Origin of the sequence: Spirosoma arboris (assembly GCF_009754945.1) — a bacterium.
Classification (GTDB): domain Bacteria; phylum Bacteroidota; class Bacteroidia; order Cytophagales; family Spirosomataceae; genus Spirosoma; species Spirosoma arboris.
In genome coordinates this window covers 173,015-230,685 of record NZ_WPIN01000009.1, presented here as the reverse complement: position 1 = coordinate 230,685, position 57,671 = coordinate 173,015, and the positions used below count along the sequence as shown (strand labels likewise).

At 48.1% G+C, this 57,671-nt stretch carries 41 protein-coding genes (2 of these 41 running past the window's edge); 25 read left to right on the top strand and 16 right to left on the bottom strand.

The genetic code is table 11. The features are described from left to right. The 3 genes from GO755_RS23625 to GO755_RS23615 all read left to right on the top strand — a co-directional run. Nucleotides 1-872: the final stretch of an ABC transporter permease gene (locus GO755_RS23625; protein ID WP_157587763.1), read on the top strand. 1,513 nt of this gene lie to the left of the window's left edge; only the last 872 of its 2,385 coding nucleotides appear in the window; its start codon lies beyond the left edge, outside the window; it ends in the stop codon at nucleotides 870-872. A gap of 301 nt (nucleotides 873-1,173) precedes the next feature. Further along, nucleotides 1,174-1,755: a hypothetical protein gene (locus GO755_RS23620; RefSeq protein ID WP_157587762.1), complete on the top strand. Its 582-nt coding sequence runs from the start codon at nucleotides 1,174-1,176 to the stop codon at nucleotides 1,753-1,755. A gap of 91 nt (nucleotides 1,756-1,846) precedes the next feature. Continuing rightward, nucleotides 1,847-4,273 carry an ABC transporter permease gene (locus tag GO755_RS23615; RefSeq protein ID WP_157587761.1) on the top strand — a complete coding sequence of 809 codons (2,427 nt, stop codon included), beginning with the start codon at nucleotides 1,847-1,849 and terminating at the stop codon, nucleotides 4,271-4,273. 113 nt (nucleotides 4,274-4,386) lie between these two features. On the opposite strand, the gene GO755_RS23610 is transcribed toward GO755_RS23615, so the two are convergent. Then, nucleotides 4,387-5,019, bottom strand: a complete 633-nt coding sequence (locus tag GO755_RS23610; RefSeq protein ID WP_198174906.1) for a MarR family winged helix-turn-helix transcriptional regulator — start codon at nucleotides 5,017-5,019, stop codon at nucleotides 4,387-4,389. A gap of 105 nt (nucleotides 5,020-5,124) precedes the next feature. Here GO755_RS23610 and GO755_RS23605 point away from each other — a divergent pair, with 105 nt between their 5' ends. The 14 genes from GO755_RS23605 to GO755_RS23540 all read left to right on the top strand — a co-directional run bounded on the left by GO755_RS23605 (nucleotide 5,125) and on the right by GO755_RS23540 (nucleotide 21,606). Next, on the top strand, nucleotides 5,125-5,781 hold the full coding sequence (locus GO755_RS23605) for an NAD(P)-dependent oxidoreductase (protein ID WP_198174905.1): 657 nt from the start codon (nucleotides 5,125-5,127) through the stop codon (nucleotides 5,779-5,781). 129 nt (nucleotides 5,782-5,910) lie between these two features. Continuing rightward, on the top strand, nucleotides 5,911-6,456 hold the full coding sequence (locus GO755_RS23600) for an RNA polymerase sigma factor (RefSeq protein WP_157587877.1): 546 nt from the start codon (nucleotides 5,911-5,913) through the stop codon (nucleotides 6,454-6,456). Continuing rightward, nucleotides 6,431-7,267, top strand: coding sequence for a HEAT repeat domain-containing protein (locus GO755_RS23595; RefSeq protein WP_157587758.1), 837 nt, complete (start codon nucleotides 6,431-6,433; stop codon nucleotides 7,265-7,267). Before GO755_RS23600 ends, GO755_RS23595 begins: the two co-directional genes overlap by 26 nt. A gap of 110 nt (nucleotides 7,268-7,377) precedes the next feature. Next, the gene (locus GO755_RS23590; protein WP_157587757.1) at nucleotides 7,378-8,250 is read left to right on the top strand and encodes a DUF4097 family beta strand repeat-containing protein; all 873 of its coding nucleotides are present in this window, start codon (nucleotides 7,378-7,380) and stop codon (nucleotides 8,248-8,250) included. Beyond that, on the top strand, nucleotides 8,250-9,092 hold the full coding sequence (locus GO755_RS23585; protein ID WP_157587756.1) for a DUF4097 family beta strand repeat-containing protein: 843 nt from the start codon (nucleotides 8,250-8,252) through the stop codon (nucleotides 9,090-9,092). Before GO755_RS23590 ends, GO755_RS23585 begins: the two co-directional genes overlap by 1 nt. A 264-nt stretch (nucleotides 9,093-9,356) precedes the next feature. Next, the gene (locus tag GO755_RS23580; protein WP_157587755.1) at nucleotides 9,357-10,847 is read left to right on the top strand and encodes a serine hydrolase; all 1,491 of its coding nucleotides are present in this window, start codon (nucleotides 9,357-9,359) and stop codon (nucleotides 10,845-10,847) included. 128 nt (nucleotides 10,848-10,975) lie between these two features. Further along, nucleotides 10,976-12,148: a serine hydrolase domain-containing protein gene (locus tag GO755_RS23575; RefSeq protein WP_157587754.1), complete on the top strand. Its 1,173-nt coding sequence runs from the start codon at nucleotides 10,976-10,978 to the stop codon at nucleotides 12,146-12,148. 240 nt (nucleotides 12,149-12,388) lie between these two features. Continuing rightward, nucleotides 12,389-14,842 carry an ABC transporter permease gene (locus GO755_RS23570; RefSeq protein WP_157587753.1) on the top strand — a complete coding sequence of 818 codons (2,454 nt, stop codon included), beginning with the start codon at nucleotides 12,389-12,391 and terminating at the stop codon, nucleotides 14,840-14,842. A gap of 158 nt (nucleotides 14,843-15,000) precedes the next feature. Beyond that, entirely contained in the window at nucleotides 15,001-17,232 is a 2,232-nt protein-coding gene (locus tag GO755_RS23565) for a B12-binding domain-containing radical SAM protein (RefSeq protein ID WP_157587876.1), read from the top strand. A 93-nt stretch (nucleotides 17,233-17,325) separates the two neighbouring features. Continuing rightward, on the top strand, nucleotides 17,326-18,147 hold the full coding sequence (locus GO755_RS23560; RefSeq protein ID WP_227687058.1) for a helix-turn-helix domain-containing protein: 822 nt from the start codon (nucleotides 17,326-17,328) through the stop codon (nucleotides 18,145-18,147). 114 nt (nucleotides 18,148-18,261) lie between these two features. Then, nucleotides 18,262-19,014 (top strand): SDR family NAD(P)-dependent oxidoreductase, encoded by a 753-nt coding sequence (locus tag GO755_RS23555; RefSeq protein WP_157587752.1) that lies wholly within the window; start codon nucleotides 18,262-18,264, stop codon nucleotides 19,012-19,014. Nucleotides 19,015-19,559: 545 nt separating this feature from the next. Continuing rightward, on the top strand, nucleotides 19,560-19,793 hold the full coding sequence (locus tag GO755_RS23550; protein ID WP_157587751.1) for a hypothetical protein: 234 nt from the start codon (nucleotides 19,560-19,562) through the stop codon (nucleotides 19,791-19,793). A gap of 317 nt (nucleotides 19,794-20,110) precedes the next feature. Then, nucleotides 20,111-20,404 carry a hypothetical protein gene (locus tag GO755_RS23545; RefSeq protein WP_157587750.1) on the top strand — a complete coding sequence of 98 codons (294 nt, stop codon included), beginning with the start codon at nucleotides 20,111-20,113 and terminating at the stop codon, nucleotides 20,402-20,404. 104 nt (nucleotides 20,405-20,508) lie between these two features. Further along, nucleotides 20,509-21,606, top strand: coding sequence for a PA14 domain-containing protein (locus GO755_RS23540; protein ID WP_157587749.1), 1,098 nt, complete (start codon nucleotides 20,509-20,511; stop codon nucleotides 21,604-21,606). Nucleotides 21,607-21,892: 286 nt separating this feature from the next. Here the strand turns inward: GO755_RS23540 and GO755_RS23535 are convergent, their stop codons facing one another. Beyond that, nucleotides 21,893-23,329: a SusD/RagB family nutrient-binding outer membrane lipoprotein gene (locus GO755_RS23535; protein ID WP_157587748.1), complete on the bottom strand. Its 1,437-nt coding sequence runs from the start codon at nucleotides 23,327-23,329 to the stop codon at nucleotides 21,893-21,895. A 22-nt stretch (nucleotides 23,330-23,351) separates the two neighbouring features. After that, nucleotides 23,352-26,597 carry a SusC/RagA family TonB-linked outer membrane protein gene (locus GO755_RS23530; protein ID WP_157587747.1) on the bottom strand — a complete coding sequence of 1,082 codons (3,246 nt, stop codon included), beginning with the start codon at nucleotides 26,595-26,597 and terminating at the stop codon, nucleotides 23,352-23,354. A 499-nt stretch (nucleotides 26,598-27,096) separates the two neighbouring features. Between GO755_RS23530 and GO755_RS23525 the strand changes: the two genes are divergently transcribed. The 3 genes from GO755_RS23525 (at nucleotide 27,097) to GO755_RS23515 (ending at nucleotide 30,820) form a co-directional block, all read left to right on the top strand. After that, the gene (locus GO755_RS23525) at nucleotides 27,097-28,860 is read left to right on the top strand and encodes a S41 family peptidase (protein WP_157587746.1); all 1,764 of its coding nucleotides are present in this window, start codon (nucleotides 27,097-27,099) and stop codon (nucleotides 28,858-28,860) included. Nucleotides 28,861-29,301: 441 nt separating this feature from the next. Further along, nucleotides 29,302-30,357, top strand: coding sequence for a DUF4097 family beta strand repeat-containing protein (locus GO755_RS23520; protein WP_157587745.1), 1,056 nt, complete (start codon nucleotides 29,302-29,304; stop codon nucleotides 30,355-30,357). A 115-nt stretch (nucleotides 30,358-30,472) separates the two neighbouring features. Then, nucleotides 30,473-30,820, top strand: coding sequence for a hypothetical protein (locus GO755_RS23515; protein ID WP_157587744.1), 348 nt, complete (start codon nucleotides 30,473-30,475; stop codon nucleotides 30,818-30,820). Between the two features lie 13 nt (nucleotides 30,821-30,833). Here the strand turns inward: GO755_RS23515 and GO755_RS23510 are convergent, their stop codons facing one another. Continuing rightward, nucleotides 30,834-31,391: a biopolymer transporter ExbD gene (locus GO755_RS23510; protein ID WP_157587743.1), complete on the bottom strand. Its 558-nt coding sequence runs from the start codon at nucleotides 31,389-31,391 to the stop codon at nucleotides 30,834-30,836. A 101-nt stretch (nucleotides 31,392-31,492) separates the two neighbouring features. Between GO755_RS23510 and GO755_RS23505 the strand changes: the two genes are divergently transcribed. From GO755_RS23505 to GO755_RS23495, 4 genes are all read left to right on the top strand, one after another. Continuing rightward, entirely contained in the window at nucleotides 31,493-34,618 is a 3,126-nt protein-coding gene (locus tag GO755_RS23505; RefSeq protein ID WP_157587742.1) for an FAD-binding and (Fe-S)-binding domain-containing protein, read from the top strand. Nucleotides 34,619-34,752: 134 nt separating this feature from the next. Next, nucleotides 34,753-35,154: a hypothetical protein gene (locus tag GO755_RS42045; RefSeq protein ID WP_317165947.1), complete on the top strand. Its 402-nt coding sequence runs from the start codon at nucleotides 34,753-34,755 to the stop codon at nucleotides 35,152-35,154. Nucleotides 35,155-35,168: 14 nt separating this feature from the next. Then, a complete protein-coding gene (locus tag GO755_RS42040; protein WP_317165946.1) occupies nucleotides 35,169-35,798 on the top strand; it encodes a hypothetical protein in 630 nt (209 codons plus the stop codon). A 127-nt stretch (nucleotides 35,799-35,925) separates the two neighbouring features. Beyond that, nucleotides 35,926-36,606, top strand: coding sequence for a 3-keto-disaccharide hydrolase (locus GO755_RS23495; RefSeq protein WP_157587741.1), 681 nt, complete (start codon nucleotides 35,926-35,928; stop codon nucleotides 36,604-36,606). A gap of 161 nt (nucleotides 36,607-36,767) precedes the next feature. Here the strand turns inward: GO755_RS23495 and GO755_RS23490 are convergent, their stop codons facing one another. Further along, the gene (locus GO755_RS23490) at nucleotides 36,768-37,751 is read right to left on the bottom strand and encodes a zinc-dependent alcohol dehydrogenase family protein (protein ID WP_157587740.1); all 984 of its coding nucleotides are present in this window, start codon (nucleotides 37,749-37,751) and stop codon (nucleotides 36,768-36,770) included. Nucleotides 37,752-37,861: 110 nt separating this feature from the next. On the opposite strand from GO755_RS23490, the gene GO755_RS23485 reads away from it, so the two are divergent. Further along, nucleotides 37,862-38,719, top strand: coding sequence for a helix-turn-helix domain-containing protein (locus GO755_RS23485; protein WP_157587739.1), 858 nt, complete (start codon nucleotides 37,862-37,864; stop codon nucleotides 38,717-38,719). Between the two features lie 157 nt (nucleotides 38,720-38,876). On the opposite strand, the gene GO755_RS23480 is transcribed toward GO755_RS23485, so the two are convergent. The 11 genes from GO755_RS23480 to GO755_RS23430 form a co-directional block, all read right to left on the bottom strand. After that, entirely contained in the window at nucleotides 38,877-40,763 is a 1,887-nt protein-coding gene (locus tag GO755_RS23480) for an exo-alpha-sialidase (protein WP_157587738.1), read from the bottom strand. Beyond that, a complete protein-coding gene (locus tag GO755_RS23475) occupies nucleotides 40,763-43,057 on the bottom strand; it encodes a DUF7133 domain-containing protein (protein ID WP_157587737.1) in 2,295 nt (764 codons plus the stop codon). Before GO755_RS23475 ends, GO755_RS23480 begins: the two co-directional genes overlap by 1 nt. A 212-nt stretch (nucleotides 43,058-43,269) precedes the next feature. Further along, nucleotides 43,270-43,908 (bottom strand): 3-keto-disaccharide hydrolase, encoded by a 639-nt coding sequence (locus tag GO755_RS23470; RefSeq protein ID WP_157587736.1) that lies wholly within the window; start codon nucleotides 43,906-43,908, stop codon nucleotides 43,270-43,272. A gap of 111 nt (nucleotides 43,909-44,019) precedes the next feature. Further along, entirely contained in the window at nucleotides 44,020-45,525 is a 1,506-nt protein-coding gene (locus tag GO755_RS23465) for a RagB/SusD family nutrient uptake outer membrane protein (RefSeq protein WP_157587735.1), read from the bottom strand. A gap of 13 nt (nucleotides 45,526-45,538) precedes the next feature. Continuing rightward, nucleotides 45,539-48,958 (bottom strand): TonB-dependent receptor, encoded by a 3,420-nt coding sequence (locus GO755_RS23460; RefSeq protein WP_198174904.1) that lies wholly within the window; start codon nucleotides 48,956-48,958, stop codon nucleotides 45,539-45,541. Between the two features lie 195 nt (nucleotides 48,959-49,153). Then, the gene (locus tag GO755_RS23455; RefSeq protein ID WP_157587734.1) at nucleotides 49,154-50,179 is read right to left on the bottom strand and encodes a FecR family protein; all 1,026 of its coding nucleotides are present in this window, start codon (nucleotides 50,177-50,179) and stop codon (nucleotides 49,154-49,156) included. Between the two features lie 190 nt (nucleotides 50,180-50,369). Continuing rightward, on the bottom strand, nucleotides 50,370-50,951 hold the full coding sequence (locus GO755_RS23450; RefSeq protein ID WP_157587733.1) for an RNA polymerase sigma factor: 582 nt from the start codon (nucleotides 50,949-50,951) through the stop codon (nucleotides 50,370-50,372). 199 nt (nucleotides 50,952-51,150) lie between these two features. Beyond that, nucleotides 51,151-52,611, bottom strand: a complete 1,461-nt coding sequence (locus GO755_RS23445; protein ID WP_157587732.1) for a sulfatase family protein — start codon at nucleotides 52,609-52,611, stop codon at nucleotides 51,151-51,153. Between the two features lie 92 nt (nucleotides 52,612-52,703). Further along, complete coding sequence (locus GO755_RS23440; protein WP_157587731.1) at nucleotides 52,704-54,221, bottom strand: arylsulfatase; 1,518 nt, start codon at nucleotides 54,219-54,221, stop codon at nucleotides 52,704-52,706. Between the two features lie 64 nt (nucleotides 54,222-54,285). After that, nucleotides 54,286-55,881: a RagB/SusD family nutrient uptake outer membrane protein gene (locus tag GO755_RS23435; protein ID WP_157587730.1), complete on the bottom strand. Its 1,596-nt coding sequence runs from the start codon at nucleotides 55,879-55,881 to the stop codon at nucleotides 54,286-54,288. Nucleotides 55,882-55,908: 27 nt separating this feature from the next. Next, on the bottom strand, nucleotides 55,909-57,671 hold the 3' portion of the coding sequence (locus GO755_RS23430; protein WP_157587729.1) for a SusC/RagA family TonB-linked outer membrane protein. 1,738 nt of this gene lie beyond the right edge of the window; 1,763 of the gene's 3,501 nt are visible here — the last part of the coding sequence; its start codon lies beyond the right edge, outside the window; the stop codon is at nucleotides 55,909-55,911.

Below are 57,671 nucleotides of genomic sequence, written 5' to 3'. Positions count from 1 at the left end.
ATGGAGTAGAATGGCCAGGCAAAGATCCGAACAGTGCCATTCAGTTCAACAATACCGTAGTTGGGTATGACTATGCCAAAACCCTGAAACTGAAGTTAATCGAAGGCCGCGATTTCTCGCCAAACTTTGGTACCGATTCAAGCAATTACCTAATCAATCAGTCGGCCGCCAAACGGATGGGGTATAAAGACCGGATCGCCGGATCGCCCATTGGTCAACCACTCTCATTTGGCAAGAAACCAGGAAAGATTGTCGGGCTGATTGAAGATTTCCACTTCAACTCACTGCACGTACCTATCCGCCCGCTCATTATTCGTCTGGGAGAGAATTGGTCCCCAAACAACATTCTGATACGCACTCAACCCGGTCAGACAAAGCAGGCATTAGCCAGTATCGAAGCTCTTTGTAAGAAATTAAATCCAAAGCTTCCGTTTACGTATTCGTTCATAGATGCCGAATACCAGAAACTTTACAAAAGCGAAACAGTCGTTGGTACGTTAGCAACCATTTTTGCATGCATGGCCATCTTCATTGCCTGCTTGGGCCTATTTGGGCTGGCCGCTTTCACAGCAGAACAGCGCACAAAAGAGATTGGTGTACGGAAAGTCCTGGGCGCATCTGTGGCGAGTATTGTGGGCTTACTTTCCGGAGATTTTGTCAAGCTGGTGCTGATCGCCATCGTCATTGCCTCACCCCTGGCCTGGTACGTGATGAATCAGTGGCTACAGGATTTTGCCTATAAGATCGACATCGAGTGGTGGGTATTCGCGCTGGCAGGTACATTGGCAATAGGTATCGCACTGCTAACAATAAGCTTCCAAAGCGTCAAAGCTGCTCTAATGAATCCAGTGAAGAGTTTGCGAAGCGAGTAATCTGACCGTGCGGGCGACCCCGCCAGGATTTTTATGATTTTACTGACCGACTTTGATTTTGTCTATTAAACTGATTTTGTTTTCGAAGAAAGCTGAATTCACAAAATCAAAGTCGGTCAGTAAAATCATAAAAATCCCGGTTCAGACATTGTCCGCACTCGTACGAAAAAGTGTCCGCTATCGGACAACCGATTTCTTCATATATAGAGAAGATATTGATATACAACAACATACACGCTTGGCACGATGATGGAGGGAGTAATTCTACTTACCTCAAATTCTACGCAATTTCTGCCGTTTTATGAAAACGCTCTTTACTCTGTTGCTACTCTCGATTGGTTTCGGTGCAGTAGCCCAACGGTCGTCCAGTAAAAATATCACGACCGATGGTCGGGAGCTTCGTATTCGCGTTGATATTGAACAACAGGGACGCTCAGTCCACTATAATCGTTCGTTCGATATCGAAGACATGGATAAGAGCGAAATAAAAGCGCTGGAAAACCATATCATCGACTCACTGGATCGGTTTGTTGATAATCAATCGAGTGAACTAATCATTGACCGGAAACACGAAGCACGGGCTAGAAAAAGACAGACCGACGTACAGGTAACCTCCTATTCTCGTTCAGATGAGCCATCACGTGATCGGATGGAAGCGAATTCCAGTTCTTCTCTGTCTCCCAGCGATGTAGCTCCAACGTCGGTGTTGGTTAAAGAAGACAAAGAAAACGGTCGGCTTTGGATGCAGTACTCCTTCGAGAAAGATGGCGAAGAGCTGATTATCGAACGTACGGCCAATGTGCTCGGCAAATCAGAGCGCGAAAAACAAGCCATCATCAAAGAAACCGAACGCAGTTTCGGTATCAAGACCGGTAATCAATAGCATTGGCACTGAAAAAAGAGGCATAAGGCTTTAAATTCACCTTATGCCTCTTTTTTTATGCCCTATTCTCAACAAATGATCTATCAAAACTATGCTTCTCAACTACCTTAAAATCGCATTTCGCAACCTGAGCAAAAATCGCGTGTTTTCGCTCATCAATATTGCTGGAATGGCCCTTGGTATTGCGGCTTTCGTTCTGATTCTGGAGTACATTAGCTTCGAAAAAAGCTACAATCAATTCCACCAGAATCTGGCCAATACGTATCGTATACTCCTGCAACACAAGGATGGCAAGTCCGACGATTATGTGCCTTCGGCCATCGCGACGACCCTGAAAAAGCAGTTTGGTGAAGTTAAAGCGGTTAGCCGTATCACGTCTGTTCAGCAGGGTATTGTTACCGTACCGGAGGCTGGTAAAACGCAGGCTATACGATCATTTCGGGAAACAAACTCGCTAACCGTCGATGGCGATTTCTTTCGCATCTTCTCATTTCCGGTGGTAGCAGGTTCGTCATCACTATACCAGCCAAACACGGTTGCCCTTTCGCAGACAAAAGCACGAACATATTTCGGTGCAGAAAACCCGATTGGTAAAATATTGACCCTGAATAGCCAGTTTGGCAAATTGCCCTACACGATCGTAGGCGTTTTTGCCGACGTTCCGGCAAATTCCGATTTGCAGTTCGATATGGCGTATTCGCTTAGTACGCTCGAAAGTGACGCCAATCGGAATGGCAATGACTGGGCGCGATTAGATAATTGGGAAGGTGCTTTTTCGCAAACATTCGTTCTGCTTGATCCACAAGCCGATCCTGTTGCGTTTCAGGCAAAAGCGAGTGAATTGATTTCGAAAGCGCGGCCTAAAGCAACCGAAACAGCCAGCGTACAACCGCTTACGTACATACACCTTGGTGATGGCTTAAGCGACACCCGACCAACCAGCGGTAAAGTTGGCTTTGTCTACATGTTGGGCGGCATTGCCTTCCTGATTCTGGTAATTGCCTGGCTCAATTACATTAATCTATCGACAGCGGGGGCCTTAAAACGAGCCAAAGAAGTTGGTGTTCGAAAAGTAGTTGGCGCGAATCGGGGGCAAATTATCGGTCAATTTCTGGGCGAGTCTCTGCTTCTAAATGCGCTGGGTTTAGGTCTGGCGATCCTGCTGATTACCTTACTCCAGGAACCGTTTAACCAATTGATTGACAAAAACTTATCATTAAAATCAATTAGCCAGAGTCCATTATGGATTGTTGGAGCCGGAGCCGTTTTGCTGGGCGCGATTGCTTCAGGGAGTTATGCTGCCTTTGCGCTGTCAGGTTTTCCAGTAATTAGCATCGTAAAAAATGCCTTTGTTCGGTCGGGGCAAGGTGTTCGGGTGCGGCAGACGCTCGTTGTTTTCCAATTCTCTATTTCGATTGTGTTGATGGTGGCCACAGTCGTTCTGTACAAGCAATTATCGTTCATGCAGAATCAGAATCTAGGCATGAACCTCAAGCAATTGCTGGTCATTAAAGGTGCTGAAGTGGGTGCCGATTCGACCCGACGAGCCGGAAAAACTGCCTTTCGCAATGAACTAGCCAGTCTGCCGTATGTCGATGGTTATTGCAATTCGGGGAGTGTGCCCGGTGGCTGGTATAATTTCAATTCCGATGGTGTTACGCGCCTGAATCCGGTGCCCGGCGACGAAAAGAAAAGCTACGCATTTACCTATAGCGATGATCGTTTTCTGCCAACCTACGGTATCACCCTGGCTGCCGGGCAAAATTTCACGCCCGAAATGTGTGCCAAAGGAACGGATGCCAACCGGGTGCTGATCAATCAAAAAGCGGCTAAATCACTTGGTTTTGCATCAGCACAGGACGCGGTTGGACAGAAAATAAAGTTTGGCAATGAACTGGAAGTGATTGGTGTCATCAATGATTACCATCATCAGTCGCTCCAACAAGCTATCGAACCCCTGATTATTTTTCCCGGCTATCCCAACTCGAACTATACTGTTCGACTGGCGACGGACAACATGCAGGCCAAGGTTGGCGAGCTGGAAAAGCTCTACAAGCAGCTATTCCCAGGCAATCCGTTCGAGTATTATTTCGTCGATGAACACTATAACAAACAGTACCAGACCGAGCAGCAATACGGTTCCATTTTTACGCTGGCATCGAGTCTGGCCATTCTGATTGCCTGTCTGGGTTTATTTGGATTAGCCGCTTATGCGACGGAACAACGTACCAAAGAAATTGGAGTTCGTAAGGTGTTGGGCGCATCGGTAGGCAGTATCATCACGCTCTTATCTAAAGATTTCCTGAAGCTGGTTGCCGTCGCTATCCTCATTGCATCGCCCATAGCGTGGTACGCCATGAACAATTGGCTCCAGGCGTTCGCCTACAAAATCAACATCGAATGGTGGATGTTTGCCCTCGCCGGTTTGCTGGCCGTCGGCATTGCGTTGTTAACCGTGAGTTTGCAAAGCGTAAAAGCCGCGCTTATGAATCCGGTGAAGAGTTTGCGGTCCGAATAACGTAGAGACGCAATCCCTTGCGTCTCTCCTCATGCGTCAGCAATTAGTACCCAAATACAGAAAACCATTCGGTTAAAATCCATTCGGGAGAGTAGACGCAAGGGATTGCGTCTCTACATTACCTCCCGAACAATTTCGTCAAATTTCTTCCCTTTATCACCCGGTAATCTTGCCGAAAACTCCTGCTCAACACCCTTCAACAGCTTAATACACAGTTGAATATCGTCGTCGGCCATGTTATGGAGCATCATGCCGGCCAACTGACTGATTTTCTGTCGGCAGATCGCGATGACGGCGAGTCCTTCTTCTGTTAATTCCACGCGCTTCGAGCGTCGGTCTTCAGTATCGTCATACTCCCGGATAAAGCCACGGCTTTTCAGGCGATTCAACATATCGGTTCCGCTCGAAAGCTCCATCAGATTACTGTAGATGATCTCTGTCTTCCGGGGATTTTTCGCCTGACTAATGTGCATCAGCAGCCCAAACTCTTCCAGTTGATTGACGCCCGTACCCTCCAAAGCGGCATAGGCATATACCATGTTTAGCTTGTTAACTCGCCCAATCAGACGTAGCAACTGACCGTTGGGATGCATGGGTAGCGGCCCACTTGCCATCGGTTTATCCGTAGCCGTAGCCGCTTCACGCTGCTGAATAAGCTGATATCGGCAGAAATCTTCGATACTGGCATCTGGATGCTTCTCCTCAAACTCCCCCCACAAATTGACTAAGGCTACGGTTTTATTCACAGTTAGTTCGTTTTCGTAGCAAAAATAAAAATAATGCTTCGGGTTTATTTTAATTACGTAAGCGTTGTACATTCACAAAAACAATTACGAAAACGAAGTAATAACATGAACACATCAACTCAAACACCCTTATCCATACTGGTTTTCGGCGCAACGGGTGGTACAGGAAAACAGTTTGTCGAACTAGCTCTGGCAGCGGGTCATCGGATTACAGCCATCGTTCGAAATCCAGCTACGATTACGCAACAGCACCCGAATCTGCGGGTTGTCCAAGGCGACTCAATGGAGCTTAATACATTCGCGGCAGAAGTGGATGGACACGATGCGGTTGTATCTTGTCTGGGGGTCAAGAAGCTAAAACCCACAACCGTTTATTCAGTTAGCGTTGCCAACATATTGAAGGCTATGCAGGGAACAACCGTTAAACGACTGATATGTATCTCATCATCTGCCATTGAGGTTAGTCCAAAACTACCCTGGGCATTGCGTATGCTCACGAAATACGTTCTGTCACGGATATTCAAACACATATACGCCGATACCCGACTGATGGAGCAAATCTTAAAACAAAGCTCTGTCGACTGGACATCGGTACGCCCACCCCGACTTATAGATAAGCCGCTGACGGGAACGTATCGCTACGCCATCAATGATTATTTAGTGAGATGTTTCCAAATTAGCCGTGCTGATCTGGCTTGTTTTATGCTGGATCATATTACTGATACACAGATGATTCGAGCAGTGGTTGAAGTAGCGAATTGATGTTGGTACGCCATTAGAAAAAAAAATTTACTTTTTTCTGTAACCTTCCCAATTTCGCACGGTTTCCAGTCCAAATAACAGTAAACAACGACATAAATTCGGTTGAGCTCTCTGACAGACAACGCGCTGATGCTGCAGGTAAAGGCAGGCAATATGGATACGATGGGCTTGCTCTTCGAGCGATACAATCGTCCCTTACTCGGCTTTCTTTTCCACATGACAAATCAGCGCGAAGCCAGCGAGGACATGGTGCAAACTGTGTTCTACAGAATGCTCAAGTATCGGCATACGTTCACGGGTGATGGTGAGTTTAGAAGTTGGATGTACCATCTGGCCCGGAACGTACTGGCCGATCATAGTAAACAGAACAAACGTTCGTCGCATCAGTACGATCTGGCCGATGTAGCCGAACGAATTGGAGGAGGACCAGCCGCCGATGAGCATGTACAGAAAGAACAGGAACTGGATATGCTGCATCGGGCCATGGCGAAGTTAAGTGCTGAGAATCGCGAAGTACTGGTACTGAGTCGATTTCAGGAATTAAAGTACGAGGAAATTGCGCGGGTGCTGAATACGACGGAGGGAGCGATAAAAGTGCGGGTACACCGGGCGATGAACGAGTTAAAGAAAATTTATCTGACGATTGAGAATGGAAAAATTGCCAATAAACTGTGAACAGACGACAAACCAGCTAACCGACTGGCTAAGCAACCAATTACCGGATGCTGAACGGGTGAGTCTGGAAGCTCATCTGGCGCAGTGCCCAGCTTGCCAGGCAGAAGCCGATTCGACCCGGCAGCTTTGGCAGCTCATGGGAAACCTGCCCACGCCGGAGCCTAGTCCAATGGCACGGGTTCGGTTTCAGGCGATGCTGGATACGTATAAGGAAACCGTTACCGAAAAACAGGAAAGCATATTTGATCAGATACTAGCGAAATTACGGGAGCTTTGGGTTCCCCAAAACGCACTCCGACTGGCCTATAGTCTTATTCTGTTAACTGTTGGTTTGGGTGCCGGTTATTGGATAAACCACGCCAACTCACCAACGGTAGCTTACAAACAACAGATTGACACGCTCTCAACGCAGGTGCAGGAAATGCGCCAGATGATGATGCTCTCGTTGCTGGAAAATCCATCTGCTTCTGAGCGACTCCGGGCTGTGAGTTATACCGAAGAAATCAATCAGACAGATGGGCGAGTAATTGAAGCCTTACTGACTACACTCAACAACGATGATAATGTGAATGTGCGCCTGGTTACGCTGGAAGCGCTCGCCAAACTGGCCGATAATGCAAAAGTCCGCGAAGGTTTGGTACTGTCCATCACGCAACAGGAATCACCATTAGTTCAGTCAGCGCTGGCGGATGTGATGGTGAAACTACAGGAGAAACGATCCGTCAAGCACCTTCGGGAATTGCTTCGAAACGACAACCTGAACGACTTAGTCAAAGGCAAAATCGAGCAAAGTATCCGGGACTTGTCCTAATATTCTTTTTTGTCATCCCGACGCAGGAGGGATCTTCGGAATAGTACGCTTTAAGATCCCTCCTGCGTCGGGATGACAAAAAACAAAAACCTTAAATCCAAACAACAACGATGAAACTGTTTATTATCCCCGTACTGGCGGGGTTGGTGCTCTCTTGTGCCCAAACGCCGGCAACTGCTCAGGAATTTAAAGAGCATGTTAGTAAAGAATTTACCGTATCGAAGGCCGCAACGGGTGCGCTGGCTATTTACAACGTCAATGGCTTTATTAAAGTCGAAGGCTATTCGGGCGACAAGGTCGTGATAGAGGTGGATAAGTCCATTACTGCCAAAAACAATGAGGATCTGGAAATCGGCAAAAAAGAATTCCAGCTTCAGTTCGGCCAGCAGGGCGACAGCATTGTGGCCTATATCGCCGAGCCCTTCGATTCACGTCCCCGACGGAGCCGAAACCGGAACAACTGGAATAATAACGACCGGGATGTTGACTATGATTTTACACTCAATTTCACGGTGAAAGTCCCAAACCAAATGAACCTTGTCGTGTCGACGGTTAACCGGGGCAATGTGACGGTCAAAGACGTTAACGGAACACTCAGAGCGCGTAATGTAAATGGAGCCATCACGCTGACGAACATAAAAGGCACGACAGACGCCCACACCATCAACGGAAATCTCGACGTCGATTATGTAGCAAATCCACCCGAAAACTCGTCCTATTACACGCTCAACGGAAATATCAATGTGAGTTACCCGGCCAATCTATCGGCTGATCTGCAATTCAAGACATTCCAGGGCAAGTTTTTCACCGATTTCCCTAATACAGAGGTTTTGCCAGTGCAGGCGATTAAAACGACTGAGCACAACGGTGAAGGAACGGTCTACAAGCTCAACAAAAACATCGCTATTCGAATCGGCAATGGCGGTAAGACCTTCAAGTTTGAAACATTTAACGGAAGCATTTACATTAAAAAACAATCCTAATGAAAACTAGTAATTTGACAATTGGACTCCTGTTCATCGGGCTGCTCGCTACCCGCCCATTAGCAGCTCAGAATGAAGTGAAAGAGCAATTAGTCGTTCCCTTAAGCGACCCATCGAAGCCAGGCAATTTGCGCGTAGGCCTTATTAATGGCTCTGTTCACGTAGTTGGTTACAGCGGCAAAGACGTAGTAATCGACATTGTGGCCAGCCCAAAACGCGGACGACGCGACGATGATGATGACCGCTCTGATCGAAATTCCAACGGCATGAAACGCATTGCAACGGGCTTGCCGCTCGACGTTAGTGCCGAAGAGAAAAACAACAACATAAACGTCAACGCCAATACAACCAGACAGACTATTGACCTGACGATTAAAGTACCTCAGCGTTTTTCGATGAAGGTGAGTACCATCAATAATGGTACGATTGAAATCGAGAACGTGAGCGGTACCCTGGAAGCAACGAACGTAAACGGCTACATCCACATGACCAACGTTTCCGGTTCTGTTGTGGCAAATACGGTAAATGGAAACCTGATTGCCAGTTTCAAATCCATTGATTCAGATACGCCCATGGCATTCTCTACGTTGAACGGCAATGTCGATGTAACCTTCCCCGCCAGCGTAAAAGCGAACAGCAAACTCAAATCTGATCGGGGCGATATTTATAGCGATTTCGACATTGATGTCGATAAAAACCAGCCCAAAGTGAACCGTACTAACCAATCGGGTATGTATCAGGTGAAGATTGATGATTGGGTGTACGGAAAAATCAATGGTGGTGGCCCCGAAGTCATGATGAAGAACATGAACGGGAATATTTACATCCGCAAAGCGAAGTAAATTTAAATTGAACGACACTTTGTGTGACCCCGACGGGGTCAGATGTTTATAGCACTGATGATCATTCTATAAACTTTTGACCCCGTCGGGGTCACACAGTGAGTAAATTATTGAAGTCGTATCCTCGGTCTGTGTCCTCACAGAACGCTTTAGGCAGGGATAGTCACAGGCGTTCTGTGAGGACACAGACCGAGGATACCAAGCAGACAATCTCCTGCTAATCAATACAATAAAAACCTGATCGGGTTTTACTAATCAACATTTATGCGTAACCAACACCTCATTCTTGCTCTCTGTTTTTTCGCGCTCACAACCGAATTAGCCTCTGGGCAGGTGAAGCCATCCACGGAAAAAGCCAACCCTGAAACGGCCATTCGGCAGTTGGGAACAGCCTTCGTTCAGGAGAAAACACACGTAGGTTTGTCGATTGGCATTGTCCGAAATGGGAAGACCACTTTCTACAATTTCGGAACGACGGAGAAAGGCAAAGATCAGGTGCCTACGCAGAATACGATTTACGAAATTGGCTCGATCAGTAAAACGTTTGGGAGTCTTCTGCTAGCCCAGGCCGTCCTCGAAAAACGCGCCAAACTTGACGATGATATCCGCCAATACCTTGACGGTGATTACCCGAATCTGGCCTATGAGGGCAAACCTATCCGACTGGTCAATCTGACTAACTGGACATCTGAATTACCGGACAATTTTCCTGACCAGCCTGATCGTTTCAAAGAGGTTAGTCCCGATTCTGTTCCGTTTCGGGTTGTGAATGAGTTGACTCACTATACAAAACAGGATTTCTTTAACGATCTGCGCGCAGTAAAGCTCAAAGCAGCTCCCGGTCAGAATCCGCGTCATTGCAACGTAGCGGCTCAATTAGTAGGCTACATTCTGGAAAAAATCTACCAGATGCCTTACGAAGAGTTAATCAGAACAAAGATCGAAGAACCGCTCCAGATGCGTAATACCTTTGGGTCAGCCTCCTCTTCTGATCTGTTTGCCAAGGGTTATAACGGAAAAGGCAATCCGATGCCCGAATTTACCATGAAAGCGATGCAGGCTGCTGGCGGACTTCGTTATAGCGCTACTGATCTGCTGAAATACGCAGCCTATCAGTTAGACGAACGGAACAAAGCGGTGCAATTAACCCATCAGCTAACCTGGGGTAATTTCGACAATCAGGCGTTTGGGCTGAACTGGTTTCTCCATAAAACCATCGATAGCAAACGACAGGTTGAGCATTCGGGTGGTACGTTCGGCTTTGCCAGTTTCTGCGACTTATATCCCGATCAAAAGGTAGGTCTTGTGTTACTCGCCAATGATGCCGATCAGGAAACGCAGTATCGACTCGGCGAGTTGTCTAAAAAGATTATGGAAGTCTTCTACGGCGAACCAATCGCCCTGACGATGCTGACCAATGAGCTGAAAAAGCGAGGTTATGGACAGACGATCAACGTAGTAAGGGATGTTCGGAAGAAACATCCCGAACTTCACCTCACCGAAAATTATGTGAACGGCTGGGGCTACTCGCTGGTTGGGCAGAACAAATTACAAGAGGCCATTGAAATCTTTAAGCTGAACGTCAGTTTGTTTCCTAAAGGCTGGAATACGTACGATAGTCTGGCCGAAACTTACGAGCGCATCGGCAACCGCAAGCTGGCCATCGAGAATTATAAGCAGTCGCTGTCGTTGAACCCACAGAACACAAATGCCACCGATTATCTCAAAAAAATTGGTGAACTAACTGAAAAGTAGCTCGCTCCAAAGGGCGAACTGCTACTGGAAACAGAAATAGTTTCATTCTTAAGACAACGCACGCAACCCGCGTGCGGGAAACTGCATCTTTACTGCAAACAGCAAGCCTCTAAACCAGACTACTCCCTATGAATGCCTGGCTCATCTCTGCATTTTTACTCTTTCCATACGGACTTATCAATCCAAAGCGGTCCATTGCAATCCCGACATTGCTGAAGAAAGCGTTGACCGATAATCCATTGAAGACATCAGTCGATACGATTGTTGAACAGGCAGCTCAACAGTTCATGACGGCACCCGAATCCGTAGGACTTTCGGTAGGTATTTTTAAAGATGGTCAAACGTACGTATATAACTACGGTACGGTTGAAAAGGGCAAACAACAACTTCCGACCAGCCAGACGATATACCCGATCGCGTCAATTAGCAAGACATTTACAGGGGCCTTGCTCGCGCAGGCGGTTGTGGAAAAGAAAGTAAAACTAGGCGATGATATTCGTAAATACCTGACGGGCAATTATCCAAATCTGGAATATGCAGGGCAGCCAATCCGGCTCTTTCATTTGCTCAATCACCGATCAGGCTTACCGTTCCTGCTGCCTGATGTTCCGGATGCGTTTGCCAATACAGCGATACCTTCATCGGCAATTGCCACCGAACTCCTCCAAAACTATACCCGAGCTGATTTCTATGAAGACCTGCATAAGGTGAAACTGGATGCTATGCCGGGCCATATGTTTAAGTACTCCAATGCGGGCGCTCAGTTACTGGGTTATATTTTAGAGCGAGTATATAACCTACCGTTCGAGAATCTTGTACGCCTGAAACTGACCCAGCCGCTGGCCATGGACGACACAAAAATTGAGCTGACACCTTCGGAGCAGGTTAGTTTCGCAAAAGGCTATAATTGCACCGGCGTGCAGATGCCACCGATCCCGGATCAACTTCAGGGAGCTGGCGCACTGAAATCGACCGTGGCCGATATGCTGAAATACAGTCAATGGAATGTTAAAGAAGAGACCGAAGTGGCAAAACTAGCTCACCGGCCAACCTGGGGCGATATTGATCGCTACTCGGCAGGGTTGAACTGGCAAATGCTGAAATCATCGGGTTATCGGGCTATTTGGCAAGACGGCAACATCCCTGGCTACAGCAGCTTATGCGTCAACTATCCCGAATTGAATATGGGCATTGTCGTTCTCTCCAACGAATGTGATCGCAAGACAGCTTCCCGAATCACAGCCCTAACGAACCAGGTTGCCAAAGCACTTGATGAGCGGGCCGTTGTCTTGCCTAATTGATCGATTTCACCTCACGGCAGCGGCCGACTGTCCCCAGTCCCTCTCCTGTTTTCAGGAGAGGGGAGCAGTCTCGTCCTTTTTTTAGCCTCTCACCTAAAAATCTAATAAAGAGCGAGATCTTATTCTCGCGAGTCACCCCTCTCCTGTTTTAGGAGAGGGGCCGGGGGTGAGGTGGCCCCTGTGGCGAGGTAGCAACTCTATATATCAAACCTCCCTTCTCCTAAATCCTCTCCTTCCACTATGTTTCGCAACTACCTCAAAATCGCCTGGCGGAATCTGCTCCGCAGTAAGTCTTTTTCGGCCATTAATATTCTTGGCTTGTCGGTGGGTATGACTTGCTGCATGCTATTGGTGCTCTATATCCGCAGCGAACTTTCATACGATAAGCACCATCAATACGCTAATGATCTGTATCTGGTGAAAAGTAAAACAACGGAGTCAACCGGAGTCGAAACAGAAAATCCCCGAGAACCGTCGCTTTACGCAGCCGCCCTCAAAGCAGAATTCCCTGAAGTGGAACAGGTAACCCGATTGAAGACAAATTTCAGTGAAAGCAAAATCATGCTTCAGGTTCGGCAACCCGGCCAACCTACGCAATCCTTCTACGAAACCAATGGGTATCAGGCCGATTCGACATTCTTCGATCTGTTTACCTATCAGTTTACTGAAGGCGACTCAAAAACTGCATTGCAGGATGTTCATTCCGTTGTGTTGTCGGAGGACGTGGCGCACAAGTTGTTTGGCGATGTCCCAGCGCTCAACAAACTGATCCAGATTAACGGCTCAACGGGCAATGGCGAAACCTTTAAGGTCACGGGCGTATTCCGCGACGAGAGCGCCCGTTCGCACATCGACGCGCGCTTCTTCGTACCCATGAGCGCTGGTTGGGTGGGGCACTTCTTGCGGGAGAACGAGCAGAATTTCTACTACAACAATATGTTCTATACGTACCTGCGCTTAAGGCCGGGCGCCGATGCAGAACAGTTGAATAGAAAACTGCCCGCCTTCATCGAAAAGTATGCCCGAGAAGGACTTAAGAGTGCAGGGATGGACAAGAAGATTTCGTTAGTTGCCGTACCGGATTTGCACCTGCATGGACAAATTCGGGAGGTTGTGACACCAACAAGCAGTGTCACGTACCTCTACATACTGGCATCGATTGCTCTGTTCACCTTGCTAATTGCCTGTATCAACTTCATGAATCTGGCTACGGCTCGCTCAGCCAAACGAGCTGCCGAAGTAGGCATTCGCAAGGTGATGGGTGCCGGACGTGGCGGCTTAGTTCGGCAATTTCTGGGTGAGTCGATGGTACTGACTTCACTGGCATTAGTCATCGCCATTGGGCTTGTTGCGCTGCTTCTGCCCGTATTTAATCAGTTAGCGGGCAAGTCGTTAGCTTTCTCAACGCTCATCGAACCAAAGACAATTGCGGCCTTTATCACGTTGGCGCTATTGACTGGCTTACTAGCCGGAAGTTACCCCGCCTTTTATCTGTCGGTATTCAATCCGGTCGAGGTGTTGAAAGGGCGATTTGCCAATTCTATTTCCGCCACAACACTACGTCGGGGGCTGGTTGTGTTTCAATTTGTGATTTCGATTGGGCTGGTTCTGTCAACGCTGGTTATTCAGCAGCAAATGAAGTTTTTGCGTAATCAATCCCTGGGCTTTACCAAAGATCAGCAGTTGATTATTCCCATGCGTAGCGACGACTCCCATAAAGCGTACCCAACCCTGCGGGATGAAATTCAGCAGATCAGTCAGGTTACGGGTGCCGCCGGTGCTAAATTTTATCCCGGCATTTTAAGCCCGAATGACGTGGGCCTCTATCGGCCTGATCAAACTACGAGTCAACAGCAGTACGTGAAACTGAACTTTGTAGACCAGGGCTTCATGCAACTTATGGGATTCAAGGTAGTAAAAGGTCGACTGTTTTCGCCCGCTTTTCTGGCCGATACCAACCAGCGAACCATTGTTAACGAAACTACCCTGCGTAAACTGGGCGTTCCCTTGTCAAAAGCGATTGGTTATAAGCTCAATTTTGGGGAGGAAGGGCATCGCTCTTTTCTGGAAGTAGTGGGCGTAATCAGAGATTTTCATTTCGAAGACCTGCACCATTCCATTGAACCATACGCGTTTCTGCTGAATAATTCGCCCAATTACAATTACCTGATCGTTCACGTCAACACTGCTCAGGCCAACGATGTACTTGCTCTGGCCGAACGAAAATGGAAAGCGCTACTGCCCAACGACCCGTTTGAATACAGTTTTCTGGACGAAGATTTCCAGAAAAATTATCAGGCAGATGCCCGCACTTCGGGTATTGTAAGCTACTTCACCTTCATTGCCATTCTGATTTCGTGCCTGGGTCTATTCGGGCTGGCGGCTTTTGCCGCGCAGCAACGTACCAAAGAGATTGGCGTTCGGAAAGTGCTGGGTGCCAGCGTTGGTAGTATTGTTACGTTACTGTCTACAGATTTTGTAAAACTAGTTGGCATTGCCATCGTTATTGCCTCTCCCATTGCCTGGTACGCGATGAATAGATGGCTACAGGGCTTCGCGTACAAGGTTACAATCGAGTGGTGGCTGTTTGCTCTGGCGGGTTTACTGGCCATGGGCATTGCGCTGTTGACGGTCAGCTCCCAGGCGATAAAAGCCGCTCTGGTCAATCCAATCAAGAGTTTGCATTCGGAGTAGGCTTTTTCGGCTAACTGGCATCTCGTGCGTGAACCGTTTAAAGTCGCAGCTCGAACGAGTATATCTGAAGTGGAACTGCGTAGCCTGGAATGATATACCGCGCGTATTCGTTGGGGGATTATTCATTAACGCCTGGAATGCCATTCCGGGATACGCTCATGACCACTCGCGTGCTGCTGCTGACGCCACCCTTTACTCAGTTGAATACACCCTACCCCGCTACTGCCTACCTGAAAGGTTACCTAAACACCCTTTCTATGGCTGATGGTGGCTCGGTGGTGGCGCATCAGGCAGATCTGGGTATTGAAACGATCCTGAATCTTTTCTCCAAAAAAGGGCTGACAGACCTATTTGCGACAGCCTCCACAGTAGCTGATCTGAGCGAAAACAGCCAGCGAATGTTGCGGCTACGAGCCGATTATGTAGCAACGATTGAGCCAACGATCCGTTTTTTGCAGCACCGAAATCCCACGCTGGCTCACGCAATTGCCGACCGGAGTTACCTGCCCGAAGCCTCCCGTTTTGCCGAGGTCGATGAACTAGACTGGGCCTTCGGGACTATGGGGCTCCACGATAAAGCACGCCATCTGGCCACCCTCTATCTGGAAGATATTGGCGATTTACTGGCCGAAGCCATTGACCCACATTTTGGATTCAGCCGATACGCCGAACGGCTGGGTCGAACCGCTACCCATTTTGATGATCTGCAGGCTGAACTGACGGCACCCGATACACTAGTTGGCAAAACGCTGTTGCGTCTGCTGGATCAGAAAATGATTCAGTATCAGCCAACGGTGGTTTGTTTGACAGTGCCATTTCCGGGAAATCTGTTCGGCGCATTGCTATGCGGACGACATTTGAAGCTGCACTATCCGGCTGTTCGGGTGGTATTGGGCGGAGGCTATGCCAATACCGAACTCCGCAGTCTGCGTGAACCGCGCCTGTTCGATTACGTGGATTTCGTGAGTTTGGACGATGGCGAAGCACCCCTGCGCTCGTTGCTCGAACATCTGCGTGGTCAGCGGGAAGCTGCCAAACTGAAACGGACATTTATGCGGGTAGATGGAAAAGTGGTCTATCAAAATGGTGCCACCGACCGGGATGTAGCCCAGCGCGATACCGGCACTCCCGATTATGCCGATTTGCCCCTCAACGATTATCTGTCGGTAATTGAGGTAACTAATCCCATGCACCGGCTGTGGAGCGATGGCCGCTGGAATAAGCTAACCCTGGCCCACGGCTGCTACTGGGGCAAATGCTCGTTCTGTGATATATCCCTCGATTATATTGCCCGATATGAACCGCTCACTGCCGGGCTGCTCTGCGACCGTATTGAAACCATTATGGACCAAACCAGACAGAACGGTTTTCACTTTGTGGATGAAGCTGCTCCACCTGCCCTCATGCGAGATCTGGCGCTGGAAATTCTGCGCCGGGGGCTAACGGTGGTTTGGTGGACTAACATCCGGTTCGAGAAAGCATTCACGGCCGATTTGTGCCAACTGCTCAAACTGTCGGGTTGTATTGCCGTTTCCGGTGGGTTGGAAGTGGCGTCGGATCGATTGCTGGAACGGATGAAGAAAGGCGTGACCGTGGCGCAGGTGGCTCGTGTGGCCAATCACTTCACCACCGCTGGCATTATGGTTCATGCCTATCTGATGTACGGTTTTCCGACGCAAACTGCCCAGGAAACCATCGATTCCCTGGAAATGGTGCGGCAGTTGTTTGCCATCGGGGTGGTTCAATCCGGCTTCTGGCATCGATTTGCGATGACCGCTCACAGTCCGGTGGGCCTCCATCCGGCCGGTTTCGACGTACAGCGCATCGGCCCTATTGATGGTCCCTTTGCCGACAATGATCTTGACCACGCTGATCCGCTGGGGGCCGACCACGACCGTTTTTCCAAGGGTTTGCAGAAGTCGCTGTTCAATTACATGCATGGCGTCGGGCTGGAAATGCCACTTGCCAGTTGGTTTACATTCCGGGTACCACCTACTACCGTACCACCCGATTACATTGAAACTGCTATTGCCGATACCACCGAAGACCTACTGCGCAGTCATGCGCTGGTGGTCTGGCCAGGTCACGCACCCACGCTGACCGTGGTGGAACCACGCCGGGGACGTCGATCGTCCCCGCAGAAAAAATCTGTGCCACAAGCAGAACTAACTTTTGCCCGACGGCAGGATGATCTGGTGCTGGATCTACCCTTGACAATGGGCCAATGGCTGATGCAGCACTGGCCACAACTTAGCCTGAACGCACCAGAACCATTGACCCTCCAACAAGTACGAACCACGTTTGAGCAGGCTGGCCTGGGCAGCTTCGTCGCCTTTCAGCAAACCGAAGATTGGGCGGATTGGCGTACGGCAGGGTTGCTAGTGCTATAAATCAGCCCGATTCTCTTTCGCATAAAACCGTCTGTAGACTGAAGGAATGACGCTAAATACGTTAAATTGGCCGTACTAATCTTCTGTTTCAACTTGAAAATTTCAGCGGAGATACCGGTTCATCATTTGCCTCAAACGGACTTTTACGCGTCCTATACAGATGGAATTAAGCTGGGCGAGTTTGGCATTAGTCACCGGATCGATTTCTTCGCAATAATCTGGTTCCTGGAAGATGCAGGATTACATTATATCGATTTTGATCCATACCCGATCAAAAAGAATATGGTGTATCTGGTAGCTCGTAATCAGGTACATTCACTTCCGGGAGATGCGCCTAATACCCGGACAATTATCTTTTCCAAACGTTTTTTTGATAGCATTGAGGAAGATGACCTCCGTTTTTTATTCGCACCGTTTAACAATGCGGGCATTAGCCTACCCAATGAACTGGTTGAACCATTGACTCATCTGTTTGAGCTGATGCAACTAGAGAGCAAACTGCAACAGGGAAACCGATTGCTTCACCTATACACGAACGCTTTTCTTGTACACATTCTGCGACTGAGCCATAATTCTGAAGCAACGGACGCCTATCAGGACGAGCGCATGCGTAAATTGTTTGAACTCATCGGCAGCCATTACAAAACGCAGAAGTTTGCCAGCTTCTACGCGGACCAGATTGGCCTTACTGCCAGGCGTCTCAATCAACTAGTGAAAGAGAAACTGGATTTGTCGGTTAGCCAGCTTATTTACAATTACACGCTCATTGAGGCTAAACGTGAGATTAGCCACAGCGTTAAGTCATTTAAAGAAATCGCGATAGAGCTTGGCTTCCGGGAACAATCCTATTTCAGCCGTTTTTTCAAAAAACAGACCGGTCTCTCTCCGGAGCGTTTCCGACAGGAAAATCCTTAACTGGTACTTTCCTCCATTTCCAGATAGTGCTATTAGAGGCACCAATTGTAACATCGATTTCAGAAGCCATTTTACCGGTTTGGGCGTTCTACTAACAAATAAATAGTAGTAATCATGTCTCTTTTAAATGGTAAAGTTGCCCTTGTAACCGGAGCTGGTTCAGGTATAGGCAAACAAGTAGCGTTAAAGTACGCGGCCGAAGGTGCCAAGGTTGTTGTTAGTGATATTGTAGAAAAAGGTGGTAACGAAACGGTTGCCGAAATCATCGCGGCAGGTGGTGAAGCCTTTTTTGTTAAGGCAGATACCAGTAGCCCAACAGACAACGAATTGTTGGTGCAACAAACCCTTGAAAAATACGGCGCGTTGCACATTGCCTGTAACAACGCAGGCGTTGGCGGACCAACCATTCCAACAGGTGAATATCCGCTGGATGGCTGGGACAAAGTTATTCAGATAAATCTTTCGGGTGTGTTTTACGGGATGCGCTACCAACTACCGGCCATTCTTCAATCGGGAGGTGGCACTATCGTTAATATGGCCTCCATACTGGGCAAAGTTGGGTTTGCCAATTCAGTAGCCTATGTAGCTGCTAAACATGGAGTTATCGGTTTAACCGAAACGGCAGCGGTCGAATATGCCGCAAAAGGAGTTCGTATCAATGCCGTTGGTCCGGGCTTTATAAAAACTCCACTCGTGGAAAGCTCAATGGACCAGGCCTCAAGAGATGCGCTGATCGCCTTACATCCGATCGGTCGCTTAGGCGAATCTGCCGAAGTTGCCGAATTAGTCCTATGGCTAAGTTCTGACAAGGCTTCGTTTGTTACAGGCTCCTATTACAATGTCGATGGCGGCTATTTAGCTCGTTAGCAGCTATTGCAACTAAACAACAAGACCACATTGGCGTAAAGCGGCTTGATCGGGAAATCAAGCCGCTTCTGTATGCTATGGGCCGTATTTGAGAATCATTCAGCTAGTCAAGCGTTCAACAGTCACGTCTGATTGGTTTTAGAAAAGACCCGTTTTAAGTTAATCCCGAAATATGTTTACTCTTTGAATTATAATGGGTAGATATTGGCTCCATTATTGTTTATAAGTAAACCGTTGAATACATAAGTTACATCCAAATTCTAAGTGACTTATTGTTTTTTATCAAGTCTAAACAATAAACTAGACCTTAATTAATTTACCCATTACGAAAACACAAAAACGTCATTCAGCGGTACTGGATTGTATTTTTCACCAACCGCTAGTCTTTTTTTGTCTCGTCATGGCTTTATGATTATTTCTAGAATGACGTTTCCCCGCTTCGTAGTCTCAAAGGCATCTAATCGTGTAGACTGCCTTAAATTCGGCAATCGTATAGAGGGAAAACTTATCGGCTTCTGATTGATTATATATTTCTGAATGAAACTATGATAAATTCACTATTAACTCGTTGGAATTACCTTTTGACTTCCTGTCAAACCTACTTTACTCACTGGAAAAAAAATCAAGCACAGGAATACCGCATGGATAGTACATGGCCAGGCGAGGCCGACGAGATTGATCAAGACCAGACGTCTGACGTTTGGCAGGATACGAAACAACCCAGCCAGCCATCGGGTATCGTGCATGAGTGGAATAATACTATATTACTTGGCAACTAAACCGGTTATATCCAGCTGGTTCTGGTCATAAATTTCATTTTAATGCTGTTTCCTGGAATCGTAATTTACGACCAGCAAGTGATTGGCATTAACCTTAAGCGTTAGCTAGAAATCATTCAGAAATTCTCCATTTTTTTATAGGAATTTTCTTGTCCGCTTACGAACGTGGGGTGTCCGATTTCGGACACCCCACGTTCGTTTTTACTACATAACTCGCTAATTAATAATCTATTACACTACTGGTATAACATTTGGGCAGTTTATAAGGTATGAGTTAAATGTGTATACAGTCAATCACTTATTCTTGTCCTTAAACTATGTCATACATCGCCATTCCCATCTCTTCGCTGCCTGGCAAACAGGACATCGAAATCGACGTGACCATCAACGGTCAGAAACAGGCGCTACACTATCGTGTAGAACTATTTTACTGGGGCGACTGCCGGGTGCCAACATTTGACCGGGTAGAGTGTATTCGTCAGCTATTAGCTGACTACGACCAGGACTGGACGCTTTATTATATTGGCTCCCCAACGGATGAGTTCGTTCCAATTACATTCGTCAAACGAGAAGACCTGGTCAAACAGCGAACGTTACTCAGAGCCAGATAATGGCTTGGAATTTAGCGCCCAATGGACGTTAAATCAGCTTAATTTTGCGCTTACCCATACGACCAGATTCGCAAAAGTTCCATCTTTAACCTTTGGGTTAACTCATGAAAGCGATCTGGGCATTTTGGGGCGTATTCCTATGGTTTCTGAATCAACCAACGCAGGCACAGCAGGGTCTGAAGGGAGAGTACTATACCGGAACGAATTTCGAGCATAAAGTTTTTACGCGAATTGACCCCGCCATCAGTTTCAATTGGGCAAACCAGAATCCGGGACCGGGTATCTCTCGATCCTATTATTCCATTCGCTGGACGGGTAAACTGTTGGCTCCTGTTTCGGGGGCTTACACATTCAATGCGAAAGTAGATGATGGTATCCGGGTTTGGGTTGGCAATAAACAAGTAATTGATGCCTGGCAGTTGAATGATTCGAAGTATTTCAGCGGCCGCGTTATTCTGGAAGCCGGGAAGTTCTACGATTTGCGGGTCGATTATTTTAACGATTTGCTGGAGGGGGAAATCGACTTGTTATGGGTGCTGCCTAATGCACCAAAAACCATTTTCAATGGGGTAAACAATCCCGGCGAGGCAATAACGGCCCAGCATTTCTTTCAAAAAGCAGCGCCAGAGCGAGTCACATTAATCAGAAAACCAGCCAAATCAATTCCTCTTAAGCCGAAGCCAGTTCCCGTTGCCAACGTTATTCCAAAGCCCCCTAAACCGATTACTCCTAAACCTACCTTTAGTTCGCCCTTGCCGCTGGCCAAAAAGCCAGTGGCAAGGACGAAGCCTGTAGTAGACACGGTCGCAAAAGCAGTTGTACCAGCAATGTCAACGCCTAAACCGTTCGAAGACCACAAGCCGGGCGAGACCTTTGCCCTACGTCAGGTTCAGTTTGAGCAAAGTAGCTATGTGTTATTACCGGGATCAGCAGCAGAACTGGATCAACTTGTGATCGCCCTCAAGGAAAATCCGCTCTGGCGCATTGAGGTAGCGGGGCACACTGATAACGTCGGCGATCCAAGACTGAATCTGGCGTTGTCAGAAAACCGGGCTAAAGTTGTCACGAATTACTTAATCAGGCACGGCATAGCCGACAACCGTCTTACAGCAACAGGATATGGCGGCACGCGCCCCATTGCTAACAATGCGACTGAAAGCGAACGGCCAAAAAATCGACGGGTAGAGATTACAATTCGATAGCATTTATTAACCACAGAGCCACAGAGATATATTGAGTTGAATTAAATAACCGCCGAATCGAATTGATAACCAGTATCAGCCCACTGCTTTAGCTGTGGGGCGATAAAAGTGGTCCTGTAGAAACAACCGTTTCAACGGTTTCAATTCCCGATAAACCGTTGAAACGGTTGGGTTAATTGTGATTTCTTTCAGGTAACCCACAGCTAAAGCAGTGGGCTGTAGAAGGTTTTTCGTCGATTAATTGCTTTAACTCAATATATCTCTGTGGCTCTGTGGTTAAAAGATGCTATTTATAGATAGCAGGTGCTTCGAACGTGGCGGGTACTGGTTTTGGCGCATTAGCGTTGGAGTTCAGTTCATTTTGTGGGTAAATGAACCGCCAGGGAAGCTGTGTACCGTTGTTAGGTGTGAGTTTGATCCCATAGGCCTCGGCACGGGTCCGACGCTCATCATCCCAGCCTATGTGCTGGCCATAGAACGAAACATACCGTTCTTCCAGAATTTCCCGTAGCAGCGCGTTATCGGCCGTAATGCCATCTGCATTTTCGATACCACCAGTTGCAAAATCAGCCGCTACATACGGGTCATATTTGTATGCCCCAGCCGTCAGATAAGCCGAGTTTATAGTACCACCCGTGTTCAGGAAAGCCCGATACGTGTTCAGATACCCTAAAGCAGCATCAAACCCTTTCCCAGAACGCAAGGCAGACTCAGCCAGCGTCAGAATATTTTCCTGGTACGTAACAAGCGGAAAACTAGCCGTTTGCGCGAAAAAACCCGTTGTGCCCGTCGTATTCGGTTCGATTTTTCCGGGGCTATTAACACCCACTTCTAAATAATAGAACTTATACCGAGCCGTCTCAATCGTTTTCGCATTCCCTCTGTACTTAGCACTCGCTGGATTCAGTAGCGTCGTGTTATAGGCACCTACAGCGTTTATATCGCCGGTACGTGAACTGGCCAAAAAGGAAAAATAGGCGTTCTGATTCACGTTAGCGATATTTCCATGCGGAGCATATAATGAATTGGCGTACGCACTAATCCCAGTCTGGGCGGCCGTATACGCAGCATCATATTGCTTCAGGTCGGTTAGCAACCGGGCTTTCAGTGTATAAGCAGTCTGCGTCCATTTAGTGGCATCGCCCCCAAAGTGAATGTCTTCAGTTGTAACAGTACCTACCCCTGATTTCAGATCGGCAATGGCGTCATCCAGCAAGGCAAGAAGTTTTGTATACACCGTTGCCTGGGGTTCAAAGGACGGGCTGGGATATTTAAGAATATCGCCCGCCTGATCAAATGGAATATCACCCCATAACTGCGTGCCGGTAGCTAATGCATTGGCCCGCAGGATTTTGGCAATGGCAGCCATTTTACGGTTTCCGAGCGCAGTGGCCTTCTCAATCGTGAGCAGGGCGTTGGCGTTCGTTGCCTGATAGACCAGGTTCCAGTCGGCGTCATAAACCCCGGCCGTTACATTGTAATTGTAATAATCCAGCCATTGCCGGTCAGCGCCAGACGCGTAGCCATCCCAGATGGTTGTCAGGCGGCTGGCCATACCCTCCTGGGTGGCCATGTTGGCAATCTCGGTACCGGTAAGCAGCAGGCTACCTGTTGAGGCAGTCGGGTTGTTGGGGTCAACGTTCAGGTTTTCGACAATAGACGAACAGGAGAAGAACTGGAGACCAACCAAAAGAGCAAAAACTGATCTATATGTACGTTTCATAGCAGTGGCTTCTTCGTAAGAATTAGTAATTGATTTTTATGCTGAACAGCAGTGACTTCGTGTTCGGGCTGTTGAAGTAATCCTGCCCGCGCGAGTTGCTGGCGCCATTAAGAGCTGTTTCTGGATCGATACCCACCATTTTAGTCCACAGAACCGGGTTACGGCCTGTTACCGTTACATCGATCGACTGCAACTTGGTTTTCTGACGGAATTTTGGCGAACTGATCGAGTAGCCTACTGAAATTTCGCGGATACGGGTCCAGCTGGCATCGGTAATAAACTGCTCAACCAATGTGCTGAAGCCGCCCCCAATTGAGGTATAGTACGACTGATCGAGTAGAACTGGACCTGCGCCGAAATCCTGGATGTTACCCCGAACGGTGCTTCCTGCGGCAATCGTTTTACCGGCATAGTTCTTCAAGTCTTTCGTCAGCGTTACTTCGTTACCTACATCGGCATGCGTACCGAAATTATAGAGAACCCCTCTTGTACCGTTGTAGAAATCGCCACCCTGGAAGGTCTCAAACAGGACGTTCAAAGAGATTTTCTTGTAGGAAAGATTTGTACCAAAACCACCCCGATAGTCTGGGTTCGGATCGCCAATCACACCAAACTGTGGAGCTACCTGGGGGAAACCATTGGCGTTAAGATTCAGCGCACCAGATTCGGTACGCAGATACGTACCACCGTAAAGCGACGACATCGCGTAACCCACTTTAGCTACCGTACTGGCTGTGCTGCTGAAACCGCCCAACGTAATGATGTCCGTTCCGGCCAGGTTGGTTACCCGGTTGATGTTCCGGCTCACGTTACCGAACACATTCCAGTTAAATCCTTTCTTGTTCAGGATGTTATAGTGGAGTTCCAATTCCCAGCCTTTATTGGTCATCGAACCCGCGTTGGTGTATTTCGAGGTGTAACCCGTTGAACCAGCCGCAGCTACGTTCAGCAACAGGTTGGTAATCTCATTGGAGTAGTACGTGAAACCTGCTGTTAAGCGGTTGTTCAGGAAGCGGAGATCAGTACCCACTTCATATTCTGTTTTCCGTTCAGGTTGCAGAAATGGATCGCCTTGCGTGGCATTGCGTACATATGCTCCGTTACCGTAGCCCGAGCCACTAAGCGTATTGGCCCAGCTGCTAAATGACGCATTTACGTAGGTAGTCGTATTTCTGTAGGCATCTGGCTGTACACCCACGGTACCATACGAAGCACGGAGTTTACCAAACGACAATACTGGATTGTCACGGAATACAGGTAGTTGCGTAAACTGCCAGGCCACGTCGGCTGATGGATAATAGAACGTCGATTTCGTTTGGCTACCGAATGTAGACCCCGACTCCCCAGCCAGCGATGCATTCAAAAAGACCTGATTATAGAGTCCCACATTCAAGGTAGAATAGAGTCGGGCCATCCGGCGGTGCGTGGTAGTCCGGTAAGGCGCATCGTTTGAGGTCAGCGAGTTACCAAAGTTGGCCGGTGCATCTGGAATGATGAAGGTGTTCATCGTTCCGCCCAGGTTCAGGTATTTCCGGTCGTTCAGGTTGAACCCAACGATCAGGGTACTGGTAATGTTCTTACCAAAATCCTTGAAGACACGACCGATCAAGTCACCATTCATCTCCGATTCTTTGTAGATAGCCTCTTCGTAGCTTCCCAAACCGCTGTTGACTGCCGAATTGACCGGATAATTCGTAATCCGGTGATCGGTGTTGGCATCAATACCTCCACGAGCCGTAATATCGAACCAGCTTGCTGGTGTAATGAGTATTTCTGAACTCATAATGAAGCGGTCCACTTCCGAGAAGTTGGTTAGCTGATTGATAGCCCACAACGGATCGTTATAGATTGGGTTCGCCAATGCGCCCAGGTAGTTCCGATACGAACGTTGCCGGTTAGGAATAGCACTGGCCGTTGGCGACGAGAAATAATTACCGATATAATCGCGGCTATCGAAATCAGGTGCCGAACGGAGATAACCAATGTACAGCCCATTTACACTATTACTACGCTGAATCCGGTTCGATGTCGTCCGGGCATAGGTCGCATTGGTAGAGGCTTTGATAATATCATTGAAACGGCGCTCAGAGTTGAACCGGAGGGTCGTCCGGTTGTAATCACTCTGTCCGTTGATAATACCCTTCTGGCGCAGATCGCCAACGCTCAAATAGAAGTTCCCTTTTTCGTTACCACCACTGACAGACAGGTTATTATCAATGTACGTACCCGTCCGGAAAACGGCGTCCTTACGGGCATCATTATAGGTTTCTTTCGAGTTTTTGGTAAGAATTGGGTAGTATGTCTTTCCGCTATAAGCCTCAAAACGGGCACCATTCATATTAACCACATCGTCGCCACCAGCGCGGTTGGAAATTTTGTCGCCCCACGAGTTAGCCACCGTTGGGTTATACACGCCATCTGAGCCCTGACCATAATTGCTCTGTAAAGGATGTAACAGGTTAGGCGTATCGAACGAAACAGTCGTGCTATACGAAATATTGACCTTATCGCTATTAGCCCCTTTCTTGGTCGTAATAACGATTACGCCATTGGCTGCCCGCGAACCCCATAAAGCCGCTGCCGATGCACCTTTCAGGATTTGCATGGATGCAATGTCTTCGGGGTTGATGTCATTCAGACGGGATTGCTGGGTAACGCCAGCCGCACCATCGCCCAGAGTTGAGTTACTGATCGGGATACCATCGACAATAACGAGTGGTTGCGTTGTACCGGTAATCGTGTTTTGGCCCCGAATCTGAATATACGAACCAGCACCAGGATCACCGGCTGATTTCGTAATCTGAACGCCAGCAGCTTTACCAGACATACCGTTGATCACGCCAGTTTCGCCCGAACGAACGATGTCTTTGGCTTCAATTTTCGAGGCTGTAGCACCGCGTTTATCGGCGTTCTCTTTAAATCCTAAGGCACTGACAATCACCTCATCCAGTGAAGTTTCATCATGTTGCAATTTGACTGCAATTGAGCTCTGATTGCCAATAGGCACTTCAGTGGTTTTCATACCAATAAAGGAGTAGACCAGAATCCCGTTTTTTACCAGGTTTTCGGGAATAGAAATGGAGTAAGCTCCTTCTGCGTTTGTTGATGCGCCAATATTTGTGCCCTTAATAACGACGTTCACACCCGGCACTCCGCCGTTGTCGTCGCCTGATGTAACAATCCCTTTGATGACCCGGCTCTGGGCGAAGAGCTGTAGGGGTGCATAAAGAGCAAAAAACAACATGAGTAGTAAACTTCTGTTTCGCATCTCACTTCACAATTAGGTTTATAAAAAGAAAAAATTACAGGTGAATACAGCAACTAATCAGTCATTGTAGCAATGGGTACGTAGTCTATATAAGCGATATTAGAACTCGGGGTAGACGTGCAGCGAAGTCTCTTCTTTGCACACAATTGGACCAATCAATACCTGGTCACTATTAAAATAATACGCGAAGAGCGGATAGATTTTTAATCCAAATATAATCTCACAAAATGAACAATCACAACACTATATTCTGATTATTTTCATAATTCACCAATTATATTCTATTAAAAATATTTATATTCAAATTTAATTTTATATTCTTTAAAATTTACAAAATTTAATCATTATATCCATATAGAATAATACTCAATCTATAGCATCAGGAATTACTTAGCCACTTCTCGTTGTTCACTATTCAGAGTAAAAAGAGGACAAACCGCTCGGTCATATTGCAGTTTCCCATACTTTATGCATCTTTAAGAATCCTAAATCGACTATCATGAACTACCTTTTAGGCTTATTGATATCCACTCTCAGTGTCTACATGCACAGCGTGTATGCCCAGTCTACGTTAACCAGTACACAGGCCTATGAGTATCTACAGAATGAACGAGGTCGCGCCCGAATGGTACAGAAAGGAGCCGACAAGCCACCTATTGACAGTCTGAAGAAAGCAGAGCGTATTTTACAGGATGCGCTGACCTATTATCACCGCGCCGACGTGCAGGAACTGGCAAAGGGAAACGAATCCCTCTTTTACCGAAAAAGTGATATTTCATTCGATCTGGCCCGTATTCAGGCGAAACTGGGGAATAACGAAGCGGCTGCCCAGACTCTGCTCTATCCGTTGACCGGGAAATTTGCCCCCGCTTATGCAGGCTATATTAATGAGCTGGCGGAGTTTACCACGGTCCGGCAGAATCCGAATCTGGTTCCTTTATTAGCCAAAGCACAGGCCGCCGAGCGTTTATTTAATTCAACAGCGCTCAAGACACCTTACAAACCCAATATTAGCGAGGACGAAAAAGTAGCTGGACTCTCGAAATTGTGGTCGGAAGCGAAATATAACTTTGCCTATTTCGACCACATTGCGGATGTAGATTGGGATAAACTCTATCTGGATTATCTCCCGAAAATTCGGGCTACTCATTCTACGGTCGAATACATGCGGGTGCTTCAGTCATTCTGCGCGCAACTCCACGATGGTCATACCGACGTTTGGGCCAGCGATGCGACATTGGCCGATTCAACATCTCGCCAACCGCCTATCTTACCCGTGCTAGTTGACGGAAAAGTACTGGTACAAGAGGTTCGATCAGATAGTTTGGAAAAAACCGGGATTCGGCCCATGCTCGAAATCGTTAGCATCGACGGGCTGCCCGTCAACGAATATGCCGACCGGTTTGTGAAGCCTTATCAAAGCGGTTCAACTCCACAAAACATCGACGTAGCAACTTATACGTATCGGCTGCTGCGAGGGCCCAAAGACAAACCTGTTATGATTACGTTTCGGGAGCCGTCGGGAAAAACGTTTAATCGGATACTACCTCGAACAGGTTATTCAAATCTAAAACAATCACCTGCATTTCGTTTCCGAATTTTGCCCGGCAACGTGGCCTACGTGCAGCTAAACAACTTTGAAAACGATCAGGCTCTCAACGGATTCAAAGCCGCTTTTGATTCGATTGCTACGACAAACGCGCTGATTCTCGATGTTCGACTAAATGGTGGAGGAGATAGCGGTTATGGCTGGAATGTGCTGGGCTATTTGACCGATAAACCGATGCAAACGGGCTCGTATTCATCGCGATTATACAGTCCATTGCGTCGGGCGCGTGGCGAATCGGTTGTGTTTGAGCCGGTGGAGGCAGGAGATAGGAGCTGGCCTGCCAATGGCACGAAATTATACACAAAGCCAGTAGTCGTGCTTACGAGTGGCCGAACATTTTCGGCGGCCGAAGATTTCGCAGTGGTATTCGACGCCATGAAGCGAGGAACAATCATTGGCGAACCTACGGGCGGAAGTACGGGTCAGCCGTTAGCCTTTTCGCTACCCGGTGGCGTAATGGCCCGCGTTTGTACCAAACGAGATATGTATCCCGACGGCACCGAGTGGAATGCCAAAGGAATCCAGCCAGCAGTTTTAGTAAAACCCACTGCCGCCGATTGGCAAGCCGGTCGGGATACGGTGCTGGAAGCTGCCTTGAATTATCTGGGTGTGAAGGAGTCGGCTATTGCGCCTAAAAAGAAGAGTAAGAAATAGTTAACCCAGGCAGCGACTGACCTCACTCGTTCTCGCTTGGCTACGCCGAGTGAGGGTTATTATTTTGACGGCCTCTGGCCGGCATGATGAACAATAATGAACAGAACGGGCCAGAGGCCCTTGAAGGAATAGTGCTCACTCGGCGTAGCCAAGCGAGAACGATTGAGGTCAGTCGCTTCTTAGCCCCTCCCCTTAGTTCAAGGGGAGGGGTTGGGGTGGGGTTACGCTGTCCACCAACGAACAACTCTTGTCCGCCTACGGACATTCCCTATAAACAAAGAGAGAGCAAACAATTGACTATAAGCAACTTATATGAATGGCACATTGCTTGCTACCATACTATTACATCTGTAGATGTTGCTAAAAAGCAGAAGAAATTCAGCACCATGCAACCTTCTTATGCAGACCGGCATCTTTGCTTTATAAATCAAGACAAATCGTATGAAACGCAACCAGTTCTTCCTAACTCTATTGGGCGTAGCCACTTTCTCGCTAACAGCCCTTGCTGATAAACCTAAAGACGATCGGGATACTCCTTACCAAACCAAAACCTTTTCGGGAAACATCAACTCCGTACGGGCCGAAACATCGGGCGGTAGCCTGACCATCGAAGGTGGAACCGACATGAACGCCAAGGTCGAAATGTATGTCCGTGGCAACAACGGAAACGGCAATCTCGACAAATCCGAAATCGAAGATCGGCTCAAAGATTACGACATTTCTATTGCTCAGGAAGGTGGCACCATCGTTGCCACGGCTAAACGCCACAATAACCTTAACAACTGGAAAAATAGCCTGAGCATCAGCTTCAAATTCTACACGCCCCGCAAGGTTACCACAGACCTGCGTACATCGGGCGGCAGCATCCATCTCGCTTCGTTGAGTGGTAATCAGAAATTCCGCACCAGTGGCGGTAGCTTGCACATGAATGATGTAGACGGTGATATCAACGGTCAAACGTCGGGTGGCTCCATTCATTTCGATGGGTGTCAGGCTGGCACCTCCGGTTACCTCGACTTACAAACCTCGGGTGGTTCCATTGAAGGCAAATCGTCAACTGGAAAAATGCGTCTACATACATCGGGTGGTAGCATTCGGCTTTCAGATTTAAAAGGTGATGTCGACGCACAAACCAGTGGTGGTAGTGTGAATGGCGAAAGCCTTGAGGGCGATATTAAAGCCAGCACATCAGGTGGATCGGTTCGGCTGGCTAATGTGGCCGGTAGCATCGACGCCAGCACCAGTGCAGGTGGTGTTGATGTAAGCATTACGAAACTGACCGGCCCTGTTCGGTTATCGACCAGCGCCGGTAGCGTTCGGGTGAAAATGCCTCTTGATAAAGGAATTACGCTGAATTTGAGCGGAAATAGCATTAAAATCCCACTCAACAACTTCAACGGCGATACCGAAAAAGACCGTATTCGAGGTACGTTGAACGGCGGTGGCATCCCTGTAACGCTAACAGCCAGCAGCGGAAGCGTTTATGTAAACCAATAACTCACTGCTACCAGTTACTGTCTCACAGCGTCCTGGTATTCAGTCTGAGCCAATTAATACGACCTGATTAGTGTAATTTTGAGGCCCGCCCGAACATCCGGCGGGCCTTCTTTTTATGTCTATTTCATTTTTCGACAGGCGACTGCTTATCAATCTCGGCCTGACACTTATTAGTAGCGCAATTATTCTATTCTGCATAAAAATCACCCCTGCCATTCACCTCCCCTACTTTGTAGCGACGGCACTCGCCACCGGGCTGGGTTTTCTGGAACCACGAAAGGGCTGGTTTCTGGCGTTGACACAGGCCATCTCTATCTTCTTTGTCTATACCATTTTGTTTCCGACAACTGACAGTCCTTCCGACCGCGACCTTGAGAATTTCGGTCTTTACGGATCTATGATTCTTTCGTTTGTGGGCAGCTTTATTGGTGGATTATTGAAACGGGGACTGGATCGAGGGTAAGAAATTCGCATTGTTAATTCAGATCTAAAGAGCGATAATACGGTGGCACTTTCAGAAATACAGTATCCCCTATAGAGAAGTCGCGCACGAAGATCTGCTCGTAATAGCTCAGCATACGTTGTTCATTCGCGTTGAGTTCAGCGACTAACAGATAAGGTAGATTCCCTGCAAGTTTGAGTTCTTTCAACGCATCCGATACATTTCCGAAAGTGGCAGATCGAGTCGGTTTTATGACAACAGCTACATCTCCAGCAGCCGATTTACCGACAGTCGCCAATAATTTACGAATACCCTCTGGCCGGAAATCAGTTTGTTGTAATTCAGCCATGTCATCTCCATGCCTATACTGCATAAACCCAACTCGGCTGTGGTCCAATAAGAATAAGGTGACTAACTTTTTGGGATAAATAGGCGACTCATATTTATGGCAACCCGTTGGCACAGTAACGCCCATAATTACAGGGCGTTGAATCGCTTTAGTGAACACAAAAAATACAATCAGCAATAGGGCTACGCCCACAAAGGGAGCGAAATCAAGGCGTACGGGCAGATAAGTTCGGCGTGTTGTCATGGCAGTAACGGGCTTTAGCGGATTGATGGTGAAACCGGCTTATTTCCACAAACGCGTGCCGGTTTTTGTATCTTTACAGCCCGTTTGATGCCTTGTCTACTATGTTCCTGATAACCCAAAAAATCCCCTTTGCTACGCTACTTCCCTCCTTTGAGGGTGATCTATATTTCGATGAATCGCCAGAACACACTGCTCAGCGAATTCTGTACGCGACCGATGCGTCGGTGTATCAGGAAATGCCCATCGCGGTGGCATTACCCAAATCGGTTGCCGACATCAAACGATTGCTTCGATTTGCGCAACAACATAACATAGGGTTGATTCCCCGAGCGGCTGGGACTTCACTGGCTGGACAGGTAGTTGGCAGTGGAATTGTCGTCGATATCTCCAAGTATTTCGGAAAAATTCAGGAAATCAACGCCGACGAGCAATGGGTGCGAGTCCAACCGGGCGTGATCCGTGATGATCTGAATGCTTTTCTGAAACCTCACGGTTTACTATTCGGCCCCGAAACGTCGACAGCCAGCCGGGCGATGATTGGCGGCATGATTGGCAACAACTCCTGCGGTTTACACTCCATCATCTGGGGCACCACCCGCGACCACCTGCTCGAAGTTAGAGCAGTCTTAAGCGACGGAGCCGAGGTCACCTTTGGCCCACTCACTCAGGAACAGTTCGACGCGAAATGCAACGGTGAAAACGTCGTAAGCCCACTCGAACAACGGTTGTACGTTCAATTCCGCGACTGGCTCTCCAAACCAGACGTTCGTCAACACATCCGTGAAGGCTACCCAAAACCGACCGTTACACGGCGGAATACGGGTTATGCGCTGGATGCGATGGTGGAGTTTTTTGAAGAGTTCTCCTCATTTCCCTCACCCCCGGCCCCTCTCCCAAAACGGGAGAGGGGAGAAAATGAGGGACTGGTGTCCCCCCTCTCCCGTTTTGGGAGAGGGGCCGGGGGTGAGGGAAATGAGGGCACTTTCAACTTCTCCCAACTCATTGCTGGCTCCGAAGGTACTCTTTGCTTCATCACCGAAGCGAAACTCAATCTACTCCCGCTGCCACCGAAAGAAACGGCATTAGTTTGTGCTCATTTCCAAACTATTCGGCAATCGCTTGAAGCGAATCTGGTGGCGCTGGCGCATAACTGCTCGGCATCGGAGTTGGTTGATGATTACATTCTGCAACTGACTAAAACCAACATTGAGCAGCTCAAAAACCGAGCATTTGTAGAAGGCGATCCAAAGGCTATCCTGATGGTAGAATTTTTCGACGATACGAAAGAAGGCGTTGCGCAGAAGGCCGAACGATTTGTGGCGGAATTGAAAGCGAAAGGATTAGGCTATACGTACCCGATTCTGTTCGATGAAGACACCAAAAAGCCGTGGGCACTTCGTAAGGCGGGGTTGAGTATTATGTATAATATCCCCGGCGACGAAAAGCCAGCCAACGTCATCGAAGACACCGCCGTAGACGTTCACGACCTACCCGATTACATCGATGAACTGGACAAAATGGCGTGGGAACAGCACGGTTTGAAACTTGAATATTCTGCCCATGCCGGCGCGGGTGAAATCCACGTATTGCCACTTATTAATCTTAAGTCTTCTAAAGGCCGGACTAATTTTCGGGCGTTGCTATTGGACACGGCGACGCTGGTCAAAAAATACGGTGGCTCCCTCTCCGGTGAGCATGGCGATGGGCGACTGCGGGGCGAGTGCATTGCGTTTATGCTCGGGCCCGAAAACTTCCAGTTGTGCAAGGATGTCAAAGACCTTTGGGACCCGCACAACACATTCAATCCCGGCAAAGTGGTCAATACGCCACCGATGAACGAGTCACTACGTTCGGAAGCGGATGTGATTATTCCGCAACCAAAAACCATTTTCGACTTCTCGAAGGATGGTGGTATGCTCGAATTAGCCGAAAAGTGCTCCGGCTCCGGCGACTGTAGAAAAACCGAAATCTCGGGAGGAACGATGTGCCCGAGCTACATGGCCACCCGACGCGAGCACGACACGACACGAGCACGGGCCAATATTCTGCGGCATTTTTACAGTAATCAATCTACGCCAACTGAGAACGATTTCGAAGCTGTCAAAGACGTTCTGGATTTATGTCTGTCGTGTAAAGCCTGTAAAGCCGAATGCCCATCGAGCGTGGACATGGCACGAATGAAAGCCGAGTTTACCCAACAGAAATACAAGGAAAGCGGTATTCCGGTGCGCGCACGCTTGATTGGCAATTTTACCCGCTTGATGAAAATGGCCAGTCTTGTTCCCTGGGCCTACAATGGATTTTATGAAACCGCTGCCTTGCGTCGGATCGCCAATCGTGCCGTTGGTTTCCACCCCGATCGTACCATGCCCGAAATGGCAAAGACGACTTTGCGAAAATGGTGGTGGGAGCAGAAAAAGGAAGAAAACGAACGGATAGGTCGAGAAAATCGCAACAATTATTCGCCCTCGTTTCTTCCGGATTCACCAGAATCCAAGTCAGGTTCTGTTCTAATTTTTGCCGATGAATTCACCAATTACAACGATGTAGAAGTTGGCCAAAAAGCGATTCAGTTGCTGGAACGTTTAGGCTACACCGTCGCGCTTCCTAACCATGTTGAAAGTGGCCGGACGTATTTATCGAAAGGGTTAGTAGACGAAGCGAAGAAACTGGCGATTCGCAACGTCACTATCTTCAAAGACCTCATCACCGACGAAACTCCACTAATTGGTCTGGAACCTTCAGCCATTCTGACCTTCCGGGATGAATATCCTGACCTCGTTCCAGACGAGTTAAAAGCCGATGCGCTACGTATCGCCAAAAATGTCTTTCTGTTCGAAGAGTGGCTCGCTCGTGAAGCTGACGCCGGTCGCATTGACCGTAGTTTATTTACGACTAAATCGGAATTGGTGAAGGTGCACGGACACTGCCATCAGAAGGCCTTATCGTCAATGATTCCAGTTAAGAAGGTATTATCCTTGCCTCAAAATTATAATGTCCAGCTAATTCCGTCGGGCTGTTGCGGCATGGCGGGTTCGTTTGGGTTTGAGACCGAACATTACGACTTGTCGATGCAAATTGGCGAATTGGTCTTGTTCCCAGCCGTTCGCAAGGCTGAAGATGCCATTATCTCAGCCGCTGGCACCAGTTGTCGCCACCAGATCAAAGACGGAACTGGTCGTAAAGCCCAACATCCCGCCGAGATTTTGTTCGATGCATTGAAGTAATTTCTTTTCTGACAGGATTTACAGAATTTTTCTGAGCCTATAAATAGACAATCCTATTCATCCGGTAAATCCTGTCAGAAAAACCTTTTGCGTTCTTAGTAGTTCTTCATAAACCTCAAACATTCACAGTTATCATGGAAAATTCAAATTCTTCAGCCCTTAGCGACGGAGCACAACAAGCCAATCTGGTTTCCAACGAAAATGCGGAAGCGATGTTCGGTGCCGACCAGGGCGAAACAAATATGGTTAAACTCGTGGATGGCAAATTAACGCCCATTGGCGATACAGACGACGACGTAGTAGATGGCCAACTTGCCAATCGGTATAGTTCCGATGAAGAACGAAGCTTGCAAGGGGACCAATTGAGAGGAAAAACATACGAAAATTCAGACTCAGCCCAATACGCTGATGCGGGAATCGACGATGAAGCCATCCCACATGCGTCAAACACAACAGCAGACATTGCCGAAGCCGATATTACGGGAAATCCTGATGCTGGAGCAACGGCCAATACGGGTTTGCCTTCTGAAGATTAGCTAACAACAAAACCATGAAAACCACATCAACAAATTCATTCGGCGGCTGGAATGTCATTTCGGGAAGTACACCGATGGGTGACATGATTCCCGAAACACCAGGCACGATTCCAGAAACGCCACAAGTACCTGGCCCAACGCAGCCTGGTATTCCGGAAACGCCACCCAGCCCGCCGGTACCCGGTCCCGAAATCCCTGATCTGCCGAGTACGCCTAAGCCAGCTGTACCCGACATCCGTGATAGCAATTCGCCGGGACTGAGCACCTTTACGTCAGCAGGGCCGAGTGTTGTCCCTTCAAATGGGCCAAAACCGGACGGACACGTAGCGGAAACTAAGTACGAAGGCTTACCGGAAGCAGCAAAGGCTGCTCCCGGCTCGGAGGAAGGCATGGAAGACAAGCCTGATACCGGCGACTCGGCTCGTCCGTATGATGTAAACGCTAAAGATCCTGCCGAAAATCAGCCAGGAGAGCGGCCTGAAGAGGCAAAGGAAGCCCAGAAGCTTCCGCGCGAGATGGCCGACGAAAGTAGTATTGCAGCACAGGATATGATTTCGGGACCAGACCGTTCTGATCAGAAATCAACCGAAGGCCTCGACCGCAAATACAACGATCCGGAAGCCGCCCGCGAAATGGCGAGTTGATATGTTTTAAACGCAAAGAGCGCAAAGGAAGGCGCAAAGACCGCTAAGAATTTTTCTCGGCGACCTTTGCTTCTCCTTTGCGCTCTTTGCGTTTAAAACATACCTTTAATAGCAAATTCTAAACTACATGAAAAAGTTACTCCTACCCTGCCTGCTGCTGAGTGCAATGGCCTTTGCAGCTCCTCCAAAATGGACATCATTGTTTGATGGAAAGACAATAAAAGGCTGGCACAGTTACCATAAAGATGGCGTTGTTGGCTGGTATGTTGAAGACGGTGCCCTAACGCCCGACGGTACAGGTGGTGATCTGGTAACCGATAAAGAGTACGAAAACTTTGAACTGGAATTTGAGTTCAAAATCCCCAAAGGCAGCAACAGTGGTGTTGTCTACAAAATAATCGACAGTCCCGACATCAAATCGACTTATATGTCCGGCCCGGAGTATCAGGTGATCGACGATAAGGGGTATGTAGATGGAGACGGCAAGCCGTACAAACTCAAAGACACACAGCTGTCAGGTGCCAATTATGATATGATTCCGCCAGCAGACCTGAATGCGGTAAAACCAGCTGGTGAGTGGAACAAAGGCCGGATTATGGTGAATAACAACCACGTGGAGCATTTCCTGAACGGCAAAAAAGTATCCGACTACGAATATGGTTCCGATGCCTGGAAAGCGCTGGTCGCCAAAAGCAAATTCGCCAACTGGCCTTATGCAACACCGCACGCAAAAGGCAAAATTGCCCTCCAAAATCATAGTCCAAAAGAGCGCGTCTGGTATAAAAACATCCAGATTCGGGAGTTGTAGGCTATCTAACTTTCAATAAAAAAGCCGCTATGACTCTGTATGTAGCGGCTTTTTTTTCTGTCATTCCGACGTTAGGAGGAATCTCAAAGTCCTATATCAGTCAACCTTGAGATTCCTCCTAACGTCGGAATGACAGAAAAAAAAGAACTGCGAGTTCACTGTCAATCAACATCAATGATTACTTTTCCCTTTGCTGTCCGTTGCTCCATCGCCGTATAAGCATCGGCTATTGTCTCAAAGGTATATCGTTTGTCATCGATAAATGGGCTTAGCTTTCCAGCTTCCACTAAGGCGGTTGCCTCCTTTAAGATTGCGCCCTGATGTGCCCGTCCTTTACCCGAGATCAACGGATATAAAGTAAATACGCCTGAGTAAGTAGCTCCTCGAAATGATAAAGGAGCCAGGCTATGCGTACCCCAGCCTAAAATACTAATGATGTGCCCTGTATATTGTTTGACAGCGTTAAAGGAAGCATCCAGCACAGTGCTGCCAACGGTATCTAAAATAATATCAAACCCTTCTCCAGCCGTAAACTCCTGTACGTAGGCATCAACCGAGAACCCCGTATGATCAATAGGGATAGCACCATATTGTTTAACAAATTCACTTTTTTCGGGGCTAACGGTGGCAAAAACCTGTGCGCCTTTTGCTTTCGCTAGCTGTATGGCGATATGCCCTACTCCACCGGCTCCGCCCTGAATCAATACCGTTTTTCCCGACTGTACATTAGCTCTGTCTACCAGACCCTCCCAGGCCGTAATAAAAATCAACGGTAAGGCAGCAGCTTCGCGCATAGTTAGATTTTCAGGTTTTAACGCCAGCAGATTAGCATCTACTGCGGCATATTCGGCCAGCGAACCCTGAATACCAGCAATTCCACCAATCATACCATATACCTCATCGCCGGGTTTAAAGCTGGTTACTCCTTCTCCAACGGCTTCCACGACACCCGCCATATCAATTCCTAATACAGCTGGCAATCGGGTTTGCGTATGTGCAGCCTGGCCTGCTTTGATTTTTAAGTCCAGCGGATTTACACCACTGGCGCTGATTTTCACTAATACCTGTCCCTGACCGGCTATTGGCTTCTCTAGATCACTTACCTGAAAGGAAGTGTTGTACTCTTCCAGAATGAGCGCTTTCATAGTAATGCTACTTTTGGTAGATTATCCTGCTTGATTGAACGCATCAAAGGTCAGGAGAAAGGGCCCACAACCAGTTGCATTTTTACATACTTTAGGGGTACATTTATACCATGATTAAAGATCATTTGCACGAACCATTCGAACTCGTGCTGAGAGAGTTTATGGATGAATGTCCTCGTGGCAAACATGCCCATACTTTCTTTGAACTAATTTACATAGTCGCGGGTACCGGGCGGCAATGCATTAACGAGATCGAATTTGGTTATGGGCCGGGTAATCTATTCCTGGTTGCCCCGAACGATACACACATTTTTAAGATCGAAACAACGTCTCGTTTCTTCTTCATCCGTTTTAACAATGTGTTTGTAAAAGCCTCGAAACGGGATAATGAGCTGATTGAACGGCTAGAGTTAATTCTGCAAAATTCGCGTCATGAACCTGGTTGTATCATAAAAAACGAAGCCGATCGGCGGGCAGTCACTCATTTAATGGACATCATTATCCACGAACATTTGAATAATGATCTGTACCATAAAGAGCTGATCGGGCAGTTGGTAAATACCTTGCTGGTTCTTATTGCCCGAAACATTTCGCAGGCGTTTCCTGTGGCTATTGATGAAACCAGTGAAGAAAAAGCGGTGGATATTCTTCAGTACATCCAATCCAATATTTACTATCCCGAAAAATTAAGGGTCGAGGCTATCAGCGAGCAGCTAGGTATATCAGAAACGTATGTAGGGCGCTATTTTAAGAAACATACGAATGAAACGCTACAGCAGTACATTCAACAGTATAAGTTGAAGTTGGTCGAAAACCGTTTACTGCACAGCAACATGCGCATTACAGAAATAGCGGATGAATTCGGTTTTACCGACAAGAGTCATTTGAACCGGATATTTAAGAAATACAGAGGTGTCAACCCTACTGATTTCAGGCAATCGTCCAGAGCCGTACTAGCTGCCAGATAGTATACGTACATTCTATCTGATCTCACAAACGAGTGAATAAATCCAAAAGAAGATTAAGTGGAGAAGAAGAAAACCGACATGCCAAAGGATGAGGCTTTACTAAATACCAACCTACCTAAAAGGTAACTTTTAGTGAGCGCCTAGCTCAATGAGCTGATTACTTTTTTTGTGCGTTGTAGTTGCCAATAGCTTCTGAAATAGTTAACGCCCGATTATAGACCAAAACCTGCCTGATTTGCCCATCAAGGGAAGCACCCAATGTCAATTGCCGGGCACCCACCACCGATTTCAGGTACGGACTAAACCGACCCCAGCCAAATTGTCGGGTATCGCCCCCATCGTTCAAAATTCCATCAACCACAAAAGCGATGATTTTGGGACCTCCGTCGACAATGATACTAACATAATGAGGCTTATTAACCGTTAGCAAACGTTCGTCACAGGCCCAGGACGATTGCGTGCGTCCGTCGTTCAGCACCAGTTCAATCGTTTTCTTATCTGTAGTCTGCACATACCAGCCTTTGCCAGTGCTGTCGCGAGTGTCGGCTAAAATCTGATTGGCGGTTAATTTTTTCAGCGTAAATGCCAGATCAATAGTAAAGCCGTTGGGAACACTCATGCCCGGTTGCTCCAGTTTTTTGGTGTCTCGTTTGTAAAACTCGGGCAGCGTTGGAGCCGCAACGGTCTGAGGAAAATTGCCTTTCTGGTACGACCAGTTGAGAATCAGCCCATCGATTGCTTTGCTTCGGTTATCGAATTGACCCCAAAGCTTGGTCAGCAGACTCTCGTCGATTTTGTGGACTCGGGCAATATCCTTCTGTGTTTCGGTCATGTAATACGCGCCCTTGTCTTCAACCAGATCAGGATAACTCATCCGAATCAGCGGATCATCGTCATACAGCAAAATTTCGGGCTGTGTCCAGCGAATGATTTTCCCTTTGGGCGAATCGGCTTCGATGCCACCTAACACCCAGGCTGGATTTCGGTCTTCGTACGCCATATTCCGGCGGTTCGGGTGATCGCGGATGAAGCGCCCGCCGTGGTTGTGAAACCAATACAGGAACTTCCCGTTCTCACATTTCCAGGCAAAATTGGCCGCTCTCGGATGTTTAACCAGTCGACCATTAGCGTAGCGTAAATACTGCGGGGTATCCCAGCTATGACCACCATCCCGGCTATAGGTATAAACCGGGTGCCCGTCGATGGTTCGGTAAACGCAATAGAACGTACCATCACTCAGGACCGAGAAACTCTGCTCTTCGGCAATCGGACCGCCTATAGTTGGCGGAGTCCGTAGCCCAATATCACCATCGGGCAAGGTGCTCCAGGTTGCCTGTGCAGGATCTGATAGAGTCAACAAATTGGGGCTCCGCAGCAAGGCTCCTTCGCTCGACGTAAAAAAACCGACGCCAAAACCGCCCACCTTATGCACAGGTACGAAAGCCGCTCCTTTATCGACAAACGCCCGACCAACATTCCAGAAATACTGAATTTTGCCCTGATAAGGATTCTTTCGGTCAATCTCGAAGTTGCGAATGGGTATCGTCACTCGCTTGTCTGACCAACTTTTGCCGTTATCGTCGGAGTATTTGAAAACAAAATACCCTTGACTATCCACCCGTTTGACCAGTCCATCCTGATAAGGCGGATTGTCGCCCTTTACGGCCCGGATGTTATCGGTATTGTGATTGTAAAACACGAAAATCCGACCCGATGGTGCTTTGAGCAGCACCGCATACGAGGCTTCGGGACCATCGCCGGGTTCGACATCGCGCTTATCAGTCCAGGTTTTGCCCTGATCGAGGCTTCGTTGCGTAATAATATGTTGGCCCGATGCTCCTTCATGACCCGTTCCGGTGGTTAGCACGCATAACCATGCTCCATCGTTGGTTTTTACGATATACGGCTGGTCGCTATAGGTTTCGTCGGGGATAATCATTCCGGTTGAAATGTGCCGATTATCCTGAGCATAGCCCGAAAAATGAGAAATTACACTAGCCAGAAAGGCCAGCAGAATGCCTAAATTCCTTACGAATATTGTCATCACTTCTTGCTCTGTCGCAATAGATCGCGTTCTTTGATCAACTCATCCCAGGTCCAGGGTTTTGTTCGACTAGCCGTTTGTTCCCGGACTTTTTTGACCTGCTCCGGTTTAACGATAACGAAGTTATTCATATACCCCGACGACATTTCCGGGAAGCTCTGCATTCCAAGCTCCAACCGAACATAGGTAAGCACCGACGCAATCCATTCATCGCTATTGGTGCCCATGGGCGGCATTAGTTCGTGATACGTAACCCCCTCAACGGGCCCGGTCAAACCCTGAAGCAGGATCTTGATAACTTCGTCACGATTTTCCAGCAATTTGAATTTCCCGGCCAGATGAGGAGCGATTTTCGTGGGTGTCCCTTGCCCCTGCGATCCGTGGCAGGTGGCACATAGCGCCGTAAAAATCTGAGCGCCCTCCCGTACCAATTGCCGATCTGCGGGGTTCAAAGCTGCTAACCGACTACTGCCGATTTTTCGGATCTCTTCCGCTTTTTTCAGCGTACGCTCGATGCCCGTAAGCACGACATTATCAGCATGTCCGGTCAGAACTGATTGCGCAATTGCTTTTGCTTTATCGGCTTTGCTGTACGAAAGTGACAACACCAGTTGCGAAAGAACATCGTAGCTATCGCCGTTTTTTAGCGACTCCAACTTGTCGAGCAATTGGGCATCGTTCTTTTTAATCCAAGGTTCACTGAGCCATACGGCTGTTTTGCGTACTTCCGGATTAGGGTCGCTTAGCGTAGTCAGTACGATTGGTTTGTCAATGGCGTCAAGCCCCTCCAGTGTCCAGAGTGCATGCATTCGGGTAATGACGGATGGCTGTTCGAGTAATGGGCCTTTTTCGCCCAGGGCAATTTGTTTGAGCGATGCGATCACGGATTTATCGTTTCGGACAATGATTTCTTTTTGGGCATTGTCTCGCCACCAGCCATTCGGATGCGCCAGGTAGGTGATCAGTTTAGGCGTCGGGTCGCTCAATAGTTTGGGCGCAATTCCAGGCTTCATGCCATCGTAGACCAGCCGATAAATTCGCCCCCGCTGTATATTCTTGTCCAGCCCTTTGGACCTGATCTGATCGTAGAGATAACTGCCCGGCTGCGCCCAGGTCGATTCCTGAATGATGCCCCGGTACATATCCACGATATACAGACAGCCATCTGGCCCCGTGTAGGTGTTGATGGGCCGAAAGTTCATGTCGGTCGATGAGATGAATTCGTCCTGATGGTAGACATTGGACAGCAGAACTTTCCCGTCTTTGTTCTGAATATTGGCCCGTCGGATAACACGGGCAACGGGTTCAGCTACGATATAATCACCGAAAATACTGTTCGGGAGCCGATCTCCCCGGAAAACAGACTGCCCACAGATGGACGTAAAATCGGCCATAGTACTATCTGGACGTAGGGTTTTAGGACCACCATTCACATCGGGCGTTTTGATTGCCGACCAGACGTGGTTAAAGCCTTCTTCAAACGCATCCGGGAAATCAAGCTGACCATAAGCTGGATTGATCTGGAAGCCCGAAGCCGCAATGCCGGCAGCTGCCCGACTGAAAAATACCCGTCCGTAATCATCGTGCGTCAAGCCCCATTGACCAGCGGCATTAGGCAGCGTATCCGCTTTCAATACCCCATTTTTGTACCGATAGCGGATCGGATCGATAGTTTCGTAAATCCAGTTATCCAGGTTCCAGTCCAGACCGCTACGTTGGTGTTCTACGTTGCCAAACGCCTTCCGTTTACTTTGGAACACGGGTCTTTTTTTATCGGCTTTGCCATCGCCGTTAGTGTCCCGATAGGCATAAATATCGTAGGAATCCGTTTCATTGACGAGTAGTTCATGGCCGACGGTTAGAATAGCGCGGGGCATCAATAAGTGATCGATAAACACCGAACTTTTGTCCATTTTGCCATCGCCGTTAGTGTCCTCCAGGAGCATAACCCGGCTGTGGGGCTGGCTTTGGCCCGTGGCCAGTACGGTTTGCATGTAGGTTTCCATTTGCGCCACATACAAACGGGCGTTTCCATCCCATGCCAGAGCAACCGGTTCTGAAATCATCGGTTCACTAGCCACCAGTTCAAGATGATAACCCTTGGGCAATCGAAACGTTTTCATGCTTTCATTCGGCGAAAGCGGAACCGTAGATGGAGTTTGACTAACCGTACGGGGCGTTTCGAACGGGTCCTCCTGCAAAATGGTATTGATACTATCCGAATATCGGGCAGCAGCAAGGCACAATACCGAAATAAGAATGCTAATGCTAGCAATCCAGAAAGTACGTTTCATGATGAGAGATATAGACTATTTTTTTGACAGAATTCACAGGATAAAACAGGATTTTATTACTCATCCCCGTTGCTGTATCCCCACAGCAACCTCTCCGGTAGGTTAGACTATGGCTGTCGCACGGGTTGCTGTGGGGACACAGCAACGGGGATGGATTTCTATTTCCAGTTTTTTAATCCTGTCCATCCTGCAAATCCTGTCGAAAAGAAAAATTAAGGCAGTTCTTCGAGCGTAATATCTTTATAGGCAACCTGCGTCACCCCAGCTCCGTGAATTTGAAGGCCAATCAACCCCGACTGAGGAATGCTTTCGTCTGATTCGGTATACTCGACCGTTTGGTTACCATTCACATACAGACGAATACGCCGATTTTCGGCCCGAATTTCGTACGTATTCCAGTCGGCAACTTTTACCCATTTGGTCATTTGGACGGAATCAGGTTGGACCAGCGTTACCTTCCGGCGCGATTCGTCGTACAGGCTTCCCCAGTATTTGGGACCCCAATCGGCCTGGTAGCCAATCATTTCGTAAGGCGGATTCGTGAGCCGTTTGCTGCGGAATTGTATGCCCGCGTTGACAAACCCTTTGGTACCCGTCAGCTTGACTTTCAGCCGCATCACAAAGTTGGCGTAGCTGCGGGTGGTACACAGAAAATCGTTATGCGGGGCCATCTGATCTGGTCGCCCGGCGGCAATTGTACCATTTTCGATTCGCCAGGTATTTACGGTATCCCCTTCCCATCCTCGAAAGGTTTTGCCGTCAAAAAGCGAAACGGATTTTTTGGCAGGAGCAGGCAAAAAGCCCGTCAGAAACAGGATTGTAATCGCAGAAACAAACAGAAAAGTTTTCATCAGATAGCTTTTTTTGACAGGATTGACAGGATAAAACAGGATTTCTGACTGGAATAAATAATCCTGTTCATCCTGTCAATCCTGTCAAAAAATTAAACAACTTAGGACGTATCAATATCCTGGATTCTGCTTCAGGTCAGGATTGGTAATGATTTCGCTCACCGGAATCGGATAAAGTAGGTCCCGATCTGTAATGTTAAAAGCCGTGGAGATGGGGGCGCTACCCGCCGGATAGTAATACGCCTGCGGATTGGCCTTGATTTTGGCCGCTTTGGCGGTCATTACCTGAACCGCTAATCCGCTTCGTACCAGATCGTGCCAGCGTTTATTTTCAAAAACCAGCTCAATCTGACGTTCTTTCAGAATGCTCGTTCGCACATCAGCCTGACTACCTGCAGTCAACGGAGTAAGTCCCGCCCGCGCCCGAACCTGATTCAGATAGCCAGCCGCATCGGCCTGACGACCTTGTTCATTCGCTACTTCGGCCAGCATCAATAGTACTTCGGCATAGCGGTAGATCGGGCCATTATCAGCCGTTTGCCCATAAACAGCGTGTGGATGCAGGTATTTTTTGATGTAAGGCGTACGGTTGTAGGTGATTCCGATCAAAGGCGACGGGCCTGTATAGAAACCGATGGACGCCGAAAATCGCTGATCCTTAAGGGTATCTTCATACACCTTTAACAAATCAGGCGTTGGCACATTGTAACCGCCGTACGTTTGCTGCGTGGCAGGCTTCACACCCGTAATGACCGATGGGTCTGCCAACACGGGTATAAACAGATATGGCAATGCATTAAAGATTGCCTGCGACGTTCCTTCGGCATATTGCACATCGAAAATAATCTCTTTGTTGCCTTTATTCGTTGGTTTGAAAATATCGGCGTAGGCCGGTAGAAGGGTATAACCCAGCGTAGTTACGGTTTTTAACGCCGTTTCAGCATCTGCCCAGGATTTCTGATTCATGTAGGCATCGGCCAGGAGCGTGTAGGCCGCTCCCGATGTTGCCCGACCAGCCGCCGATGCCTGTGCGGGTAGTGCTTTGGCAGCGGCAGTGGCATCGGCAATAATCTGTTTGTAAACCTCACTTGCCTCGGCCCGCGACTTAAATGTCTCTTTGTAAGACGTGGCCGCATCCACAAACAAAGGCACGCCACCGAAATTTTTCACCAGATCGAAATAGGCAAACGCCCGCAAAAAAAGCGCCTGTCCTTTTAGGTTCGTCTTCACCGCTTGGTCGAAACTGGCAGCATCGATCGTTTTCAATACCTGATTTGCCCGAGAGATGATCAGGTAGTCGTTAGTCCACTTACCCAGCGTATAGGTATTATTGTTTTCGACCGTAAACGTTGCAGGATCTTCCTGCGGCTTCCCTCCGCGTTGGGCAATGTTATAAATAAAGAAGGTGTTGTCGGAACGCATCTCGTTCAGAATCCAATCCTGATTGTAAAGTCCCTGAAGAGGAGCATAAATACCTCCGACGGCCTGTTCAAAGTCTGCCTGCGACTGGTAAAAACTGTCGGATGTCAATGACGTTTCCGGAATAACATCCAAAAAATTATGACAGGCACTCAGCGAAAAAAATAAGATAACTAAGGCTATGAGTTTGATTTTCATGACAAGTCCTTTTTTAGAAACCGATGTTTACTCCGAAACTGACCGTGCGAGGAACAGGATATGATCCTTCGTCGACTCCCGGCGAACTGCCACTAGATACATTCCGCGTGTTCACTTCAGGATTTCCCGGATACTTTGTAATGATCCAGGCATTCTGGATACTGCTGTATACCCGCAGGCTTCGGATGGTTTTTACTTTGAGCGGAAGCGTATAGCCCAAAGTAATGTTCTTGAACGACAGGAAGCTACCGTCTTTAAGATACCGGGTACTCCATCGATCACGCTCCAGATAGGTAGTTCCCTGCTGCACACTGCCGTATTTGCCCGCGCCGGGATCTGTAGGTGATTTCCATCGGTCTTTTACTTCTTCCAGCACGTTAAATGGACCATCGAGATTGGTCAGCCAGTTTTCGTAATGCGCCAGAATCTGGTTTCCATAACTCCCCGTAATCGTCAGGCCAAAATCAAAATTCCGGTAATTGAGCTGATTGGTCAGACCAAATATATATTTAGGCCAGGGCGTTCCGGTTGTAGTATAATCTTCCGGGAACGTGATCTTCCCGTCGCCATTCAGGTCCCTGAACTTGATGGTTCCAACCTGCGAATCAGCATACTTCGGGGAATTATCAAAATCCTGCTGATTCTTATAAACGCCATCCCAGACGGCTCCGTAAAACAACCCAACGGGCGAACCAACCTGCGATACATGGCTATAGAAACCATAATTGACCATCCCCTGATAGATCGCATTGGTTTTTTCGGTCGATAGTTTTTCTACCCGGTTTCGATCGAACGAAAGATTGAGGGTAGTCGTCCAGGTAAACCGGTTGTTGTGAATATTGGTGGTGCTGAGGCCAATTTCATGCCCCCAGAATTTCAACTCGCCAATATTGGTTTGAATACTGCTAAAGCCCGACGACACGGGAACCGAGACGTTATAGAGCAGGTCACTGGATATTGTACGGTAATAGTTATACGTTAGTTGAATCCGGTCATTCAATAGATACACATCGGCACCGATGTTAAACTGCTTTTTTCGCTCCCAACCCAGATTGTTGTCACCCAGATTGTTGGCGGCTCTACCCTGGAAAAGTGTATTTCCAAAATCATAATAGGCCGGGCCAACCGTCGATCGGAAGGAGTAATTACCGATTTCGAAATTACCCGTGATACCATAACTAGCCCGCAGCTTTAAAAATGAAATGGGTGTTACGCGCCAGAAATCTTCTTTCGAAATAATCCAGCCAACCGAAGCCGATGGGAAATTCCCCCAACGATTATTCGGCCCAAAGCGCGACGAACCATCGCGACGAACGGAAGCCGTGAAGAGGTATTTACTTTTATAATTGTAATTCACACGGGCCAGGAACGACAGCAAGGCCCATTTCTGCACATCGCTGGTAACGACCGTTTTCCCGGCAGCACTCACTGCCTGCACTTTATCATCTGGATAATTAGTCGCTGTAATCACGTTGTTGTCACTTCTGAATTGCTGCGCCGTAAAATCGACCAACGCATCGATGTTGTGACCGTTAAATTCATTCTGATAGCTCAGCGAGTTTTCATTCATCCAGTTGTACATCCGGGTTGTATTATCTGAACCACTCGGAATTCGGGGTGGAGGGGTAAACAAAACGCCAATAGTAGAGGGATTAAACTGAAATATGTTGTTGTTACTCAGTTGAATGTTGCCCGTTGTCTTGGCCTTTAAGCCTTTGATAATTTCGTACTCGGCATAAACATTGGAAAGCAGGCTCTGCGTTTTGTTCTTATATACTTTTTCCTGGGCCACCCGTAGCCAGTTTGGATTGCCAAATGAGGCCGGGTCCGAAGCCGTTAGCGCCAGGCTCCCATCGGCATTGTAAGGGCTGGCCAACGGGCTCGTTGCCAACGCTCCAGAAATGATATTTTCAGTACCATATGGTCCGCCATCGGTCGCAAAATTGGTGTTATAGGCATAATTAGGCGCCAGATTGAAGCCGACTTTGATTTTATCGCTGGGCGTAAATACTGTGTTTATACGAAGCGAAAGCCGTTGAAAACCAGTCCCTATCACAACGCCATCCTCTTTAAAATAGCCACCCGTAACGGAGGTAAGGAAATTTTTAGAACCAGAACGGAGGGTAAGGTTATAACTCTGAACCGCACCCGTTCGGGTTACGACATCAAACCAGTTTGTGCCTTTTCCGGCGTATTGCGACGGATTTTGGAAAGCCGGATTTACTGCTCTGCCATTCGATTCGGCAATTTCTTTCTGAAACTGGGCGTATTCCTCAGCGTTCATCATTTTTAGCTTCCGGGCGTCGGGGATCTTTTCAAAGCCGTAGTAGGCGCTAAAATCAATTTGCGTTTTGCCCGCTTTAGCCTGTTTCGTCTGAATCAACACAACTCCATTACCGGCTCGCGATCCGTAGAGCGACGAAGAAGCTGCATCTTTCAACACGCTGATATTTTCAATTTCGGCCGGATTGATTGTATTGATATCGCCTGTAATCGGCATGCCATCAACTACATACAATGGATTGGCACCAGCCGTAATCGACACAGAACCCCGAACTTTAATATTCATCCCCTCGCCAGGTCGTCCGCTCACCTGATCAATGCGCACACCAACCAGCTTGCCCTGTAGCATTTGCGCAACCTGCGCTACGGGTGGATCTTTGAGTTCTTTGGCAGAAGCAATGGCAATGGCGCCGGTGATATCCTCTTTTTGCTGCGTACCGTAGCCAACGACCACCACTTCATTCAGCGATTTCTGATCAGGTACAAGCTGCACGTCGACCATGCTACGGTTGCCAATGAGCACTTCCTGATTACTGTAGCCAACAAATGAAAAGACCAGCGTTGTAGCCACCTTGTTACCCGGCTCATCTGGAATAACAAGCTTGTATTTGCCCTCGACATCGGTTGTAGTACCGCGCGTGGTGCTTTTGACGACAACACTTACACCCGGCATTCCTTCGCCCGTTTCGCTGGTGACAATCCCGGTGATGATTACCTCGGCCGCCTGCTGGAATTCAACCTGTGTGTTTTGTAGTAACGAACCTGGAATAGTCAGTTGAGAAGATGGCCGAATACTAAGTAGAATCTGCTTTTTTCCCACTACTTCATAGGCCACGGGTGTATTTCTGAAAAGCTGATCCAGTACGGTAGACAGGCGTTGGTTCGAGAGCTTTATGGACACTCGCCGAGTAGCCTGAATCTGCTGAGGAATGTACGAAAACTTGACTTTCGTCAGTTTCTCAATTGTCGATAGGACGGTACCAATCTCCTTATCCTCAATGGATAAACTAATAGACTGCTCCAGCAAAGCCTGAGCTTTGACCGTTCGGGCATAGGTTATGTTCAGGAACAAAACCGTACACAGCAGTTGGAAAAGGGTAATACGCATAAGGGTACGTGCGTAGGCGTGACTGAATCGAGGTAATTTCATACCTTTGATTGTTTTTGTTTATAGGGTTTAGACAAAGACAAACGAGCCCCTACACATCTGACGAGGATGCAACGGAATACGAACCGAACTTGGGGCTTTATCTGGTCGGCGATGCTTGGACCCATCGCCGACCTTCTTTTTTATAGTCGGGTCAGTTTTTCTTCATATCATATAGCTTGCGGGTTTATTTGTGGGTTAGCAACCTGATCCGGTAATGACGATCTGGGCATCAATAACCTTATAGGTAGCTCCCAGCAGTTTACAGATAATCGTCAGTTTATCGTACAGATTTTCCTGATCTAAGGATGTGGTTATAAAACAGTTAGCCATAATTTCTTCATCATACACCACATCGACTCCGTAGACTTTCTCAATAGCCGCCATGATTTTAGAAACCGGCGCATTCTGAAACGTAAACGAGGCTAATTCGGCTGTTGGAATCAGGACAACAGGTTTCTCGACCAGCGTTTTTACCAATCGTTGCTCCTGACCCAGATAGGTCACCTGTTGATTGGGAGTCAACACAACGCCAATGGTTTCGGGATCAGACTTCGACTTCGCATGGGTTGCCAGTTTGGGCGAATAGACCGACACGCGCCCCGTCCGAACGGCAACTGTAACGTTCCGGTCAGTTGGGTAAGCTTTGATGCGAAAACTGGTTCCGAGTACTTTGGTAATCAGGTCGTGGGAATATACCAGAAACGGTTTGTGTGGATTCTTCTGCACCTCAAAAAAGGCTTCACCCACCAATGTCACTTCCCGCTTAGTACTCGCAAACGTAATTGGGTACCGAAGTTTACTACCGGGTTGCAACGTAACTACACTCTTATCGCTCAGTACCACTCGCTCAGGCAGGGCAGACGTATTGACTCGTTCCGTAAAAGACGACTGTATTTCTGACACCCGCTCCCCTTGCGTCGGTAGTTCAATGACTGATTGACTGAGGAAATACCAACTCAACCCACCGATCAATACCACGACCGCAGCGGCTACCCAATACGGGTTGAAGCGTAACCGTTTGACGGGAGCAGTTTTCACCGTTCGAGCGGCCAGCGCCTGCCAGTTTTTAGCCAGTAACTGTTTCTTCTCGGCATCTGTAGCAGGCAACTCAACCTCAGAATCCAGTGACGCATACCATTGATCGAGTAAGGCTCGTTCTTCGTCGGTGCAATCGCCTTTGAGGTATTTAGCGAGAAGTTCCTGGTATTGAGTGCTATCCATCGGTTGAGCCGTTCGTCCGTATCGACGACCCGGCAAAAGGTATAGACGAACAACCCAGAAAATTCCCTAAGACCAATCAGGCTTTTTTTAGATTATTTTTCACTTCGAAAAGAATTGTTCTCGGGATAATTTTTTCTGACAGGATTAACAGGATAAGACAGGATTATTTACTCCAGCCAGTAATCCTGTCTTATCCTGTTAATCCTGTCAGAAAAACCCAGATGGCTATGAAATCGCGCAGATTCTGGCGCAGAAAGGTAGTGGATCGCGAGAGGTGATATTCGATTGTTTTTTCAGACAGGTTCAATCGCTGGGCTATTTCCCGGATTGTGAGGTGTTCGAACCGATTGAGAATGAATATCTCCCGGGTTTTCTCGGGAAGTTTTGCCAGCGTATTCTGAATGGCTTCGGAGAGTTCATTCAGTTGTACGGCTTCGATCGTAGTAAAGGTTTCGGCTGGAAAAAACAGCTGGAGTTGATCGAGATAATGTTCTTCCTGAATATTTCGGCGGATATAGTCGATCATCATATTCTTGAGCGATACACCTAAAAACGCCTGTAAATTGATGACTCGCAGGGATTCCCGTTTCTGCCAGATCATCACAAACAATTCCTGCGCTAACTCTTCAGCTACTTCTTTCCGCCGAAGTTTACGATGCGCAATTACATACATTTTGTACCAGTATCGCTCATATAACTCCCTGAACGCCTGCTCGTCATCCTCCCGGAGGAGGGCCAACAATTCGTTGTCGGTTAATACGTTCAGAGACATCCAGAAAACGGTTTATTAGCAAAGTTGTAATAAACCCTCAAATACTTCAAAATATCTGGCTTATTAATTTTATTGAATAAGTGAAGTTAGTTAAGCCCCTATAAAATGACATTTCTGTCCTCTCTACGAGAGGTCTCAAGCTGGCGATTTGAGATCTCTCGTAGAGAGGACAGAAAATAGTCCTACTAACTAGTATTGATCACTGACTAACCCGCCCTGGTTCGCGAACGTTGGCGCCGGTACGTTTCTGAATATCATCGCCCAGATCAGCGCGGGCTTCTTCGGCAATCTGTTCCAGTTTGGCAACGATTTCGGGGTGCTGCTCCCGAACGTCATACCGCTCACCTGGGTCACGACGGAGGTCGAATAAACCCGTCGGGAATTCATGCGTTTCTGTACTGGGGCCTGGTTTACCATTCTGACCTGGCAGGAATCCTTCGTAGGTACGGCCGGGGTGAGCAAGCACTAGTTTCCAATCGCCTTGACGCACGGCTTCGAGGCTGTTTTTACGATAGTAATAGTAAAATTTATCGCGAGGTGTTACTGTGTTGTCGCCTTTCAGTAAGGCAATCCAATCCACACCATCAATTCGATTTTTGGGTAAACGAGCTCCACAGAGTTTGACCACAGTTGGCAATATATCCATCGTTGTCAGGAGCTTATTACTCACCCGACCGGCAGGTACCACACCTGGCCAGCGAACCAGGCAAGGCACCCGATGACCACCTTCAAACGACGTTCCTTTTCCCTCCCGGAAACCACCTGCCGAACCTGCGTGATCGCCATAGTTCAGCCAGGGACCATTGTCGCTGATGAACAGGACAAGCGTGTTTTTGTCCAATCCCTGCTGTTTCAACTCAGCGAGCACTTGCCCGACGGCTCCATCCAGTTCAGTCATAACATCTCCGAAAATTCCCCGCGCACTTTTCCCTTTAAATTTAGCCGAAGTAGCTAGTGGTACGTGTGGCAACGGATGCGGCACATAGAGAAAGAAAGGCTTGTTTTTATGTTTTCGGATGAAGGCAAGGGCGTGTTCAGTAACGGTCGATGTAATTTGCCCAGCATCGTCCAGATCCTTGATTTCCTGCTTCGGTTCATTGCCATCGATCCAGCGTAGAGGTGGATATTTCGCCTGGGCCTGAGCAGGATGGAGCGGCCACATATCATGTGAATAAGGCACGCCATAATACTCATCAAAACCTTGCTGCAAGGGCAGGAACTGCTTGTTATCGCCCAAATGCCATTTTCCGAAAATGCCGGTTGCATAGCCCCGTTCTTTCAGTAAATCGGCCAGCGTCTCTTCGTTCGGGTTCAGGCCAATAGGCGAATTGGGGCCGAGTGCGCCCGAAATACCTAATCGGTTCGGATAGCAGCCGGTGAGTAGGGCCGCCCTCGATGCACTGCACACCGCCTGCGCAACCAGAAAATTCGAAAATCGAGACCCCTCGGCAGCCATCCGATCCAGGTTGGGCGTTGTGTAATCCAGAGCCCCCGTCACGGACAAATCGCCGTAGCCCATGTCGTCCATGAAAAACAGAACAACGTTTGGCGGGGGCGTTGGCGCCGGTTTTTCAACCCAGGCAGTGATGAGTAAACCTAGGCCAATCAGCGCAAAGGTGCTGAAGAGCAAATGAGATAATCGTTTAGGAATCAACTTCATAGTGACTGGTTTTAATAAATTCAAGTTTAAATAGTAGCCTTTCCCATGATCTGTGTCCTCACAGACCATGGAGACAGAGAATTGCCAATCGGCTAATTCGTAGCCGCGACAGCCGTTTTTGGGGATACAATTTCCCACTCATTGACATGCGTAGGCATATGTTCACGAGCAACGATAGCATCGAACTGCCGAAGCAAATCAGGGTGCTGGGTCGCCAGATTAGTACGTTCACTAACGTCTTTACCCAAATCATACAGCTCCCATGATCCTGCCCGATTTTTTCGCACATTGGTTTTTACCGCTTTCCAATTCCCCATCCGAATGGCCAGCTGCCCGCCTTTTTCAGGGTATTCCCAATAGAGGAACGGGTGTTGTTTTTGGTTAGTGAATTGACCCAGCAACGTTGGCAAAAACGAAAGACCGTCAGTCGCTATGGGCTGTTTATAACCGATCAGTTCGGCAATGGTAGCCAGCAAATCATATTGCACGGATACATGATCGGTAACCTGACCAGCCTTTATCTTTCCTGGCCATCGAGCCAGCATAGGCTCCCTGATGCCGCCTTCGTACACATCCATTTTCAAACCTCGTAGGTTAGCCACACTATTGAAATAAGCAGCTTCCACTCCTCCATTGAACGTAGCGCCATTGTCGCTCGAGAACATAACTAGTGTATTTTCGTCAATTTTCAAGTCTTTCAGTAACTGCATCAACTGCCCAATCTGTTTATCCATGTAGGTAATCATACCCGCATACGTAGCACGCGGGTAAGGCGTTGATGCGTATCCCTGCTGACCGAGGTAGGGTTTATCGTCAAATTTGCCAATATATTCCTTCACCGCTGCTTCGGGGGCCTGTAAGGATACATGCGGCACGGTGAATGGCAGATATAGAAAAAATGGACCGGTTTTGTTCTCGCGCACAAACGCCTGGGCTTTCTGAGCCATTTTGTCGATGGCATAGTCGTTGCCCCGATAATAGGCAAAAGCCTCCGCCGTAGCTGTTTCAGGTGTTAATTTGCGATGTACGTCAATGACAGGGTTGTTCAAACGGTCGGGTTTGCCATTTTCCCAGAGGTGCGTTGGGTAGAAATTATGAGCCTGTTTCTGATCTAGGTAACCGTAGAAATAATCGAAACCCTGCTGATTCGGATTGCCTGTCGTGTTGGCCATGCCCATGCCCCATTTACCAATACAAGCCGTTTTGTAACCCGATTGCTGGAGCATTCGGCCCACGGTAAACGCGCCCGGATACAACGGCATCTGCCCACCCTCCAGCGAATCGGCAAAACCGCCCATTTCATAATTGCCCCGAATGTAGGAATGTCCACCATGTTTGCCCGTCATCAGCATACAGCGGGCAGGCGCGCAAACGGGCATACTGGTATAATGCTGGGTAAATCGCATTCCCTTACGAGCCAGTTGATCCAGATGTGGCGTCCGGATTTTCTGCTGACCATAACACCCCAATTCGGCATATCCCATATCATCGGCATAAATGTAGATGATGTTGGGTTTAGCAATAACAGCCTGGCGAGGCATAAAAGATACCAATAGGTAACTGCCTAAGGTCAGGACTGATACAATGAGTATGATGAAATAGGATTTCATGACAGTAGTCATTAAAAAGATCCATTCCCGTGGTCGCAGAGATACAACCACGGGAATGAAGCTTTTACCAGCCCGGGTTTTGTGAAAGCGTTGGCGTTAGATTCCGTTCTTTCTGCGGAATAGGCCAGAGATAATGCCGGGAGACATCGAAGGTTCTGTTAACACCCACGACCTGAACCGTTGCCAAAGCTCCACTGGCATCTTTGTAAGTAATACCATAAATAGGGCCGGGAATTACCGTTGCAGCCGTTTTCCACCGACGAATATCAAAAAGATGTTGCCCTTCAAATGCTAGTTCAACGGTTCGCTCCCGACGAACAATAGTCCGAAGTTCAGCCTGAGTGGCTGCGCTGCTGATGGCTGGCTGTTTGACATCGGTCCGTCCATTTCGAACTGTATTGATCGCCGTCAGTACGCTCGCGTCGATCTGATTCAATTCGATTTTAGCCTCGGCATAGGTCAGCAAAATTTCGGCATAGCGTAAGAGAATAATGTTGATACCGTTGTTCGCCGGGTTAGCGTAATCCTCTGCATTCACATACTTTTTGATGTTAAAGCCTGTCGTAGAGGCAATGTATGTATTCCCCACGGCATCAGCTGTTCCGCTGGTTGGCTCGGGTCGAAACGTAATACCGCTCGGCAAGACATCGCCTGTCAGAAAAACAGAAAATTTAAGGCGAGGATCACGATTGGCGTATGGATTGGCCGGATCGTAGCCGCTGGTCGCATCGGAGATCAGTTTGCCTGATGTCGTTTCGTACATATCCACCAATGTTTTGGTCGGCACATACGTACTCTGAGCACTTTTCTGACTATAAGGCGCTAACAGGTTAAATACGTTGACAGGATAGGTGTCCTTAATAAATTGCCGATCCAGCAGGACTTCCTTATTGTTTTCGGCGGCTATGGTGAATAGCTTTTCGTAGCTGTCGTTCAGTCCGTAGATGCCTAGTTTCACGACCTGATCGGCGGCATCGGCAGCCTGTTGGTAGCGACCAGCCAATAAATTAGCCCGCGCCCGCAGGCCCAGAGCGGCCCCTTTTGTAAACCGCCCTTTGTCGGCAGCAGCATAGGTTGTAGGTAATAAACCGGCTGCATCTATCAGTTCTTTATCGACAAAATCCCAGATCTGCGCAATAGGAGTACGGGCCAATGCGCGGCTTTCATCCAGCGAAATAGACTTTGTTACGAGCGGCACATCACCAAACAGACTAGCCAGTTTAATGTACTGATAGGCCCGCAACGCGCGTGCTTCGCCTTTAAACTGATTGATCAGAGCCGTGTTGGTCGACGCCACTTTATCGACGTTTTCCAGCAAATAATTACAAGCCCGAATGCCCTTGTACGCTTTTGCCCATTCGCCAAACACTTTAGCACTCGTGGCATCATACTGGCCCAGTTCAACATACGCCTGCACATCGAACGGTTGGTTGGTGTGGGCAATGTCGGTCATGGCATCCCAGCTTATAAGGTTGGTGCTGTCGAGATCGGTATACAGTGAATTAGCGGCCAGCCGGGCATCATTCTCCGTTTTCCAGAACAGACTTTCCGATAAGCGGTCGTTGGGAACGGTATCTAATAATTCCCGGTCGCAGGAGGCTAGTGTTACCCCAAGGAGCGCGACCAGGAAAGAGAATACACTATAATTTATTCGTTTCATGAGCTTTCTGAAAATAGGTGGATGAAGTTAGAATTGCAGGTTCAGTCCAAGCGTGTACAGCGACGTTTGCGGGTAATAAACCGCCCGTCCCGATCCGGCTTCGGGGTCCAGATTCCACTCATTCAACTTCGAGATCGTCAACACATTCGTAGCCGATACATAGGCCCGAATTCGGTTCAGACGCACTTTAGACGCAATTGCTGCCGGCAGCGAATAGGCCAGCTGAATGTTTTTCAGCCGGACATACGACCCATCGATAATCAGCCGATCGGAGGTCGCTACGTTCCGCAAATCGAACTTTAGCGGACGGGGGAAACGAGCGTCTGGATGGTCGGGTGTCCAATAATTATTGGTGTAAATCGAGGGAGTAAAGCCTTCCTGATTTCCCATTTCGGCCAGTGCACCTGCCAGGCGCGTATCGACTTTAGCGGCTCCCTGAAACAGCAGATTCACTTCGAAATTCCTGTACGAGAAATTCGAGTTAAGACCGAACGTGAATTTGGGGAATGTATTTCCGATGTTGGTCATATCATTGGCGTCGATCTTGCCATCGCCATTGGCATCGATATACTTCACATCGCCCGGCTTCGTGTTGGCAGCATAAGTGGCTTTGTAGTTGTTAATCTGCTCCTGTGTCTGGAACAGCCCATCTGTTTTGTAGCCCCACAACGTATTGATTGGCAAGCCAACCGCAATGATGTAGCGTGGGTCAATATCTGATCCTAAAATGTAAGGACCCGTTCCTTTCAGATCGACAACTTTATTGCTATTGATGCTCAGGTTACCGCCCAGATTATACTGAAAGCCCGACGCGCTTTTGGCTCCGCGATAATTCAGACTAAACTCCCAGCCTTTGTTCTCTACCGAACCAGCATTTTGGGGAGGAGCCACCAGACCAATCGTGGCCGGGATGTCGAGATTCAACAGAATATCGTTGGTCAGTTTCCGGTAGTAATCAACGGTTAAATTCATACGTCCACGGAAAAAGGATGCATCCAGACCTAAATCCAATTGCGTAGTCGATTCCCAACCCAGATTAGGATTGGCGAGTGTCGTTTGCCGATAGCCCTGCACAGCAGCGCCATTGAAATCATAACCACTAGACGCGAGTGCGGCATAATAGCTATAAAGGTTCACCGACTGGTTACCGGTTATCCCCCATGAACCGCGTACTTTTAGGTCGCTCACGGTTTGCTGAAGCCCCTGCCAGAAGTTTTCTTTCGATATGCGCCAGCCTGCCGAAAACGAGGGAAAAAAACTATATTGTTTGGTTCCTGTAAACTTGGATGAGCCATCGTAGCGTCCGTTTACTTCAACCAGATATTTGCCGTTGTAATCATAGTTTACCCGACCGAAATACGACCGCAATCCGTACAGAGCATCGTTCCCTGAGTTGTTTTTCGTGCCATCGTTTGCACCCTGACCAATCGATTGTATATCATTGTTATAAAACCGTTCGCGGTAGGCGGTCAAAAAAGTCTGCGTATTTCCAATCTGCGAGTACCCCAAAAGTCCCTTAAAATGCTGATCTCCGAATCTTCTCTCATAAGTAAGCAAGTTAATCAAGGTGTACTCCCGCAACGTATTCCGCACTTCGGTCAAGGTGTTGTTGGCAACCGTTTTCGTGATGTTGGTATTCTTATCGGTATTAACATACGAGTTGGCGAAGTTCTTTTCTTGCGTAAAAAAGCCCCGACCTGCGATCTGCGTAGAGAATATCAGGCCATCCACGATCTCCCACTCGCCCTTAACGTAGCCAGCCAGATAATCCGTCGACCGTTTGGAATCGC

What these genes read in the sequence shown, in the direction of transcription:
- GO755_RS23585 (WP_157587756.1), top strand. Translation starts at nt 8,250, where the DNA reads ATGAAAACTAGTAATTTGACAATTGGACTCCTGTTCATCGGGCTGCTC.
- GO755_RS23455 (WP_157587734.1), bottom strand. Translation starts at nt 50,179, where the DNA reads ATGGATAGCACTCAATACCAGGAACTTCTCGCTAAATACCTCAAAGGC.
- GO755_RS23515 (WP_157587744.1), top strand. Translation starts at nt 30,473, where the DNA reads ATGTCTATTTCATTTTTCGACAGGCGACTGCTTATCAATCTCGGCCTG.
- GO755_RS23550 (WP_157587751.1), top strand. Translation starts at nt 19,560, where the DNA reads ATGATAAATTCACTATTAACTCGTTGGAATTACCTTTTGACTTCCTGT.
- GO755_RS23465 (WP_157587735.1), bottom strand. Translation starts at nt 45,525, where the DNA reads ATGAAAATCAAACTCATAGCCTTAGTTATCTTATTTTTTTCGCTGAGT.
- GO755_RS23470 (WP_157587736.1), bottom strand. Translation starts at nt 43,908, where the DNA reads ATGAAAACTTTTCTGTTTGTTTCTGCGATTACAATCCTGTTTCTGACG.
- GO755_RS23510 (WP_157587743.1), bottom strand. Translation starts at nt 31,391, where the DNA reads ATGACAACACGCCGAACTTATCTGCCCGTACGCCTTGATTTCGCTCCC.
- GO755_RS23570 (WP_157587753.1), top strand. Translation starts at nt 12,389, where the DNA reads ATGTTTCGCAACTACCTCAAAATCGCCTGGCGGAATCTGCTCCGCAGT.
- GO755_RS23605 (WP_198174905.1), top strand. Translation starts at nt 5,125, where the DNA reads ATGAACACATCAACTCAAACACCCTTATCCATACTGGTTTTCGGCGCA.
- GO755_RS23615 (WP_157587761.1), top strand. Translation starts at nt 1,847, where the DNA reads ATGCTTCTCAACTACCTTAAAATCGCATTTCGCAACCTGAGCAAAAAT.
- GO755_RS23545 (WP_157587750.1), top strand. Translation starts at nt 20,111, where the DNA reads ATGTCATACATCGCCATTCCCATCTCTTCGCTGCCTGGCAAACAGGAC.
- GO755_RS23595 (WP_157587758.1), top strand. Translation starts at nt 6,431, where the DNA reads ATGGAAAAATTGCCAATAAACTGTGAACAGACGACAAACCAGCTAACC.
- GO755_RS23600 (WP_157587877.1), top strand. Translation starts at nt 5,911, where the DNA reads ATGCTGCAGGTAAAGGCAGGCAATATGGATACGATGGGCTTGCTCTTC.
- GO755_RS23440 (WP_157587731.1), bottom strand. Translation starts at nt 54,221, where the DNA reads ATGAAATCCTATTTCATCATACTCATTGTATCAGTCCTGACCTTAGGC.
- GO755_RS23490 (WP_157587740.1), bottom strand. Translation starts at nt 37,751, where the DNA reads ATGAAAGCGCTCATTCTGGAAGAGTACAACACTTCCTTTCAGGTAAGT.
- GO755_RS23575 (WP_157587754.1), top strand. Translation starts at nt 10,976, where the DNA reads ATGAATGCCTGGCTCATCTCTGCATTTTTACTCTTTCCATACGGACTT.
- GO755_RS42040 (WP_317165946.1), top strand. Translation starts at nt 35,169, where the DNA reads ATGAAAACCACATCAACAAATTCATTCGGCGGCTGGAATGTCATTTCG.
- GO755_RS23520 (WP_157587745.1), top strand. Translation starts at nt 29,302, where the DNA reads ATGAAACGCAACCAGTTCTTCCTAACTCTATTGGGCGTAGCCACTTTC.
- GO755_RS23475 (WP_157587737.1), bottom strand. Translation starts at nt 43,057, where the DNA reads ATGAAACGTACTTTCTGGATTGCTAGCATTAGCATTCTTATTTCGGTA.
- GO755_RS23450 (WP_157587733.1), bottom strand. Translation starts at nt 50,951, where the DNA reads ATGTCTCTGAACGTATTAACCGACAACGAATTGTTGGCCCTCCTCCGG.
- GO755_RS23525 (WP_157587746.1), top strand. Translation starts at nt 27,097, where the DNA reads ATGAACTACCTTTTAGGCTTATTGATATCCACTCTCAGTGTCTACATG.
- GO755_RS23555 (WP_157587752.1), top strand. Translation starts at nt 18,262, where the DNA reads ATGTCTCTTTTAAATGGTAAAGTTGCCCTTGTAACCGGAGCTGGTTCA.
- GO755_RS23530 (WP_157587747.1), bottom strand. Translation starts at nt 26,597, where the DNA reads ATGCGAAACAGAAGTTTACTACTCATGTTGTTTTTTGCTCTTTATGCA.
- GO755_RS23480 (WP_157587738.1), bottom strand. Translation starts at nt 40,763, where the DNA reads ATGACAATATTCGTAAGGAATTTAGGCATTCTGCTGGCCTTTCTGGCT.
- GO755_RS42045 (WP_317165947.1), top strand. Translation starts at nt 34,753, where the DNA reads ATGGAAAATTCAAATTCTTCAGCCCTTAGCGACGGAGCACAACAAGCC.
- GO755_RS23535 (WP_157587748.1), bottom strand. Translation starts at nt 23,329, where the DNA reads ATGAAACGTACATATAGATCAGTTTTTGCTCTTTTGGTTGGTCTCCAG.
- GO755_RS23580 (WP_157587755.1), top strand. Translation starts at nt 9,357, where the DNA reads ATGCGTAACCAACACCTCATTCTTGCTCTCTGTTTTTTCGCGCTCACA.
- GO755_RS23435 (WP_157587730.1), bottom strand. Translation starts at nt 55,881, where the DNA reads ATGAAACGAATAAATTATAGTGTATTCTCTTTCCTGGTCGCGCTCCTT.
- GO755_RS23540 (WP_157587749.1), top strand. Translation starts at nt 20,509, where the DNA reads ATGAAAGCGATCTGGGCATTTTGGGGCGTATTCCTATGGTTTCTGAAT.
- GO755_RS23460 (WP_198174904.1), bottom strand. Translation starts at nt 48,958, where the DNA reads ATGAAATTACCTCGATTCAGTCACGCCTACGCACGTACCCTTATGCGT.
- GO755_RS23505 (WP_157587742.1), top strand. Translation starts at nt 31,493, where the DNA reads ATGTTCCTGATAACCCAAAAAATCCCCTTTGCTACGCTACTTCCCTCC.
- GO755_RS23590 (WP_157587757.1), top strand. Translation starts at nt 7,378, where the DNA reads ATGAAACTGTTTATTATCCCCGTACTGGCGGGGTTGGTGCTCTCTTGT.
- GO755_RS23485 (WP_157587739.1), top strand. Translation starts at nt 37,862, where the DNA reads ATGATTAAAGATCATTTGCACGAACCATTCGAACTCGTGCTGAGAGAG.
- GO755_RS23620 (WP_157587762.1), top strand. Translation starts at nt 1,174, where the DNA reads ATGAAAACGCTCTTTACTCTGTTGCTACTCTCGATTGGTTTCGGTGCA.
- GO755_RS23445 (WP_157587732.1), bottom strand. Translation starts at nt 52,611, where the DNA reads ATGAAGTTGATTCCTAAACGATTATCTCATTTGCTCTTCAGCACCTTT.
- GO755_RS23565 (WP_157587876.1), top strand. Translation starts at nt 15,001, where the DNA reads ATGACCACTCGCGTGCTGCTGCTGACGCCACCCTTTACTCAGTTGAAT.
- GO755_RS23495 (WP_157587741.1), top strand. Translation starts at nt 35,926, where the DNA reads ATGAAAAAGTTACTCCTACCCTGCCTGCTGCTGAGTGCAATGGCCTTT.